Consider the following 57,671-nt stretch of genomic DNA (forward strand, 5'->3'; position numbering starts at 1 on the left):
TTCGACCAGGCGCATAAACGCCTCGGCGGTGGTAGGCAACGGGGGCCGCTGACCTGAAGCGCCCGCGCCGTCGCCGTGATCACGCTTCCACTCGGCGATCAACGCATCGCGATGAGACGCCAAGGCCGCGTCGAACTTCGCCGCGTCGTGGTGGGCAAGTGCGATCCGATAGCAGCTGCCCTGCTCGGTGGTGGTCTTGCTGATCGAGCGCTCGGGCTCGGGCCGAGATTCGGGTCCGGGTCGCGGTTCCAGCTTGACCGCGGTGCGTAACTGGTTGACCGTGGCGACCGCGGCGAGCTGCGCGTAATGCTCATCGGACCCCGCCCCGGCCCGCTCCGCGATCACCCCGACCTGATCGACCGACAACCGGCCCTCGCGCATGCCCTGGGCGCAGCGCGGGAATTCCTGCAGCCGGCCCGCGATGGTGGCGATCGTGTGCGCGTTGGCCGGCGAACAGCCCGTCTTCCAGGCCACCAACGCCGGCACCGACCGCGCCCCGGTAGCCCCCCACAATTGGTCGCCATCGATCTCGGCGACGATCTCCACGATGCGCCCATCAATCGCGTTGCGCTGACCGGTCAACTCCGCCAGCTCCTCGAACAACACCTCCAGACGTTCGCCAGGACCCACCACCACAGAACCAGCGGATGCGATCGACGACATGACCTCATCATCGCAGCCACCACCGACAAAACCGGGCCGCCCGATCTTCGCTAGCGGGATTCCGAATCCGGCTCTGGGCCACCGGTTTCGTCGGCTGGATGTCTACGCCATTTCCGGTATCCGCGATGCGCGGCGAACGCGCCGACGATCGCGCTGACACACCACACCCCCACCGCCGCATAGGCCAACGGCGACGACCGATTTCCTATCGAAGCGCCCAGCGCGGTATAGGCGAAAGCCCGCGGAGCCGAACCGATGAACGCGCCAACGGCCATCTGCCACACCGGAACTCCGAACGCCCCGAACGCATACGAGGCCAGCGCATCCGAGATGCCGGGAACGAAGCGCTGGCCGACGACCGCCCACAGGCCGCCGCGCCCGATCACGGTGTCGATGCGGTCGGCCCGCGCCGCGCCCAGCAGCGCGCGTGCGCTGTCCCGGCCGGCGCGGCGGCCGACGAAACTCGCGACGACCGCGGTGCCCACCGTCGCACCCAGCGTCACGAAAACACCCATCACCGGACCGAACAGCAACCCACTGCCGGCGGCCAGGATCGAGCCCGGAACGAACAATGCGCCAACCACCGCCGAGACCACCACATAGGTCAGCGGCGCCGCCGGCCCGGTGGCCGACACCACGCGCCGGATCTCGTCGATGTTGATCACCCGCGCCACGGCCACCAGATAGAAGACGACGGCCAGAAACCCCGCGAACACGACCAGTCGCACAACGTGGGCCCGGCGCGATCCGGGCCGCGATGCCGATGCGAGAGCGTCGTTGTCGTCCATGCCGCTGACGATTCTTCCGTACCGGTGTGCGCTCACCCCACTCGGCTATTTGCACTCAATCGCTGAGCCAATCCGGTGGCCCGGATGGCGCGGCGGTCGATCGCGGCGCGCACCGAAGCCTCCGGCCCCACCACCCGCACCCTGGTCTTCGCCCGGGTCACCGCCGTGTAGAACAATTCCCGCGTCAGCAATCGCGAATCTTCCGGCGGTATCAACACCGTCACCTCGTCGGCCTGGCTGCCCTGACTCTTGTGAATGGTCATGGCGTGCATCGTCTCCACCTCGCCGAGGCGGCTGGTCGCGAAGTCCAACGGCCCGGTCGCGCCGGACACGACGGCCCGCAACCCATCCGCGCCCGCCACCGTCACCCCGGTGTCGCCGTTGTAGAGACGCAGCCCGTAGTCGTTGGCCGTCACCAACAGGGGGCGGCCGGCATACCACTGCGACCAGGCCGACTGACCCGTCGCTTCGCCAATCCACTTCTGCACCTGCATGTTCCAGTGCGCCGCGCCATAGGGACCCTCGCGGTGCGCACACAACAGCCGGTGTTCGTCCAGCGTGGCCAACGCCTCGGGAACCGCGCCAAGCAGCGCGGCCGACCGCAGCCGCAGCGCGTGCGCCACCAGCACCTCACGCAGCCGGTCTGCGGGACGCTCGGAATCGACCCACTCGATGTGGTCACCGCCGGCCGCCAACAGCGCCACGACGCGGTCGGCATCGCCGACCCGGATCGCTGCGGCCAGGGCGCCGATCGACGTGCCGAATCGGTGCGGCGTGCGCAGGGCGGCCACCCGGACGTCGTCACGAGCGGTCAGCCCGTCCACCAGATCGGCCAGCACCGCTCCCGCTTCCACCGAGGCCAGCTGGTCGGGATCACCGACCAGAATCAGCCGGGTGTTCGGCCGGACCGCTTCGACCAGCCGGGCCATCATCGTCAGCGACACCATCGACGTCTCGTCGACCACGATGACGTCGTGCGGCAGTCGATTGCCGCGATTGTGCTTGAAACGCACCGACGTATCGGGTCGGGGCCCCAGCAGCCGATGCAGCGTCGTTCCCGGCAGGCCGGTCAGCCGCGCCCTGTCCACCGCGGTCAGTTCCTCGATTCCCGCGGCCACCGCCTCGGCCAGCCGGGCCGCCGCCTTGCCGGTCGGTGCGGCCAGCGCAATCCGGGGCCGCGGCAGACCGGCCCGCTCCGCCTGCTCGACCAGCAGCGCGAGCAGGCGCGCGACCGTGGTCGTCTTGCCGGTGCCGGGCCCACCGGTGAGGACGGTTACCGCCTGCGACACCGCGATTTCGGCAGCCGCCCGCTGTTCGTCGTAGCCGGACGGGAAAAGCCTTTCGTAGGTGGGTGATTCGACGGCGGCCGGGGTCACCGAAAGCGCCAGCAGATCGGTGCAGACCTGCTCCTCCTCGAGCCAGTACCGGTCGAAGTACAGCAGATCACCGAGTAGCCGCAGCACCGGTGGCATCTGGACTAATGCGCTGGCCCGCACGGCCGCCATCCACTCGTCGGCGTCGGGCCACGGCAGATCGGCCGCGGCGAGCTGTGCGGGCAACGCGCGCAGATCGACGCAGACAGAACCGCCCCGCAGCGCACGCACCACCAACGCAACCGCCAGCCCCACCCGTTCGTCGGATTCGCCGGTGAGCGAGGTAAGTCGTTGTGCCACATGAATATCGGCGGGCTCGAAAACGTCGGCATCACAGAATGTGCGCAACAGTCCGGTCGCGGACATCACTTCGGCCGTCACGCCGCCACCCCCTGGGCATCGAGCAGATCCGACAGGGCCGCAACCAACGACCAGGGCGGCTGCCAACCAAAGACGCCCGCCGGGTGACCGTCGAACACCGGCGTATCCGGGCCGCACATGCCCCGCACGAACAGGTAGAGGATGCCGCCGAGATGGCGGCGCGGGTCGTAGTCGGTCAATCGCCAACGCAGGTACCGGTGCAACACCGCGCTGTACAGCAGCGCCTGTAGCGGATAATCCGAGTGCAACATCGCCTCGGCCATCCGTGAGCGGTCATAGTCGGCGGCGGTCAGCGGCCGCTCCGGATCTCCGAGCCGGTTGGTCTTGTAATCCACCACCACGAAGCGTTGCGCCGAGCCGTCGGGAATGCGCAGTACGGCGTCGATCGAGCCGGTGAGATATCCGCGCAACGCCTGCTCGCCGAGGCCGGGGTCGGCCAGCCGGTCGGCATAGGAGGCCAGCACATCGTCGGCCGGCAGGTGCTCGCGCAGCAGCGGAGCCAGATCGGCCAGCCGCACCTGCGGCGCCGTCGAACCCCGGTCACCGCCGGCCAGTGGAAGCTCGAAGTCGAGTTCGCGCAACCGATCTCGCAGTCCGATTTGGCGTAGCGTGATACCGCCCGTCATCGGGCCCAGCGGCGTGTCGTGCATCGGTATCATCGCCGCGGCTAACTCCTCGGGAGCCGCGGCAACCGGCCACCACGGCGAGTGGGCCCGGATCTGCGTTTCCAGTTCGGCGGCCAGGTCCGCGGCGAACGGATCGGCCGTCTCCAGCACGGCGTGCACCAGGGTGCCGAAGGTGGCGCCTGCCGGAAGCTCCGCCATCGGGGAGGGTACGTCGGGCCCGGACACCGTGGATACCAATGGGATATCGGCGACCTCGTCGTCGAGCTCGCCGACTTCCGGTTCGCTGCTCACCCCGCCGGCCTGGACGACCCGGATCAAACCGGAATAGGAGGTCCGCCGCCAGCCGGTGTCAATGCCGCGGTGGAAGTGACGATTCTCCAGGCGTTCGGGTACCGGCTCGGCGGGCAGTGCCGGGGCCGGCGCCACCACCGATTCCTCGATGACCGGCCCACCGGCCGCCTCCCACTCGCGCAGCCGGGCCATGGCGTCGTCATCGGAGATCTTCGCCGGTTCACATCGGTCCGGGACCACCGGTTCACCGGGACGGCGGCCGCGCAGCAGCCGCGACAGGCCCCCGTTGGGTTCGTAGTACGCCGGTGACCACCACGCCACCACCTGGGCCTGTGCCCTGGTGAGCGCGACGTAGGTGAGCCGGCTGTCATCGCTGGCGTCCTCTTTACGACCCAGCCGTTCAACGGTTTTGAAGTCGGGGCTGTCCTTGCCGCCGACGTGCAGGCAGCGCGTGCCGTCCTCATCGTGGAAGAGCACCACATCGCTGTCCTGGGTGGTGCGGTTGAAGGCGAACGGCAGGTACACGATCGGGTACTGCAGCCCCTTGCTGACGAACACGGTCATGATCTGGACGGCCGCGGCGTCGCTGTCGAGCCGGCGGTTGCGTTCGGGTGCGCCGCTTCGTTCGTCACGCTGCCGGCGCAGCCAATCACGCAGCGCGGGCAGGCTGTAATGCTCACGGTGTGCGACATCCTGCAACAGCTGGGTGACATGTGCCAGGTCGGTCATCTGCCGCTCACCGCCCTGCCAGGCCAGCACGCGATTGCCCATCCCCAGCAACTGGGCGGCTTCGAAGATCGCCGCAACCCCGCGTTCGCGGGCATGACCGGCCCACTCCCGCAGGGTTTTCGCGATCCGATCCGTGAGTGCGTCACCGCCGGCCGCCAGCGTTTCGGCGGTCTCCCCGAAGAACATCGTCGCCGCGGCCGCGCGCACCATCCCGGGCCGGTGCGGCTGATCGAAGGCCTCCAGCAGACACAGCCAATCCTCGGCGGCCGCCGAAGTGAACACGTCGGAGTTGCCGGTGTAGACCGCGGGGACGCCCGCGTCGCAGAGCGCCTTGAAACATGCGTGGGCATCCCGGTGCTTCTCCACGATCACCGCGATATCGCGGGCCTGCAGCGGTCTGCCCCCGAAGGTGGCCCCGCTGGCCAGCAATGTGCGGATGTCGGCAGCGAGGTCGGCACCGATGTGCTCACGTACCTGATCGATCGGCAGGTTTTGAACACCACGGCGGCCCAACGTTTTCCGGCCCACCACCCGCAACCGGAACGGTTCGTTGTGCGGTGCACCGGCGAGCCGATGGCCGGTGTGATGCGCCTCGACGTCGTTCACCACGATCGCCGGGTCACCGAGTTGAGCGCCGCGCAACACCACCTGCAGCCGCTGCAGCAGCGCGGAATCGCTGCGCCAGTTGGTGTCCAGCGTCTTCTTCTGTCCCGCCGTCTCGGCCGCCCGCAGGTAGGTCACGATGTCACCGCCGCGAAACGCATAGATCGCCTGCTTGGGATCACCGATGAGGATCACGGTGGAGCGCCCGCTGAACGCGCGGTCGATCACCTGCCATTGCACCGGGTCGGTGTCCTGGAACTCGTCGACCATGACAATCGGCCAGCGTTGATGCATGCGCAGCCGGGCGGGGGAGTTGTCGGTGGCCAGCGCGTCGGCCAGCCGGATCAACAGATCGTCATAGCCGAGGACGCCGAGCCGGCGCTTGCGTGTCTCGAGCTCGGCCAGAACATCATTGGCGAACCCGACACTGATAGCGGCCCGTGAGCCGGGATCTGGATCGCGCGGCCGCAGCTGGGTCGATGGGTTTTTGACCACCTCGCGTGCCAACCGCAGCGCTTCGCGATACTGCAACGCCGGATCGTCGCGCTGCTGCCCGAAGTGGGCCAGGTACAAATCGTCGACGATTTCGGTCACCAGGTCGTCGAGGCTCTCGAGCAGCGTCACGCTCGCCGCGGTGTCGCCGGCCACCCCGAGCGAACGCAGCACCAGCTGGCAGAACTGGTGGGTGGTGGCGATCGTCGCCGCATCGAAGCCGGCCAGCGCGTCGCGAAGACGCTGCCGGCGCGCCGCCCGCTCATCGTCGGTGCCGTCCAGCAGGTACGCCATCACCTGGTTGTCGCCGACGGTCGACGGGTCATCGAAAGCCCTTACCGCATCGACGATTTGGCAGCGAACGCGTTCGCGGAGCTCCTGGCTGGCGGCGCGGCCGAAGGTGATGAGCAACATCTGGTCCAGCGTCGCGGCGCCGTCCGCGACATACCGGGTGACCAGAGACGCCAGCGCGAAGGTCTTGCCGGTGCCCGCGCTGGCCTCCAGCACGGTGGTGCAGCGCTCGGCCGGCAGCGCGCCCAACAGGTCGAAGCGCTCCATCACACCGGCTTACTTTCGGCGCGCAACATCGGCAGCCAGACCCGGGCCGCGTAGGCACCGAGCCGGTTGTCTTCGCCGTCGCACTCCTCGCCCGAACGCACCGGCTGCATCAGCTCGCGCAGTCGCGCGTTTTTGCCCCACGCCCGCACGTGAGCCGGCGCTTCGTCCTCTCCCGGGTATCGGTCGGATTTCCAGCGATATTCCGCCGCGCGCTCCGGATCGTCACCCTCATAACGCGCGGCCGCCCAGGCATAGGAAGTCTTGATGGGCAACGGAATCGGCTCGCGGCGGCCTGCGTCATAGATTGTCACCAGGTCACTCAACAACCGGACGGCGTCCGCACCGTCGCGCGGCGGCCCCAGACCCTGCACCCGGATGCCTGTGCCCCTGCGCATTCGGCCGATGCACACCGCCGACCAGTCTCGGCCCGGATCCTGGGCGGCCAACGCCAGCAACCCAATCCACGATTCCAGCAGGTGCTTGCCATCCAGCCGCGAATACGTCACCGACACCAGGCGGTCGCCATACACCGGCGACACCGTGCCGGTGAGTCGCCGTCCGCCGCCCAGATCGACGTCGACGTCATGTGCGGTGGCGCTGGCCGGGCGGTGCCGCCGCGCCTCTTGCGCCAGCACGGCGGCCTGGTCGCGAATCTCGGTGACCGTGCGCCAGCCCAGCTGGCCCGGCGGCAGGGTGCCGCGGCGCCACTCGGCCTGCCGCGCGTCATCGGGGCTCATCCCGCGCAGGATGTCGCCCAGCATCCGGTCTCCGACCGTCCACTCTTCGAGACCGTCGATGTCGACCGGCATGGCGTCTTGCACACCGTCGACGTCGTAGGGCAGCGTGAATTCCAGTGCGCGGAAAAAACCTTTCACCGGGTCTCTGAAGAAGCCGACCAGATCGGCGAGGATGACGTCACCTGCCGGTGGTGGCGGCAGGGGCGCCGAGATGAACCGGGGCTGGTCGCTGTGTTCGCCGGTAGTTGCGCGCGCCGCGCGCAGCACCGTGGGGTCGAAACTGAACGGCACGTCCGGGACGAGTCTTCCCGGGATGACATTGCGAATGTCGAACGGCTGCAACGGATGTTCGATGACGATGCGGTCACGCACCTTGGTCGTCGTGGTGATGTCGAGGGTGTCCAGCAATTCGGCCAATGGTACGGCCGGCGGCCGGGGCTGTCCCGAGTACTCGTTGGCGCCGGTGTAGGTGATCACCAGTTTCTCGGTGGCCGCGCCGATAGCGTCGAGCAGCAATTGCCGGTCCTCGGAACGAATGTCGCGCTCCCCGGTCATCGGGCACCGGGCCAGCGCGTCGTCCCCGTCGACGATGCCGAGGCGCGGGAAGAGTCCGTCGTCCAAACCGACCAGGCACACCACCCGGTGCGGCACCGAGCGCATCGGCACCATGGTGCACACCGTCAGGGTGCCGGTGCGAAAGTTGGCCCGCGTCGGGCGTCCGGCGAGGCGTTGGGTGAGCAGCGCGCGAATGTCGGGCAGTCGCAGCACGGTATCGCCCCGAGATGCGGCCTGCGCAGCCGTTCGGGCGAACTCGCGTTGCATCTGACCGGTCTGCCATGCATCCGAATCGCGGACCCGGGTCAGCAGTTCGATGCCCTCGGTGAGGTTGGTCAGCCACTCGGTCAGCGGCCGGGTGCCGGTGAGCGAGTCGACCACGTGCTGTACCCGGGCGACGAATTCGGCCAATTGGCCGGCCAATTGGACGCGGTTGCTGCTGACGTCGTCGAGCGGCAGCGTGGCGTCGATCCATGCGTTCGAATCGTCGGACATCGCCACGCCGGCCAGTATCCGGTCGATGCCGAAACGCCATGTGTTGTGCACGAAGTCGACGTGGTAGGGCCGCCGGTGCTGCTGGTCCAATCCCCACCGGATGTTCGCCTGCCGGACCCAGCGGGTGATGGCCTCCAGGTCGTCATCGGTGAACCCGAACCGTGCGCGCACCGGCGGGGCCTGGGCCAGGTTGAGCACCTCACTGGCCGTCACCCGGCCGGCCGCCAGGGCCAGCAGTTGTGCGGCCACCCCCAGCAGCGGATTGGTCTGGATCGGCGAACGATCCGCCAACCGCACCCGTAATTGGTGGGCCGGATGCGCGCCGTGCACCACGTCGCCCAGGCCGAAGTCGGCCATGATCAGCGGTGCGTAGGTTTCGATGTCCGGGCACATCACCAGGATGTCGCGCGGCTCGAGCGTCGGGTCATCCTGCAGCAGGCCGAGCAGCACCTCGCGCAGCACGTCGACCTGGCGTGCCGGGCCGTGGCAGTTGTGTACCTGTACCGATCGATCGTCGGCCGCGGGTGTACGGCCTTGCGGCCGAACGTCATTGGCGGCGATGTCGGACTGCAGCCAGCCCAGCAGCGTGTCCGGGCGGGGGCCACCGGCCAGATATTCGTCGGTCCGAGGATCCGCCGGCAAGCCGCGCTGCAGTTCGCGCAGGTCTCGTCCCAACGTCGCGAGCAGCGGATGGGACACCGCTCGATGGCTGCGGTCCTCGCGCCGCGGAATCGCACCGTGTGTGCCGCCCAGCGCCCGCCACAGTTGGTCGCTCGGGTGCGGTAGCCACAGATGCAGATCGTGGTGGGTGGCCAGCGCGTCCAACAGCTCGACGTCGGTGCGGCTCAACCGGGTGTGTCCGAACAGTGACAGCCGCGGCGGCAGCTCGCTGGGCGCCTCCCGCAGCCGCGCGACGGTCTTGGCGTGGCGGACATGCGGGGGATCGGCGGCGACGCGTGCCACCAGCGCCCGCCACAGCTCGGGCTGCCAGCGCAGGTCCTTGTCGAGATCACCGGGGTCGCCGTCGCACCAGTCGATGAGCAACTGCGGGCGTTGCCGGGCGTAGGAGTCGAACAGCCCGGCCAGCCGGCGCGCGACCTCGTATCGGCGACCCTGGCGCAGCTCGGCCTCGGCGCCGGTATGGAAGTGCCCGACGTGCATGGCCAGCGTGCGGCACCACGGCTCGTCCAGCGAGCAGTCGATCGCCTCCAGCAGCGGCCAGGTCAGGGCGTCCGGTGACCACGGATCGTCGTCGGCGGTGCCGGTGATCTCGGCGATCAACGAACCCGGACTGCGGAACACGACGCCGGCGCACACTCCGTCACCGCCACCCGAGCCGCCGAGCAGGTGCGACAACCGCTGACTGAGCCAGCGCTCCACGCCGCGCGCCGGTACCACGACGAGTTCGGTGGCGAACGGATCGGTCAGCGGGTTGGCCAGCAGAGCGCCGAGACCGTCGGCCAGCAGATCGGTGCGCTCGGCACGATGTAGATGAAGCGGCATTGCGCTGTCACGATAAACCCGAACACCGACGCGGGTGGGCGGTTACGCCCGCGGAGTGTGTCGCCCGGCACGCGGGTGCGGCCTATTTCGCCAGCGTGAACTGGTTGACGTCGATGTATCCGACGCGGAATGCGTTGGCGCAGCCGGTCAGATACCGCATGTAGCGCTGGTAGACCTCTTCGGACTGGATTTCGACGGCCTCGCTGTGGTGCGCCTGTAACGCGTCGGCCCAGTGATCGAGCGTACGGGCGTAGTGCAGCTGCAGCGACTGCCTGCGTTTGAGATTGAAGCCCATCTTCGACGCGTGAAACTCCACCACCTCGATCGCCGGCAACTGCCCGCCCGGGAAGATCTCGGTGGCGATGAATTCGTTGAAGCTGGTCTGCTCCTGGGTCATCGGCAGTTCGCGCTCGAGGATCTGATCGGGAGTCAGCATGGTGATGGTGTGCAGCAGCATCACCCCGTCCTCGGGCAGGGTGCGGTAGGCCATCGCGAAGAAATCGTCGTAGCGGTCATACCCGAAGTGCTCGAACGCGCCGATGGACACGATCCGGTCGGCGGGTTCGTCGAATTCTTCCCAGCCGTGCAGCAGCACCCGCCTACTGCGTTCGGTGTCCATCGCGTCGAACATCTTCTGCACGTGAGCGGCCTGGTGCTCGGACAGGGTCAGACCGACGACGTTCACGTCGTAGTTCTCGATCGCGCGGCGCATGGTGCCTCCCCAGCCGCACCCGATGTCCAGCAGCGTCATCCCCGGCCGCAGACCCAGTTTGCCCAGCGACAGGTCCATCTTGCGCCGCTGCGCCTCTTCCAGCGGTATGTCCCGGTTGCGATCCCAGTACGCGCAGCTGTACGTCATGGTGGGGTCGAGGAATAACCGGAAAAAGTCGTCGGACAGGTCGTAATGGGCCTGCACCTCTTCGAAGTGCGGCGTCAAGTGCTCTGCCACGGGCGGCTACCCGCCTTTCTGACTTGGGGCCATTCAGTTGTTGACGAGTCGGCCGCTCGGTTGGTTCACCACGTCTTCCTTCCCGGAAATGTGGCCCCAAACCCGACCACTGATCCGTAGGACATCGTGATGATCTGTGGCCCAAGGTGTTTGGATGCGTTGGCGCCCGTCTATCCACGGTTGTCGGCACTAGACCACGGGCGAATGCGCTATTACCCACCTGGGAATCCAACCGATGCTACGCCGGTTTAGTCGGGAAAACAGTTGCTGGAGGGAAGCAGATGGAAGCTTGGGACGCGATCTGCGCGCGGCGCAACGTGCGGGAGTACCAGCCGAAGCCGATACCGGCGGAGGACCTGGATCGTATCGCCGAAGCCGGCTGGCGGGCGCCGTCGGCGAAAAACCGCCAACCGTGGGACTTCGTTATCGTCACCGACCGTGACCAGTTGCAAGAGCTGTCCACTGTCTGGCGAGGTGCGGGCCATATCGCGTCGGCCACGGCCGCGATTGCCATCGTGGTCCCGGTGCCGCCCGATGAACGCCGAGTAGTGACCGACAATTACGACGTCGGCCAGGCCACCATGGCGATGATGATCGCCGCCACCGACCTGGGGATAGGGACCGGCCATTCGTCGGTCGGGGACCAGGAGAAGGCACGCGCCATCCTCGGTGTGCCCGATGATCACCTGGTGGCGTTTCTGCTCGGCGTCGGCTATCCCGCCGATCGCCCGCTGACCCCGATCCGCAAACCGAATCGGCGGCCGTTCTCCGAGGTCGTGCACCACGGCGGTTGGTGATCGCCACGGTGAAAAGCCTTCGGCGCGTTGTCGAGTCGTAGGCTGATGGGCGTGCATGACCACCAGGGCGATTACGGGGTTGACGGTTCTTTTCACACCATCTCGGCACGCGCACAGGCGATAGGTGTCGGCGCCCAAGCCGCCGGCCTGGCTGTGTTTGCCGGGATCAGCTGGGCGCGCGGCAAGCGGCTTCGGGCGGCGATGGCCACGGTGTCTTTCGCCGGGGTGGTGGGCGCCGTGGTCCTGTACATGCACGCCACCCGCAGCGGGAAATTCGTGGTCTGGGACCGAGTCCTGCGCGATCTGCGACTGGCGGGCGACGAAACGGTGCTCGACCTCGGATGTGGACGCGGTGCGGTGTTGCTGGCGGCGGCCAAGCGGTTGCCGCGGGGCCGCGCAATCGGTGTTGATCTGTGGCAGGCCGACCAGACCGACAACTCCGAACAGGCGACGCTGGCCAACGCCGTGGCCGAAGGCGTCGCCGATCGCGTCGACTTACACACCGCCGACATGACCGCGCTCCCGTTCGCCGACGAGAGCGTCGACGTGATCGTGAGCAACCTGGCCATCCACAACATCCCGGGCCACGCCGGCCGTCGTGAGGCGCTCGACGAAGCCGTGCGCGTGTTGCGGCCTGGTGGGCGACTCGCCATCGCCGATCTGTGGGAGACGCGTCAACACGCCGCCCGGCTGCGCGAACTCGGTTGGCTCGACGTGCGGCGGCGCAACCTGGGCTGGCACATGTGGTACGGCGGCCCCTGGTTCTCCACCCGCCTGGTCACCGCGACCAAGCCGGGATGACGCCCGGGTGGCTGAGTACGCCGTAGAAGCCGAATGCGATCGGCAGGGCCACCGTGCATGCTGAACCGCATGACGAGAAACGAACTCACCGAACAGATCGTCGTCGCGCGGCTGGCCAAAGGGCTGACCTGGCAGGAACTCGCCGACGCCATAGACCGGCCGGTGGTGTGGACCACAGCGGCGCTGCTGGGTCAGCATCCGATTCCGGTCGAGCAGGCCAAGGTGCTGGCCGCGAAGCTCGGCCTCGACGAATCCGCGGTGGCGCTGCTCGCCGCCGTCCCGATGCGTGGCGGGCTGCCCACCGCCGTGCCGACGGACCCGACCATCTACCGCTTCTACGAAGCCCTGCAGGTCTACGGTGGCGCCCTGAAGGAAATCATCGCCGAACAGTTCGGCGACGGCATCATGAGTGCCATCAACTTCAGCATCGACCTGCAGAAGAAGTCGCACTCGTCCGGTGATCGGATAGTGGTGACCTTCGACGGGAAATTCCTTCCCTATCAATGGGTTGCGGCGGATAACTGACCGGTGGTCACTGAAGGACGACGTGACTGCGCGTCGTGCGCATGTCAGACTGGCGTTTGAGGAGGCGAAGGGAACGCGGTGGCCGCCAACGGCGGCCACCGCGTTCGCCGTTCAGTTCATCAAGACTTGCGGAGAAAGTTCTTTCAGCATCGCGTTGGCCCAGCGCATCTGTCGCAGCGTCTCGGGGTGACAGCGCGACGTCACGCTCAGCAGTTCGGAATCCTTGGCGGCCTGGGCGGCCTGGGCCAGCAGCTCCCAATTCAGCGACACCCCGGCCGCCAGCCGGTGAATCCGCCGCAGGTCGGCGAGCAGCGCCAGGGCGGGCTCGGGCCGACGCGCAGCGGGCCACTCATCCGCGACTGCACGAAACCGGTGATCGCGCCGGTGTGTGGGTCGGCGGACAGGCGCAAACCGTAGTGACGGCCGTGCCGCGGTGCGGCCCACAATTTCGCATCCGCATACAGCCGCTCGGTGCCGTCGGGATGCTCTGCGTCACAAGGTTATTGGATGCCGCTGCGCAACTTGGCATAGCTCAAGCCGGTGTAGTCGCACGGACTCGCTCCGGCCATCGGGTGCCGGGTCCGTACGGGGTCCGCGTGCCCCAGTGGTCCGCGATGCGATCGACGGCCATTCCGGTGAATTCCCCGGCAGTGGCCCGCGAAACCGTCGGGCGCCGCGCGGCTCACACCCCGAATTCGGCTTCGATCCCGTCGATGCCGGCACGGATGGCCGCCAGGGCGTCGACGCGGGTGCGCAGTTTGGTGGCGGCGTGCGCGCGCTGGTTCAGGCCGGCGAATTCACGGGCGGCTTCTTCGGCCCGGTCGAGCACCACCTCGGGCAACACGATCTCGTCGATAAAGCCTGCGGCGAGGGCGGTTTCACCGAAGAACGTCTTGGCCAGCCCGCTGGCTTGCTGGTACGCCGAGGGTGTCAGCCGCAGTTTCATGATCTCCAGCGCGGCATACGGGATGACCATGCCGATGGCGACCTCGTTGGCCTGAATGTTGTAGGCGTGCGCGGCCACCCGGTGATCGCCCGACGACAACAGGAACGCCCCCATCGCGATGGCATGGCCGGTGCATGCCATCACCACCGGCTTGGGATACGACAGCAGGCGATACGCCAGCTCGAACCCGCCCCGCAGCATGTCGATCGCGGGCTGCACCTCACCGGAGGTGAGGATCTTGAGATCGAAGCCGCCGCTGAACACCCGCTCGTTCCCGGTGATCACCAGCGCCCCGACCTTGTCGTGGTCGGCCTGGTCGATCGCGTCGTTGAGGGCCTGCTGCATGGTGGGGCCCAGCGCATTGACCTTGCCGTCGTCCATCTTGATGACGGCGATGGAGTCCTTGGTGCTGTAGTGGACCGGGGCGCTCATCGGTTGCTCCTTGCCGTCACGCGGGCTGGCTGTGGTGTCTGCCCAGGTCGTCTTCGGCGTTACTCCAGCGCAGGCTGACATCGGTGGGTTCGTCGAGTTGGCGGGTGCGCCATCTGTCTTGGGTTTCGCGGACCGCGGAGTTGATCCTTTCGATCTCGCTGCGGAATACCTCGGGACGAGTCTCCTTGCTGGCGTAGTGGAAATAGGTCAGCAGGCCGCGCAGCAGCTCCAGCTTCTCCTTTTCCCGCTTCGCCAGGTCATGGGTGGTCATCAACTCGATGCGCTGGACGGGCGGCAGGGCATTCCAGTCCAGCACCACGTCGGTCTGCAGCGGTGAACGCTCCCGCTGCCAGAACCGCCGGCGGTGCGGCCGGTCGGGCCGGTCGTAATAGGTCACGGTGCCGGTGAAGCGGGACTCGATGCCGCTGCCGATCTCGGCGCGGTCGAGCGCGGAATCCCACACCATGCGCCATTCCTGGCCGGGGGCCAGCATCGGCAGCCGGCGGGGCAGCTGCAGTTCGACGACGTCGGCGTAACCGTCGGTGGCGTTCTCGTATTCGGCCACCGTGGGTGGATTGAGAAAGGAGAACCCGATGTCGTACGCCGCGGTCTGGCCGAAATTGCGAACCACGAGTTCGATCACGTGCCAGTCGGCGGAATGCGGCTCCATGAACACCGCGACGTGCGGGCGGGTCTGCTCGGCCGCCACCCGGCGATTGCGGCTGATCTGGCTGTTGGTGAAGACCAGCGTGACGATGGCCAGGACGATTGCCGCCCACGCTGCCCACGCAATCCAGGTACCGGACCCGACGTGCGTGACACCATGCCAGCTGTCCTGGATCCAACCCATGGAATCCACCCTCCGCTTATATCACAAGGGGCGGTCGCCGGATGGTTGTGACCGAGCCATCCCTGGGGGACCTCAGCCGCCCATCAACATCCGCCATTGGTCAAGATCCCTGGCCCGATACACGTAGTTGGACCGCTTGACGTCCGACAGCGAGGCACTGGACTCCGCCGAATACCAATGCCCCGGGAAAACCGTCGGGTCACCGGGCAACGTCGCGAGCCGCTGCAGGCTGCGGTACATCTCGTCGGAGTCGCCGCCGGGGAAGTCGGTGCGCCCACAGCCCTCCAAGAACAACGTGTCACCGGCGACCAGACGGCCGTCGAGCAGGAAGCACTGACTGCCCGGCGTGTGGCCGGGAGTGTGCAACAACTCGATCTCGATGTCGCCGATGCTGACCTTGTCATGGTTCTCGTGGGCGGTCAGGTCCGCCATGCTTATCCCGGTGACTCGCGAAACCCACAGCGCCTCATGGGTATTGACGTGCACCGGCACCGGCGCGCGCTCCAGCAGTTCGGCCAGGCCCGCCAGCGCGAACCCCATCATCGATCCGCCCACATGGTCGGGGTGATGGTGGGTCACCAGCACCCCGGACAGGTGCATGCCGTCGGCCTCGAGTGCATCGAGCAGATCGCCGGCGGCGTAGGCCGGGTCGACGACCACACAGTCCCCGGTTTGCCGGTCGCCGATCAGGTAGGCGAAGTTGCGCATCTGGGTCGCAATCATGTCGCCGGCGGCGAAGTCGCGACCGGAGAGCAATTGACGAAAGTACAGCCGGTCCTCTGGCACGTGACCAGACTAGGGCCTGCGCGAAGACCTGCAGCGAGTAGACCGCCGCCAGTTCGGATTCGGCCCGACACACGGTGCCCGACACCGCCGTTTCACACCCGATTGGGCCGGTATGCAGCGGGTATGGTTGGCGCATGAGGAAGAAGGTCGAAATCGAGGTCGACGTGGATCTGGCCGATGAGGCGATCCGGCGCTTCCATCTCGCCGACGTGCGCGAGGCGGTCAACCTCGCGTTGCGAACCCTGCTCAGCAACGGCGATTCCCTCGACCAGGAGGACGAGTACGACGAATTCAGCGACCTCAGCGCCTGGGAGCCCCGGCGTAGCGCCGGCGGCGGGTGATGTTTGCCCCGACCTCATCAATTGCCGGTTGAGCCCGCGATTTCGAACCACCCGCAGCGGACGGCACTGCGGCTACCCGTGGTTTGGTTCCGCTGCGCGCCAGGCTGTACCCTCTTTTAGGCCCGCGCGGAGGAGATCGCTGCGGGTGAACGGCCCCCTTAGCTCAGTCGGTAGAGCGTTTCCATGGTAAGGAAAAGGTCAACGGTTCGATTCCGTTAGGGGGCTCGGCGGACGCCGAGCAGGCGTGGCGGCCCCGACCCCAAAAGGGGTGGCCAGAGGCGATGTAGCTCAGTCGGTTAGAGCGAACGACTCATAATCGTTAGGTCGCCGGTTCGAGTCCGGCCATCGCTACAACACAACAGCACAGTTTTTTTGAAGGAATTGAGAGAGAACCGTCATGGCTTCCAGTACCGACGTGCGGCCGAAGATCACCTTGGCATGCGAGGTGTGCAAACACCGCAACTACATCACCAAGAAAAACCGCCGGAACGACCCGGACCGACTGGAGCTGAAGAAGTTCTGCCCGAACTGCGGTAAGCACCAGGCGCATCGCGAGACACGCTAGCGGCCACCCGCAAGCGTTTCTTTCGATTGACTAGGTAAGTTTTAGAGCCGTGCCGTTAACCACAAACATCGTCGGGATGCACTATCGCTATCCCGATCATTACGAGGTGGAGCGGGAGAAGATTCGCGAATACGCGACGGCGGTGCAAAACGACGACGCCGCGTTCTTCGAGGAGAAGGCGGCGGCCGAACTTGGCTACCAGGGGCTGCTCGCCCCATTGACGTTCGTCAGCGTGTTCGGCTACCAGGCGCAGACGGCGTTCTTCAAGCACGCCAACATCGCCGTCCACGACGCACAGATCGTTCAGGTCGACCAGGTGCTGAAGTTTTTTGCGCCGCTGGTGGCCGGGGACAGGTTGTACTGCGACGTCTATGTGGACTCGGTGCGTGTGTCGCACGGCACCCAGATCATCGTGACCAAAAACGTCATCACCAACGAAGCCGGTGACGTCGTGCAGGAGACCTACACGACCCTGGCGGGCCGTGCCGGTGAGGATGGAGAAGAGGGATTTACTGATGCCACTGCGTGAGTTCAGCTCGGTGAAGGTGGGTGACCAACTTCCGGAGAAGACCTACCCGCTCACCCGGCAGGATCTGGTGAATTACGCGGGCGTCTCCGGCGACCTGAACCCGATCCACTGGGACGACGAAATGGCCAAGGTCGTCGGCCTGGACACCGCGATTGCGCACGGCATGCTCACCATGGGCATCGGCGGGGGCTATGTCACCTCGTGGATCGGTGACCCGGGTGCCGTGACCGAGTACAACGTGCGGTTCACCGCGGTGGTGCCGGTACCCAACGACGGTAAGGGGGCCGAGCTCGTCTTCAGCGGACGGGTGAAGTCTGCCGATCCCGAGACCAAGGCCGTGACCATCGCGCTGACGGCCACCACCGGCGGCAAGAAGATTTTCGGCAGGGCGATCGCGTCCGCAATCCTCGCGTAGGCCATGGCGCTCAAAACAGACATCCGCGGAATGATCTGGCGGTATCCGGATTATTTCGTCGTTGGGCGGGAGCAACTGCGCCAGTTCGCGCTGTCCATTAAGAATGATCACCGAGCCCACTACGACGAGAGCGTAGCCGCCGCACTCGGCCACGATGCGATCGTCGCACCGCTGACCTTTGCGACCATCTTCGCCAAGCTGGTCCAGCTCGACTTCTTCCGGCACGTCGACATCGGCATGGAGACGCTGGTGATCGTCCAGGTCGACCAGCGGTTTGTGTTTACCAAACCGATCAAGGCCGGTGACAAGCTGTGGGCCCGGATGGACATCGTGTCGGTGGATGAGCGTTTCGGCGCCGACATCGTCGTGACCAAGAACATCTGCACCAATGACAAGGATGAGGTGGTCTTGGAGGCCTACACCACGCTGATGGGCCAGTACGCTGACAACTCCGCGAACCTGCGCTGGGACCCGGAATCCGGCCAGGTCGTCAGAACGGCGTAATTGGTATTGGATTTCCCGCGCTTAGGGGCAATCAAGTACACTCGGTCCTCGGGGTTTTCCCAGCATTAGCGCGCTTTCCGTGAGTCGACCAATCGGAAGGCGCGCGAGTCATGTAAGCCCCGGTAGGTAAGCGCAGGTTGGCCTGCCAACCGCGAAGGGGCGTAGCTCAACTGGCAGAGCAGCGGTCTCCAAAACCGCAGGTTGCAGGTTCAAGTCCTGTCGCCCCTGCTGAAGACGAAACGTCCGGTGACGACGCAGGCCGGGACGGCCTGAAGAGGAACCAGACGATGAGGGATGTGCCATGGTGGACACTGGAAGTATGTGCCGCCACTGATGGGACGGCTCTCCGGTACTAGCAAACAAAGGAGCATGCGGTGAGCGACGAAGGCGACGTTGCCAACGACGCCGCAAGCGACGGCACTGACAAAGAGGACGGCCGCGCGAGCGGCGGTCGGACAGCGGTGGTGACGCGGCCACAGCGCCCCACGGGCAAGCGGTCCCGGCAGCGGGCGGCCGAGGCCGGCGAAGACACCGAGTCGTCGGACGAGGTCGAAGTCTCCACCCAGGAGAAGACCAAAAAGGGCGCCAAAGCCAAGGCTGCAAAGCCCAAGAAAGCCGGCGACCAGCGGGCCAACCCGTTCGTGTTCGTCTACAACTACCTCAAGCAGGTGGTTGCAGAGATGCGGAAGGTCATCTGGCCCAACCGCAAGCAAATGCTCACTTACACCTCCGTTGTGCTGGCTTTCCTGGCCTTCATGGTGGCGCTGGTCGGCCTGGCGGATTTCGGCCTGACCAAGCTGGTGCTGTTGGTGTTCGGCTGAGCGAGTGACAGAGAGGACTCAAACCGTGACTACCTTCGACGGTGACCCGTCCGCGGGTGACGCGGTCGACGTGGACGAGGCCGCCCAGGCGCAGGCCACGGACACTTCCGCAGCCGCTGAGGTCACCGAGGCGACTGCGGACCAGGCCGCCGACGGCGCGCCCGAGACTGCCGAGGCTCCCGCCGAGTCGGCCGAGGAGGCCGATCCGGCCGCCACGCTCAAGGCGGAGCTGCGCAGCAAGCCCGGCGACTGGTATGTCATCCACTCCTACGCGGGATACGAGAACAAGGTCAAAGCCAACCTCGAAACGCGTGTGCAGAACCTGGACGTCGGCGACTACATCTTCCAGGTGGAAGTGCCCACCGAAGAGGTGACCGAGATCAAGAACGGCCAGCGCAAGCAGGTCAACCGCAAGGTGCTGCCCGGCTACATCCTGGTGCGCATGGATCTGACCGACGACTCGTGGGCCGCGGTGCGCAACACCCCGGGCGTCACCGGGTTCGTCGGGGCGACCTCGCGTCCGTCGGCGCTGACGCTCGACGACGTGGTGAAGTTCCTGCTGCCGCGCGGCGCGACGAAGAAGGCCGCCAAGGGTGCGGCCACCACCGCGGCCGTCGCAGAGGTCGGCGGTCTGGAACGTCCGGCCATCGAGGTCGACTACGAGGTCGGCGAATCGGTGACGGTGATGGACGGGCCGTTTGCGACGCTGCCGGCCACCATCAGCGAGGTCAACGGCGAACAGCAGAAGCTCAAGGTGCTGGTGTCGATCTTCGGCCGCGAAACCCCGGTCGAGTTGACCTTCAGCCAAGTCTCCAAGCTCTAAACCGGCGCATACGCCGGGCGTAAACCAGGAAGGAACCGCACAATCTCATGGCCCCGAAGAAGAAAGTCGTCGGGCTGATCAAGCTTCAGATCCAGGCGGGGCAGGCCAACCCGGCGCCGCCGGTCGGGCCCGCGCTCGGTCAGCACGGCGTCAACATCATGGAGTTCTGCAAGGCATACAACGCTGCCACGGAGAACCAGCGCGGCCAGGTCATCCCGGTGGAGATCACGGTCTACGAGGACCGCAGCTTCACCTTCGCGCTCAAGACCCCGCCCGCCGCCAAGCTGCTGCTCAAGGCCGCCGGTGTGGGCAAGGGATCGGCCGAGCCGCACAAGACCAAGGTCGCCAAGGTCACCTGGGATCAGGTCAAAGAGATCGCCGAGACCAAGAAGACCGATCTGAACGCCAACGACATCGACGCGGCCGCCAAGATCATCGCCGGCACCGCCCGGTCGATGGGGATCACCGTCGAATAGGTGACCCCACCCGTGGGAGGGCCAGCTTCGGCCCGCTTTCCAACCACGACCCAACACCCGATTGGATGAATGAATGAGCAAGAACAGCAAGGCATATCGCGCCGCCGCCGAGAAGGTGGACCGCGACAACCTCTACTCCCCGCTGGAAGCGGCCAAGCTCGCCAAGGAGACGTCGTCGAGCAAGCAGGACTCGACCGTCGAGGTGGCGATCCGGCTGGGCGTCGACCCGCGCAAGGCCGACCAGATGGTGCGCGGCACGGTCAACCTGCCGCACGGCACCGGTAAGACCGCCCGTGTCGCGGTGTTCGCCGTCGGTGACAAGGCCGAGCAGGCGCAGGCCGCCGGCGCCGACATCGTCGGCAGCGATGACCTGATCGAGAAGATCCAGGGCGGATTCTTGGACTTCGACGCCGCGATCGCGACCCCCGACCAGATGGCCAAGGTGGGTCGCATCGCCCGCGTGCTCGGTCCGCGTGGCCTGATGCCGAACCCCAAGACCGGCACCGTGACCCCCGATGTCGCCAAGGCCGTGGCCGACATCAAGGGCGGCAAGATCAACTTCCGGGTGGACAAGCAGGCCAACCTGCACTTCGTCATCGGCAAGGCCTCGTTCGACGAGAAGGCCCTGGCCGAGAACTACGGCGCCGCGCTCGACGAGGTGCTGCGGCTCAAGCCGTCCGCGTCCAAGGGTCGTTATCTGCGCAAGATCGTGGTCTCGACGACGACGGGACCGGGCATCCCGGTGGACCCGGCCGTCACCCGCAACTTCGCGGAGGGCTGAGCCCGCCTGGCCGGACGCCTCAGCGGCTAACCGCCGCACTCGACGATGCGCCGCCGCAGAAATTCACGGCCCGGGTCAGAGCCGTTGGACTGCAACGCCATTCGATACCAGGTGAGTGCATCGGCGGGTCTGCCGGCGCGCCGCAGCAGGTCGGCGCGTACGGTCGCAACAAGATTGGAGCGGCCGAGCCGCGGATCGTGTGCCACCTTATCCAGGGCGGACAGGCCGGCGTCGGGTCCGTCGCGCAAGCCGATCGCCAGTGCCCGGTTGGCGGCGACCACCGGCGAGTGGGTCAGTCCGAACAGCCGGTCGTAGGCGGTGCAGATGGCGACCCAGTCGGTTTGCTCCCAGGACGGTGCCGTGGCATGCAGCGCGGCGATCACGGCCTGGGGCAGATAGGCGCCCGTCGAGCCCTGGGCTTGGCGCAACCGCTCGAGGCCACGGGAAATGCGCCCGCGGTCCCATCGGCGCCGATCCTGCTCCTCGAGCGGCACCAGCATTCCGTTGTCGTCCACCCGGGTCGCGCGCCGCGAATCATGCAGCAACATCAACGCCGACAAGGCGTGCGCCTCCGGCTCGTCGGGCAGCAGCGCACACAGCTCCCCGCCCAGCCGGATCCCTTCGTCGCACAGGTCGTCCCGGATCGCCGAGGGGCCCGCGGTGGACCAGTAGCCCTCGGTGAAAACCGAATAGACGCAGGCGAACACGTGGGGTGTACGCTCGGGCAGCAACTCGGCCGGCGGTACCCGCAGCGGAATGTTGGCATGCCGAACCTTGTTCTTGGCGCGGGTGATTCGCTGACCGATCGCCGCCTCGGTCTGCAGCAGCGCGCGGGCGATCTCGCCGACGGTCAAACCCGACACCAGCCGCAGCGTCAGGGCCAGTTGAGATTGCCGGTCCAGCGCCGGATGGGCACAGGTGAACATCATCCGCAGCTCGTCATCGCGAACCGGGTGCGGGTCGCTGTGATCGGTGCGTGCCCGCATGTCGTCCACGTAGCTCTTCAAGGCTGCCAATTCCTTTCCGGGACGCGCTGATTCGCGGCGCAACCGATCCCGGGCGCGATTGCGGCCGACCGTCACCAGCCACCCGCCCGGGTTATCGGGCATCCCGTCGCGCGGCCAGCTGCGCAGCGCTTCGGCGCAGGCCTCCTGGACGGCGTCCTCGGCGACGGTGAGGTCACCCGACCAGCGCGCCAGCGCGGCCACGGCCGGACCCCATTCCCGACGAAAGACGCCGTCCAGGTTGGGCATTCGCGACAGCTACAGTGCGGAGATGCCAGCCAGCTGCCGCACCTGCACGGTCGAGGCGGGGATCATCGACGCGAGCTTGACGGCCTCTTCGCGGTCCGCGGCACTCAACAGATAGATCCCGGTGGCGATTTCGGCGCCTTCCACATAGGGCCCGTCCGTAATCAGGACCTCGCCGTCGCGCACCCGCACGGTCGTGGCCGTGGACCGGTCGTGCAACGCGGCGCCGCCGATGATGTGATCGCCCGCGGCCGCGTGTAGATCGGCGTGCTTTGCCGCCACCGCATCCCACTCCGGTGTGCCCGGTGTATGTGCGGACGCGGGCGGTTCCAGCAGCAACGCGAGCCAGTCATTGCCGGTCAACTTGCGGGACAGCTCGATCGAGTGGACCGCCGGCCATACCTCTACGGCCCCATAGCTGGCGAGTGGGATATCACGCGCCAGCGCCAGCGCCTCGTCAAGGTTTTCCGCCTCGAACACGTAGTAGCCGCAGGCCACCTCGGCGGACTCGGCGAAGGGACCGTCGGTGACGGTTGGCGCGTCCGGGCCTCCGGTGATCACCGCTGCCGCGGCAGCGGGCGCCAGCGCGTCTCCGGATTTGATCGCCGAGGCGGCTTTGGCGTGAAAGTTCTGCCATGCTGCCATCGCGGTGGCCCGGTCATCGGGTGTGCGGTCCTGCTCCCTGCTGATCAATAAGGCGAAATACTGCATGTTCGTCACCTCCGGATAGTGAGCGAAGCCCCGTGCTCCACTCTCTACCTACTCGACGAACCGCGCAGCGCTAATCCGACACTCGCCCCGAAGAAATCAGGCGGCGGCACCCGGCTTGAGATAGGTCACCAGGCTCACATCGAGCGCCTCGTCGGTGAAGTAGTACTCGCAGCCGCGCAGGTACTTGATGTAGCGGTTGTAGACCTCTTCGGAGGTGACCTCGATGGCCTTGTCCCGGTTCGACTCGAGCGTGTCGCCCCAGATGTGCAACGTTTTGATGTAGTGCGGTCGCAGTGAAAGCGGTTCGGGCACAATAAATCCCGCCTTCTCACCGTGATCGACCATCATCTGGGTGGACGGCAGCCGGCCGCCGGGGAAGATCTCGGTGAGGATGAACTTGATGAACCGGGCCGTTTCGAAGCTCAGCTTCTTGCCGCGCGCGGCCAGGTCGTACGGGTGGTAGCTGACGCTGCTCTGCACGGTCATCCGGCCGTCCTCGGGCATGATGTCGAACGTCCGCTTGAAGAAATCGTCGTAGTTCTCGTGGCCGAAGTGCTCGAAGGCCTCGATCGACACGATGCGGTCGACCGGCTCGGCGAAGTCCTCCCAGTTCTGCAGTCGCACCTCGCGAGAGCGGTTGGTGTCGACGTCGGCCAGCAGTTGCTGGGACCGGGCGTGCTGATTCTTGGACAGCGTCAGCCCGATGACATTGACGTCGTACTTCTCAACGGCGCGCTTCATGGTGGTGCCCCACCCGCAGCCGATGTCCAGCAAGGTCATGCCCGGCTTGAGGTCCAGCTGGTCCAGGTTGAGGTCGATCTTGGCGTACTGGGCCTCTTCCAGGCTCATGTCGTCGCGTTGGAAGTAAGCGCAGCTGTAGGTCCGGGTCGGGTCCTGGAACAGGCCGAAGAAGTCGTCGGAGACGTCGTAATGCGCCTGGATGTCTTCCGAACGCGTCCGCGTCTTTGTCGGGCTAGTCGGTTGCTCAGCCATTTTCGTCCTGTTCTCCTGGATGAGGTTCACTTCCTACAACCCGCGCACGCGTCCTAGGGGTCTGATCTGACCTGCAACGATACCCAACGGACCGGCGTGATTTCGCCAAGGGTGCGAGTGCGCGTCGCGACCCCGACCGCGGATATGGAGTCTACTTTTGCAGGCCGAACTGGTGCACGTCCACCCGGGCCCCGACCGCAGCATGCGGGTGGGACGACTCGGTGTCACTTGGTGAGCGTGTACTGGGCCACGTTCGAGATACCTTTGCGGAAAAGCTCCGCGCAGCCGGTCAGATAGCGCATGTAGCGGTCGTAAACCTCTTCGGACTGGATGGCGATGGCGCGTTCGCGATTGGCCGCAAGATTGGCCGCCCACATGTCCAGCGTGCGCGCGTAATGCGGCTGCAGATATTGGACCTGCTCGAGCGAGAATCCGCTGGCTCGGGAATAGTCGACGATATCGGGCTCGCCGCACATGTGCCCGCCGGGGAAGATTTCCTTGCCGAGGAAGCGCAAGAATCGCAGATCCGACATCGTGATCGTGATGCCGTGTTCGTGCCAGTACGACTGCGGATGGGTGAAAATGCTGTGCATCAGCATTCGGCTGCCTTCGGGAAGGGTCTTATAGGCCCAATCCCAGAACGCGGGCCAGCGTTCCTTTTTGAATGCGTCGAAGGCCTCGAAGCTGATGATCCGATCGACTTGCCCGTCAAACTCTTCCCAACCCTGCAAACGGGCCTCGGTGTGCCGCGTTGTCGGGATCGCGGCCAGCCTGGCCTTGGTGCGCGCGTAATGGTTGCGGCTCAGCGTGATGCCAATGACATTTACGTCGTATTTCTCCACCGCGCGGACCACGGCGCCGCCCCAACCGCATCCGACGTCCAGCACCGTCATTCCCGGCTCGAGTTTCATCTTGTCCAGCGCCAGATCGATCTTGGCGAGCTGAGCCTCTTCCAAGGACATGTCATCGTTCTTGAAGTAGGCGCAGGTATACACCATGTTTGGATCGAGGAAGAGAGCAAAGAAGTCGTCCGAAATGTCGTAGGTCGCCTGCGACTCTTCGTAATACGGCTTCAGCTTGGCCAATTGAACACCCACCCTTCTGTGCCAACCGTACAGCCCCGCGACATGGACTGAAAATCACGGGGATGCGTTTCTATCAAGTCTTTTTGGCTAACTTGCCTTGCTGAAGTTTTGCGTCAGCACGCCGATCACCTGATCCCACAACTGCTGCGGAAGATCATGACCCATGCCGTCGAAGGTCACCAATCGGGCACCCTCGATGGCCCTGGCCACCGCGCGGCCACCGAACGGCCGCATCAGTTTGTCCGCCCGGCCGTGGATCACCACGGTGGGCGCGGTGGTCTGCCGGTTGTAGCGACGCAGGCTGCCGCTGCCCAGCACCGCGCCGAAATGCCGCGCGACGCCCTGCGGGTAGTAGTTGCGGTCGTAGCCTTCGGCGGCCTCGGCTCGGGCCTGTTCTTCGGGCACGCGGTAACGCGCGCCGCCGATGATATTGCCGACGCGCACCGCGTTGTCGATGATCACCTCGCGCGGTGAGTCCGGCGGTGGGCCCTTGAGCAATGCCAGCAGCGCGCGCGGGGCCGGCGGGGGGAGTAGCGCCGAATTGTTGCTGGAGAAGATGACCGCCAGCGTTTTGGTCCGCTCACGGAAACGCGCTGCGAAGATCTGCGCGATCATGCCGCCCATCGACGCCCCCACGATGTGGGCGCGCTCGATGCCCAGCTGATCCAGCACCGCCGCGGCGTCGTCGGCCATGTCTTCCAGCTTGTATGCCGAATGGCTGGGTAAACCCAACCAGGACCGGAGCAGCCTGATCACCAGTGGCTGACCCGAGCTACGGTGCTGGGTTTTGCTGGACAGCCCGACGTCGCGGTTGTCATACCGGATGACCCGCAGGCCGTTGCTGACCAGCTTCTCGCAGAACGCCACCCGCCACAGCAGCAGCTGGGCTCCCAGTCCCATGATCAGCAGGACGGGCGGATCGTCGATGTCGCCCATGTCCTCGTAGTACAGCTTCAAATCGCCGGAAATGGCGTGCCCCGTACGCACCTGCACCAGAAAAAGCTCCTATACCTCGACGTCGGATTGGTGCTCGCGGCTGACTTCGACCATGAAGTTCGCGAAATAGCCGGTCAGCTGCGGATCCGACATCATTTGCCACTTGGGCGCCAGCAGCTTCATGTACCGCTCGACGTAGAGGAATTGCTTGCCGATCAGCACCAGCTCGCGGGGCAGTTTGACGTCGTAGGCGTCCGCCAGCGCGGAGAGCTGCCGCCCGATGTCGGCATACGACATGTCGCCCAGGGTCTGCATGGTCAGCGGGGTGGCGAACTTCTCCAGGTCCTTGGCGGCCTGCGCCTCGGGCTTCATGGTGCCGACGGCACCCATCAGCACCACGATCTTGCCCGCCGCCGCGTGGTCCTTCTTGACCAGCAGCGCGTACACCAGTTCGCGCAGCAGCCAGCGGGTGCGCGGGTCGATGCGGCCCATGATGCCGAAGTCGAAGAACACGATGCGGCCCTGTTCGTCGACGTAGAGGTTGCCCGCGTGCAGGTCGCCGTGGAACAGCCCGTGCCGCAGCCCGCCCTCGAAAAGCGAGAACAGCAGCGCCTTCACCAGCTCGACACCGTCGAACCCGGCCTTGCGGATGGCGGCGACGTCGTCGATGCGGATGCCGTGCACCCGTTCCATCGTCAGCACCCGATCGCTGGTGAAATCCCAGAACACCTGCGGCACCCGGATGTTTCGGCCGAGCGGTGAGGCGTGCAGGTGTGACACCCAGGCCTCCATCGACTGCGCCTCCAGCCGGAAATTCAGCTCCTCGGCCAGGTTGTCGGAGAAGTCGGCGACCACGTCTTGCGCCGAGAGCCGGCGGCCCAGCTTGGCCAGCTCGACGGCCTGGGCGAAACGCTTGAGGATCTGCAGGTCGGCCGCCACCCGGCGCCGGATGCCTGGGCGCTGGATTTTGACGACGACCTCCTCGCCGGTGTGCAGGGTGGCGTAGTGCACCTGCGCGATGGACGCCGACGCGAAGGGCGTCTCGTCCCATTTGGCGAACAACTCGGACGGGTCGCCGCCGAGGTCTTCGACGAAGAGCTTGTGCACCTCTTCGGAGTCGGCGGGCGGCACCCGGTCGAGCAGGCCGCGGAACTCGCGGGACAGCGATTCGCCGAACGCCCCGGGACTGGACGCGATGATCTGTCCGAACTTGACGTACGTCGGTCCCAGGTCGGCGAAGGTCTGCGGGAGCTGTTTGATCACCTTCTGCTGCCAGGGCCCCTTGGCCGGCAGCTTGGTGAGGATGCGAGCGGCGGTGCGGGTGACCTGCCAACCTGTCACGGCAACCCGGGCCGCTTCGACCGGTAGTGGCACCCGGTCGAGCTTGGCCCCCTCTCGATGTTTGGCAGAGCTCATCAGTGCAGTGTGCCAAATCGGCAGCAAAGAGTCCCAATCCTGCGACTTCGACGCTCAGCGCTCTTCCGCTCTTTTCCAGGGCTGCACCCAGCCCTGGATCGCCCAGCCCTCCCGCGCCGCGATCAACTCGTACATGGTGGCGCCGTCGATCGTCTCCCGGATGATGTCGGCGTGCCCGGCATGCCGGGCCAGCTCGTTGATCACGTGCAGGATCACCCAGCGCACCGACCAGGCCTGCTGGTTTTTGGGAAACCACGGGATGTCCTGCGGAACGGGCACCGCGGCGTCTAGGTCCGCGGCCTCCGCCAGCCGCAGTGATGTCGCGTTCTGCGCCTCGAACTCCGCCAGCAGCCCGGCCAGCGTCTCGTCGGGCCGCATCACGTGCTGTTCGGCGAACTCCGTCGCGATCTGTTCGAACGGGCGGGTGTCTTTCGGTGGCATGTCGGGGGCGGCGGCGACGCGCGCCATCCAACTGCGTTGCATGCCGGTGGCGTGCTTGATCAGCCCGCCGATCGAAAGCGCACTGACCGAGGGCGTGGACCGGGCCTGTTCGTCGGTGAGGCCATGGCTGACCGCGAAATAGGCGCTCTGGTGAAAGGCCAGGAATTCGCGCAAGGCACTGCGTTCGTCGGCTACCGGCGGGGCGAGGGCGGGCATTGGTCGATCCTAGGTCTCGATCGCCGTAAGGTGCGGGGATGCAGGTGGTTTCGGCATGCAAATGACCAAGGCCGAGTCGACCGAGCTCTTCGTCGGGCCCCCCGACACACCGCTGCAGGTGGTCCGCGTCGCCGTATCCGAGTGCGCAAGGCCCACCAGCGTCCGCATCGACGGCCTCGGTCTGCGCGGACAGGTGATCGCCGAACCCGGATGCGAGGTTGTCGAGGTGGCGGTGACGGTCGACGAGCCCGTCGTCGGTGAGCGCCGGCGCGCGCGGGCGCACGCCGGTGGTGCGGCGCTGTCGTTCGACTTCACCGTCGCCGAGCCCGGGTGGACCATGTTCATGGTCAGCCACTTCCACTACGACCCGGTGTGGTGGAACACCCAGGGCGCCTACACCAGCGAGTGGACCGAGGACCCGCCCGGGCGCGCCCGCCAGACCAACGGATTCGAGCTGGTGCACGCCCATCTGGAGATGGCGCGCCGCGATCCCGAGTACAAGTTCGTGCTGGCCGAGGTCGACTACCTCAAGCCGTACTGGGACACCCACCCCGAAGACCGGGCCGATCTGCGCCGGTTCATCGACCAAGGCCGCGTCGAGGTGATGGGCGGCGCCTACAACGAACCCAACACCAACCTCACCAGCCCGGAAACGACGATTCGAAACCTAGTGCACGGCACCGGTTTTCAACGCCACGTCCTGGGAGCCAACCCGGCCACCGCCTGGCAGCTCGATGTGTTCGGTCACGATCCGCAGTTTCCCGGCATGGCCGCCGACGCGGGTCTGACCTCTAGCTCGTGGGCCAGGGGACCGCACCACCAGTGGGGTCCGGCGCACAGCGGGGCGGGCATGGCCGGGATGCAGTTCTGCAGCGAGTTCGAGTGGATCTCACCATCGGGCCGCGGCCTGCTCACCCACTACATGCCCGCGCACTATTCGGCGGGCTGGTGGATGGATTCGTCGACGTCGCTGGGCGAGGCCGAGGCCGCCACCTATGAGCTCTTCGATCAGCTCAAACGGGTCGCGTTGACCCGCAATGTGCTGCTGCCCGTCGGCACCGATTACACGCCGCCCAACAAGTGGGTCACCGAGATCCACCGCGACTGGGCCGCCCGCTACACCTGGCCGCGCTTCGTGTGCGCGCTGCCCAGCGAGTTCTTCGCGGCGGTGCGCGCCGAACTGGCCCAGCGCGACTGCGTGCCCTCGCCCCAGACCCGGGACATGAACCCGATCTACACCGGCAAGGACGTGTCCTACATCGACACCAAGCAGGCCAACCGGGCCGCGGAGAACATCGTGTTGCAGGCCGAACGCTTCGCGGTGTTCGCCGGCCTGATGACCGGCGCCGGCTACCCGCAGGCCGCCCTGGCCAAGGCCTGGGTGCAGCTGGCCTACGGCGCACATCACGACGCCATCACCGGCTCGGAATCCGATCAGGTCTACCTCGATCTGCTCACCGGCTGGCGCGACGCCTGGGAACTGGGCCGAACCGCCCGGGACAATGCGCTGGCGCTGCTGTCCAGCGCCGTCGGTACCGCTGAGGATGACGTGGTCGTGTGGAATCCGCTGTCTTGCCGCCGCACCGACATCGTCACCGCACACCTGGACCGGCCGCTCGGCGCCCGGGTGCGGGTACTCGACGCCGACGGTGCCGAGCAGCCGGCGCACGTCGAGCACGACGGCCGGTCGGTCAGCTGGCTGGCGCGCGACGTGCCGTCGCTGGGTTGGCGGGCGTATCGGTTGGTGGCCGCGCATGAGCAAGACGAACCGGCCGGCTGGGAACCAGTGCCGGGGTCGGTGATCTGCAACGAGCACCACCGCGTCGAGGTCGACGCGGTGCGCGGCGGGTCGGTCTCGTCCTGGGTGCATGACGGCCGCGAGTTGATCGGTGACGGGCGGGTGGGCAACGAGCTCGCCGTCTATGAGGAATACCCGGCGCATCCGACGCAGGGTGAGGGCCCGTGGCACCTGCTGCCCAAGGGCCCGGTGGTGTGCTCGTCGGAGTCGCCCGCCCGGGTGCAGGCCTACCGTGGGCCACTTGGTGAGCGGGTCGTGGTGCACGGCCGGATCGGCACGCTGCTGCGCTACACCCAAACCCTGACGCTGCTGCGTGGGGTGGCGCGGGTGGAGTGCCAGACCACGATCGACGAGTTCAGCGGCGCCGACCAGCTGGTGCGGCTGCGCTGGCCATGCCCGGTGCCGGGTGCCATGCCGGTCAGTGAGGTGGGCGACGCGGTGGTCGGCCGCGGTTTCGCGCTGCTGCACGAGGGGTCCCGCTCGGTGGATGCCGCCCGGCACCTGTGGGCCTTGGACAACCCCGCGTACGGCTGGTTCGGGCTGTCCTCGGCGGTCCGGGTGCGGATATCCGGCGCCGGCGTACGCGCGGTGTCCGTCGCCGAGGTGGTGTCACCCACGGAGGCGGAGTCCGGGCCGCTGGCCCGGGAGTTGATGGTCGCGCTGGTTCGCGCCGGCGTCACCGCCACCTGCAGCGCCGCTGACAAACCGCGCTACGGCCACCTCGAGGTGGACTCCAATCTGCCCGACGCGCGCATCGCGCTGGGCGGGCCGGCGCACAACGGCTTCGCCGCGGCCGTGCTGGCCGACGCCGGTACGGCGTACTCCGATGAACTGGACCGCCAGTTGGCTTCCACCGGCCGGGCCAGGGTGTGGGTGCCGGCCGCGACGCCGCTGGACGCGGTGTGGGTGCCCGATGCCGACCTGCGTCCGGTGCGGGCGTTGCCGGTGCTGGTGATCGCCGGGCGCGACGAGCAGAACCTGCGGGCCGCGATCGCCGAGCTGGCCGAGGATCTCGCCGACGCCGAGATCCTCGTGACTCAGCAATCGCCTTCGGGGACAGACGCTTTCGAAGACCGCACCGTCGCACTGCTCAACCGTGGAGTGCCCAGCTTCGCCGTCGACACCGAGGGCACCCTGCACACCGCGCTGATGCGTTCGTGCACCGGCTGGCCGTCGGGCATCTGGATCGACGACCCGCGCCGCACCGCGCCGGACGGCTCCAACTTTCAACTCCAGCACTGGACGCACGTCTTCGACTACGCGTTGGTCAGCGCGGCGGGCGACTGGCGGCGTGCCGACATCCCTACCCGCAGCGCGCAGTTCGCCCAGCCACTGCTGGCGGTCACACCGAGCCGGCGTCGCGGTGTACTGCCGCCCGCCGGATCGCTGCTGAGCGTCGAACCCGCCCACTCGGTACAGCTGGCCGCCCTCAAGGCCGCCGGAAATCCACTGGCCGCGGGCAGCGCCGCGCCGCTGGACCCGCACGCGGTGGCCCTGCGCCTGGTGGAGACGACCGGGGCGGGCGGCCGCGTCGTCCTCGGCTCGGACGTCGCAACGGTGAGCGACCTGAAATGCGCCGATCTGCTGGAAAACCCGTCGCAACCTGTGGGCTCGGTCGACCTGCACGGCTATCAGGTGGCGACGGTGCTGGCCCGAATCGACATGCCCAAGGCGTCGACCGACGCCGCCGACCTGGCGCCGCACGCCGAGGCCGCGCAGCCGCTGTACGCCCGGTATTGGCTGCACAATCGAGGCCCCGCGCCGCTGGGGGGTCTGCCGGCGGTCGCCCACCTGCACCCGTCGCAGGTGACCGCGGAGCCGGGCAGCGTGGTGACGCTGCGTCTCACCGTGTCCAGCGACAGCACCGATGCCACCTTGCACGGCTCGGTCGTCCTCGGCTGTCCGGATGGCTGGACGGCCAAGCGCGCCAAGCTGCCGGTCACGCTGCGCAGCGGCGAGCATCGGCACGTCGACGTGGAGGTGACGGTCCCGGCCGGCGCCGAACCGGGTCGCTACCCGGTCCGAGCCGAACTCCGCATCACCGGCGACAGCGTCCCGCCTTGCTGGCGGCAACCCGTCGAGGACGTCTGCGTGGTGGCGGTCGGCCGGCCGGCCGGTGAGCTCATCTACCTGGCCGACGGGCCCGCCGAGGTCACGCTGCGGCCCGGTGAAGCGGGCGCACTGGCCGTGACCGTCGGCAGCGGCGCCGGCGCCGGCGCCGACCTGGCGCTGGAGGCGCATCTGATCAGCCCCTGGGGCACTTGGGAATGGATGGGTCCGGGCGCGCTCGGCGCGGTGCTGCCCGCCCGCGGCACCGTGGACCTAGGCTTCCAACTGAACCCGCCGGCCTGGCTGGAACCCGGCCAGTGGTGGGCGCTGGTGCGGATCGGCTGCGCCGGCCGACTGGTCTACTCGCCGGCGGTGAAGGTGACGGTGAGGTGAGGATGCGTCCCATCGCGATCGTCGCGGGTGTGCCCGTTGCGCCGAGCGTCCTCGACGCGGCCGAAGCGCGGCTGCGCACCGCGCGGGGAGCGGCCGCCCTGCCGGTGAGCGGCACCAGCGAGGGCCGGCAACTGCGGCGCTGGCTGACCCAACTGATCGTCACCGAGCGGGTGGTCGCCGCGGAGGCGGCCGCGCGCGGGTTGAGCGGGCGCGACGCACCGTCCGGGGAGGAGCTGCTGCCCGACGTGACCGCCCGGCTGGAGATCGGCAGCATCGCCGCGGCCGTGCTGGCCGACCCGCGTGCCCGCTCGCTGTTCGCCGACGTCACCGCCGGGGTGCAGGTGGCCGACACCGAGGTGGCCGCGTATCACGCCCGCAACCCGCTGCGCTTCGCCACGCCCGTGCGAGACGAACACGGCTGGCACACAACGGCCTTGACCGGCCCGCCGCTGGACGAAGTGCGGTCGGCGATCGGCGAGCACCTGCGCGGCGCCGCGCGGCGACGCGCCTTCCGATTGTGGCTGGACGCGCGGCGCGCCGAGCTGGTGCAACTCGCACCCGGCTACGAGCATCCCGGCGATCCCCGTCAGCCCGACAACACCCACCGGCACTGAGCGCCATGCTTACCCTCTGCCTGGACATCGGCGGCACCAAAATCGCTGCTGCGCTGGCAGATTCGGCGGGCAAGCTGGTGTACACCGCCATCCGCCCCACGCCGATCACCACAGCGGCCGAAGCGGTCTGGGCCGTCATCGAAGCGATGATCGCCGACGCGCTGGCCGCGGCCGACGCCGCGGTCGGCGCCGTGGGGATCGCATCGGCCGGGCCCATCGATCTGCGCAGCGGATCGGTCAGCCCGATCAACATCGGCAGTTGGGATCGTTTCCCGTTGCGCGACAAGGTCGCTGCGACAGTGCCCGGACTACCGGTGCTGCTGGCCGGCGACGGCGTCTGTATGGCGTTGGGGGAGCACTGGATTGGTGCGGGGAAGAGCGCCGGCCCGGACGCCCGGTTTCTGCTGGGCATGGTGGTGTCCACCGGGGTGGGCGGCGGACTGGTGCTCGACGGTGTCCCGTACTCGGGGCGCACCGGCAATGCCGGACACGTCGGGCACGTGGTGGTCGAACTGGACGGCCGGCTGTGCACCTGCGGCGGCCACGGCTGCGTGGAGACCTTCGCCTCCGGGCCGTGGATGGTGCGCTGGGCACGAGAAAACGGGTGGTCGGCACCGCCCGGTGCCGGTGCCAGCGACCTGGCCGCCGCGGCGGCGGCGTCAGACCCGTTGGCCCAGAAAGCCTTTCACCGAGGCGCCAATGCGCTGGCCGCGATGATCGCCTCGGTCGGCGCGGTGTGCGACTTGGATCTGGTGGTGATCGGCGGAGGTGTGGCCAAATCCGGGCCGCTGCTATTCGACCCGCTGCGCGCGAAGCTGTCCGAATACGCCGGCCTGGACTTCTTGTCCGGGCTGCGGGTGGTGCCGGGCGAGCTCGGTGGGTCAGCCGGACTGATCGGCGCGGCCCGGCTGGCGAGCCTCAGCTGACCCGCTGCATGTGCTTTCGGCCCCAGTCGCACAGACTCGCCAGCACTGGACCCAGCGTCCTGCCGTACTCGGAGAGCGAATAGTGCACACACGGCGGCACGGTGCGGGCGTCGTGGCGGTCGATGATCCCGGCGTCGACCAGTTCGTGCAGATGCCGGATCAGCATGCGCTCGGTGATGCCGGGGATGCTGCGCCGCAATTCGGCCGTCCGCATCGGCCCGTCGCACAGTCGCCACAGGATGGTGCCCTTCCAGCGGCCGTCGATGACCGACAGCGCTGCGTCGATCGGGCAGTCGCTCACTTCCTTCTTGGACACCGCCATCGGACGCTCCCTACGCTGACTAATTTGTCAGTACCTTGATAATTGTCAGCATAACCGCGAAGGTCAATGCCATGAACCACAGCATCGACGCACTCGCGGTTGTAGTCACCGGACTGATGGTCGGCGTGGAGCTGGCGGTCGCGGTGTTCTTCAACCCGCTCATCGCCCGGCTGCCCGACGACGCCTACCGCGCGGCCCGCGGCGGGTCCGGTCGAGCGCTCGGCACGACGATGCCCTTCTGGTATGCCGTCGTGCTGCTGCTGTTGGTGACGCTGGCCGTCGACCAGCGCGGAGCCCCGCGCGACTGGCTCTGCGCCCTCGCCGCCGGCCTGATGGCCGTCGCGGTACTGCTGACGATCACCATGCTGGTGCCGCTGAACAACCGCATCGCGAAGTGGCCGAGCACCGGTGAGTTCTCGCGCGAGCTCGCCGCCAAGTGGGATCGACGGCACCGGGTCCGGGTGATCCTGCTGCTGGCGGTGTTCGTCCTGCTGGCCATCGCCGTCACCTGAGCCGTGAGTTGTCGGCCGACGCCGTTTTGGCTGACCGGGCGTGGTCAGGCTATTCTGTTAGCCGATCCACCGAAGACCGTCGGTCACCGAGCAATCGGTTGAAGGTCCGGGACATCCCGGCGGCCCACGCAGGAGGACGAGGCACTAACGCCGGCTCACGCCGGCGTGTTTTCCACGCCCCGGCCGCTTCTGCGCCGGGGCGTTCGTCGTTCTGCGGGGGAATCGAGACGACACGTCGTATGACTTTGACTTCAGGAGGTAGGCATGGCCAGGGCTGACAAGGCCACCGCCGTTGCAGACATCGCCGAGCAGTTCAAGGAAGCGACCGCGACTCTGATCACGGAGTACCGCGGTCTGACCGTGGCCAACCTGGCCGAGCTGCGGCGCTCGCTTAACGGCGCGGCCACCTACTCGGTGGCCAAGAACACGCTGGTCAAGCGTGCGGCTTCGGAAGCCGGGGTGGAGGGGCTCGACGAGCTCTTCGCCGGCCCGACGGCCATCGCATTCGTCACCGGGGAACCGGTCGACGCCGCCAAGGCCATCAAGACCTTCGCCAAGGAACACAAGGCGCTGGTCATCAAGGGCGGCTACATGGACGGCCGTGCACTGACGGTCGCCGAAGTCGAGCGCATCGCCGATCTCGAATCGCGCGAGGTGCTGCTGGCCAAGCTGGCCGGTGCGATGAAGGGCAACCTCGCCAAGGCGGCCGGGCTGTTCAACGCTCCGGCTTCACAGGTCGCCCGGCTGGCGGCCGCACTGCAAGAGAAGAAGGCCGCTGAAGCTCCGGCAGCCGCCGCCGCTGCAGAACCCGCAGCCGCTGCGGAAGCCACCCAAGAACCAGCTTCGGAAACACCCACTGAGGCCCCGGAAACCCCGGCCGAAGCCGAATAACAACCAACCCGGAACCTGGGAAAAACAAGGAAGGACCCATACCCATGGCAAAGATGTCTACCGACGACCTGCTCGACGCTTTCAAGGAAATGACCCTGCTGGAGCTCTCCGACTTCGTCAAGAAGTTCGAGGAGACCTTCGAGGTCACCGCGGCCGCTCCGGTCGCCGTCGCCGCGGCCGGCCCAGCCGGTGGTGGCGCGCCCGCCGAGGCCGCCGAGGAGCAGTCGGAGTTCGACGTGATCCTCGAGGCCGCTGGCGACAAGAAGATCGGCGTCATCAAGGTGGTCCGCGAGATCGTCTCCGGCCTGGGCCTCAAGGAGGCCAAGGACCTGGTCGACGGCGCACCCAAGCCGCTGCTGGAGAAGGTCGCCAAGGAGGCCGCCGACGAGGCCAAGACCAAGCTCGAGGCCGCCGGCGCCACCGTCACCGTCAAGTAAGTCACTGCACGAATGCCCCCGGAAACCCCGGGGGCATTCGTGTTTTCAGCGCCGGATAGCCCGCTGCGACTGACGGACCAGCTCGGGTGAATCACCCAGGGCAACAAGAAGATTCGTGGACAGCGCGGTGAGGACGGAGTCCACTGCCGCGCCCTGCCCGCCGTAAAACCCGGCCAGCTCGAGCATCACGAAGCCGTGGATCAGCGACCAGAACTGGGCCGCCGTTGCCACCACAGCCGCATCGTCGTCCGCGGAACCCGCGCCCCGGAACCGTCCGGCCAGCATGCATCGGTGCACCCCGCGGACCACGTGGGCGAAGCTCGGGTAGTCCTGCTCGATCTCGGCCACCGTCAACGTCAGGACGTTATGAATGGGCGCCGTGATGCCGTGCGCGGCGGTGCTGCCGAACATCAGCCGATACATGTGTGGCCGCTGGATCGCGTAGCGCCGGTAGGCGGTACCGACCGTCATCAGGTCGGCCACCGGGTCGTCGGTCCGCGGCACCGAGAGCGCGGCGTCGAACTGCCGCCAACCCTCCTCGGCGACCTCGGCGATGAGCCCCCGCATGCCGCCGAAGTGCGTGTAGAGCGCCATGGTGGACGTCCCGGCGGCGCCGGCCACCTTGCGGGTCTGCAGGGCGTCGGGCCCGTGGCCGTCGAGTAGGCCGACCGCGGCGTGCAGCATCTCGTCGCGGACGCTGCGCTGAACTTCGGAAGTCATCGTTGCCATCTTCTCATCGGGCGCGTACGGTTCCAATAACGCTGAAATAACGATGTTATAGGAGCTCAGCCATGGTGACCACAGCAACCGTCGACACCGGCAATCCCTATCTCGAGGACTTTCTGGCGCCGGTGAGCGCCGAAGTCACCGCGTACGACCTGCACGTGACCGGACACATCCCCGACCATTTGGACGGGCGCTACCTGCGCAACGGGCCCAACCCGGCCGCCGAAGTCGACCCGGCCGTCTACCACTGGTTCAGCGGCGACGGCATGGTGCACGGGGTGGCGCTGCGGGACGGGCAGGCCCGCTGGTATCGCAACCGCTGGGTGCGCAGCCCGTCGGTGTGCCGCATTCTCGGCGAGCAGGCGCCGGGCCGGCTCGACCCCCGTGCCGGGATGCTGAGCTTGGGCGCCAACACCAACGTGCTGAGCCACGCCGGGCGGACCCTGGCGCTGGTGGAAGGCGGGGTTGCCAACTACGAGCTCACCGAGGAGCTGGACACGCTCGGGACATGCGACTTCGACGGCACGCTGGCGGGCGGTTACACCGCGCACCCGCACCGCGACCCGCGCACCGGCGAACTGCACGCGGTGTCTTACTCATTCAGCCGGGGGCGGACCGTGCAGTACTCGGTGATCGATGCCGCCGGCCGGGCCCGCCGCACGGTGGACATCGAGGTGGGCGGGTCGCCGATGATGCACGACTTCTCACTGACCGATAAATACGTGGTGATATACGACCTGCCGGTGACCTTCGACCCGGTACAGGTGTTGCCGCAGCAAATGCCGCCCTGGCTGGCGCTGCCCGCGCGTCTGGTGCTGCAGTCACTGATCGGCCGGGTGCGGGTGCCGAGTCCGATCAACGCCAGGATGAACCGCGACGCGCGGCACTCCGACCGGATTCCCTACGCGTGGAACCCGCGCTACCCGGCGCGTATCGGCGTCATGCCCCGCGAAGGCGGCAACAACGATGTCCGCTGGTTCGACATCGAACCTTGCTACGTCTACCACCCACTCAACGCATATTCCGAAATGCGCGGTGGCGCAGAGGTTTTGGTGCTCGACGTGGTGCGCTACGCGCGGATGTTCGACCGCGACCGGCGCGGCCCCGGGGAAAGCACGCCGATGCTGGACCGCTGGACCATCAACTTGGCCACCGGCGCCGTCACCACCGAACGCCGCGACGACCAGTCGCAGGAGTTCCCCCGCATCAACGAGGAGTTGCTGGGCGGACGGCACCGGTTCGGCTACACCGTCGGCGCGCAGTTCGCCGGCGGCGCATCCGGGCTTTTCAAACACGACTACGAGACCGGGTCCCGCGAAGTCGCGGCGCTGGATCCCGGCCTTTTACTCGGCGAGATGTCCTTTGTGCCCAACCCCGCGGCGCGCGCCGAGGACGACGGCATCCTGATGGGCTTCGGCTATCACCGCGACCGCGACGAAGGCCAATTGGTGTTGCTGGACGCGCAGACGCTGGAGCAGCTGGCCATCGTCCACCTGCCGCAGCGGGTGCCGATGGGCTTCCACGGCAACTGGGCGCCCGCTGGCTAACCTTTAGCTAACACATGCGTCAAATAAGTTGATCCCTCCAGGCGCCCGGTTGATCTCAGGACGGCCAATTTTTCCCGCCTGTGGTCTGCATCCCTGATGCCGTGTGGCAGGCGTGCGCTAGAGTGACTCATGCCACACAAAAGGGCAGGTGGCGGGCACAAGTCTCGACGGAAGGATTTCCCATGGGCGTCGCTATCGAGGTGAATGGACTTACCAAGTCCTTCGGATCCTCGAGGATTTGGGAAGACGTGACGTTGGAAATCCCCGCCGGGGAGGTCAGCGTCCTACTAGGACCGTCGGGTACCGGCAAATCGGTGTTCCTGAAGTCCCTGATTGGTTTGTTGCGGCCCGAGCGCGGCTCGGTCGTCATCGACGGCACCGACATCTTGCAGTGCTCGGCCAAGGAGCTCTACGAGATCCGCACGCTGTTCGGCGTGATGTTCCAGGACGGCGCACTGTTCGGTTCGATGAACCTGTTCGACAACGCAGCGTTCCCGCTGCGCGAGCACACCAAGAAGAAGGAAGGCGAAATCCGTGACATCGTCATGGAGAAGCTGACCCTGGTCGGTCTTGGTGGCGACGAGAAGAAGTTCCCCGGCGAGATCTCCGGCGGTATGCGCAAGCGCGCCAGCCTGGCCCGCGCCCTGGTGATGGACCCGCAGATCATCCTCTGCGACGAGCCCGACTCCGGTCTGGACCCGGTTCGTACCGCCTACCTGAGCCAGCTGATCCTGGACATCAACGCCCAGATCGACGCGACGGTGCTGATCGTTACCCACAACATCAACATCGCCCGCACGGTGCCGGACAACATGGGCATGTTGTTCCGCCGCAAGCTGGTCATGTTCGGGCCGCGCGAGGTGCTGCTGACCAGCGACGAGCCCGTCGTGCGCCAGTTCCTCAACGGCCGCCGGATCGGGCCGATCGGCATGTCCGAGGAAAAGGACGAGGCGACCATGGCTGAAGAGCAGGCCATGATCGATGCCGGCCACCACGCCGGCGGTGTCGAGGAGATCGAGGGCGTGCCGCCGCAGATCGTTGCGACGCCTGGCATGCCCGAGCGCAAGGCCGTCGCCCGGCGCCAGGCGCGGGTGCGTGAGATTCTGCACACCCTGCCCAAGAACGCTCAGGCCGCCATCCTCGACGACCTGGAAGGCACCCATAAGTTTCGGGCACACGAGTTCGGCGACTAGGGCACCGGCCCCGCCGGGTTTCGCGATAACTCCGCGTAACACGGCGGCCCGCCCCCTTGACGACGGGCCGTAAACCGGCCAGTCTGTTGGGCAGCATGTATCCAGCGGAAAATCGAGATGCCAGCCAGCGCCGATGTCCCTGGATTGCTGATGGTGGGAAGTTGAGGAATACGCCGTCCTGCGCTATCGTTGGACGTTGCGCTGGCTACTTCCTGCCCACCTCACCCGCCACCTGACACTGTGGTCTAAGCCTGAGCCCCCTTAAGTGGCTTAGTTCTTTAGTTGCGCGCGTGAGATCCGGACAGATCGTTCGCCGGCCGAACCGACACAATTCGCGGCGAGCTGGCCGGGTCCCGGTCTTCGTGAGTCGCACGAGGTGCTGGAAGGATGCATCTTGGCAGATTTCCGCCAGAGCAAGACGGATCGCCCACAAAGTTCCTCTAACGGAAGTTCCGTAAACGGCTCCGTGCCCGGAGCCCCCAACCGAGTTTCCTTCGCCAAGCTCCGTGAACCGCTCGAGGTTCCGGGTCTGCTTGACGTGCAGATCGACGCCTTCGAGTGGTTGATCGGCGCGCCGCGGTGGCGCGAGGCCGCCGCCGCCCGCGGGGATGTGACTCCGGTGGGTGGCCTGGAAGAGGTGCTCTTGGAGCTCTCGCCGATCGAGGACTTCTCGGGCTCGATGTCGCTGTCGTTCTCCGACCCGCGTTTCGACGAGGTCAAGGCGCCGGTCGACGAGTGCAAAGACAAGGACATGACGTACGCGGCCCCGCTGTTCGTCACGGCCGAGTTCATCAACAACAACACCGGCGAGATCAAGAGCCAGACGGTGTTCATGGGTGACTTCCCGATGATGACCGAGAAGGGCACCTTCATCATCAACGGGACCGAGCGCGTGGTGGTCAGCCAGCTGGTCCGCTCGCCCGGTGTGTACTTCGACGAGAGCATCGACAAGTCGACCGAGAAGCTGCTGCACAGCGTCAAGGTGATTCCGAGCCGGGGTGCCTGGCTGGAGTTCGACGTCGACAAGCGCGACACGGTCGGCGTGCGGATCGACCGCAAGCGTCGCCAGCCGGTCACCGTGCTGCTCAAGGCGCTGGGCTGGACCAACGAGCAGATCACCGAGCGGTTCGGTTTCTCCGAGATCATGATGTCGACGCTGGAGAAGGACAACACGGCCGGCACCGACGAGGCGCTGCTGGACATCTACCGCAAGCTGCGTCCGGGCGAACCGCCGACCAAGGAGTCCGCGCAGACCCTGCTGGAGAACCTGTTCTTCAAGGAGAAGCGCTACGACCTGGCTCGCGTCGGCCGCTACAAGGTCAACAAGAAGCTCGGCCTGCACGCGGGCGAGCCGATCACGTCGTCGACCCTGACCGAGGAAGACGTCGTCGCCACGATCGAATACCTGGTGCGTCTGCACGAGGGTCAGGCCACGATGACCGTCCCCGGCGGCGTCGAGGTTCCGGTGGAGACCGACGACATCGACCACTTCGGCAACCGCCGGCTGCGCACCGTGGGCGAGCTGATCCAGAACCAGATCCGGGTCGGTATGTCGCGGATGGAGCGCGTCGTCCGGGAGCGGATGACCACCCAGGACGTCGAGGCCATCACGCCGCAGACCCTGATCAACATCCGGCCGGTCGTCGCCGCGATCAAGGAGTTCTTCGGCACCAGCCAGCTGTCGCAGTTCATGGACCAGAACAACCCGCTGTCGGGTCTGACCCACAAGCGTCGCCTGTCGGCGCTGGGCCCCGGCGGTCTGTCCCGTGAGCGCGCCGGCCTAGAGGTCCGGGACGTCCACCCGTCGCACTACGGCCGGATGTGCCCGATCGAGACCCCGGAAGGTCCCAACATCGGTCTGATCGGCTCGTTGGCGACCTATGCGCGGGTCAACCCGTTCGGGTTCATCGAGACGCCATACCGCAAGGTTGTCGACGGTGTGATCAGCGACGAGATCCACTACCTGACCGCCGACGAGGAGGACCGCCACGTGGTGGCGCAGGCCAACTCGCCGATCGACGCCAATGGCCGGTTCGAGGAGTCGCGTGTCCTGGTCCGACGCAAGGCGGGCGAGGTCGAGTACGTGCCCTCGTCCGAGGTGGACTACATGGACGTGTCGCCGCGCCAGATGGTGTCGGTGGCCACCGCGATGATTCCGTTCCTCGAGCACGACGACGCCAACCGGGCCCTGATGGGCGCCAACATGCAGCGCCAGGCGGTTCCGCTGGTGCGCAGTGAGGCGCCGCTGGTGGGGACCGGCATGGAGTTGCGCGCGGCTATCGACGCCGGCGACGTGGTCGTGGCCGATAAGGCCGGGGTGATCGAGGAGGTGTCCGCCGACTACATCACCGTGATGGCCGACGACGGCACCCGGCACACCTACCGGATGCGCAAGTTCGAGCGGTCCAACCACGGCACCTGCGCCAACCAGTCGCCGATTGTCGACGCGGGGGAGCGGGTGGAGGCCGGCCAGGTCATCGCCGACGGTCCGTGCACCGAGAACGGCGAGATGGCGCTGGGCAAGAACCTGCTGGTGGCGATCATGCCGTGGGAAGGCCACAACTACGAGGACGCGATCATCCTGTCCAACCGCCTGGTTGAAGAGGACGTGCTCACCTCGATCCACATCGAGGAGCACGAGATCGACGCCCGCGACACCAAGCTGGGCGCCGAGGAGATCACCCGGGACATCCCGAACGTCTCCGACGAGGTGCTCGCCGACTTGGACGAGCGTGGCATCGTGCGGATCGGTGCCGAGGTTCGCGACGGCGACATCCTGGTCGGCAAGGTCACTCCGAAGGGTGAGACCGAGCTGACTCCGGAGGAGCGGCTGCTGCGCGCCATCTTCGGTGAGAAGGCCCGCGAGGTCCGCGACACCTCACTGAAGGTGCCGCACGGCGAGTCCGGCAAGGTCATCGGCATCCGGGTGTTCTCCCGCGAGGACGACGACGAGCTGCCGGCCGGTGTCAACGAACTGGTGCGCGTCTACGTGGCCCAGAAGCGGAAGATCTCCGACGGTGACAAGCTGGCCGGACGCCACGGCAACAAGGGCGTCATCGGCAAGATCCTGCCGCAGGAGGACATGCCGTTCCTGCCGGACGGCACGCCGGTCGACATCATCCTGAACACCCACGGTGTGCCGCGACGGATGAACATCGGCCAGATCCTGGAGACCCACCTCGGTTGGGTCGCCAAGTCCGGCTGGAACATCGACGGTTCACCCGACTGGGCGGCCAATCTGCCGGAGGACTTGCGGCACGCGCAGCCGAACCAGATCGTGTCGACGCCGGTGTTCGACGGCGCCAAGGAGGAGGAGCTGCAGGGCATGCTGTCCTGCACGCTGCCCAACCGTGACGGTGAGGTCATGGTCGACGGCGACGGCAAGGCGGTGCTATTCGACGGCCGCAGCGGTGAGCCGTTCCCGTACCCGGTGACCGTTGGCTACATGTACATCATGAAGCTGCACCACCTGGTGGACGACAAGATCCACGCCCGCTCCACCGGTCCGTACTCGATGATCACCCAGCAGCCGCTGGGTGGTAAGGCGCAGTTCGGTGGTCAGCGCTTCGGTGAGATGGAGTGCTGGGCCATGCAGGCCTACGGCGCGGCGTACACGCTGCAGGAGCTGTTGACCATCAAGTCCGACGACACCGTCGGCCGGGTCAAGGTGTACGAGGCGATCGTCAAGGGCGAGAACATCCCGGAGCCGGGTATTCCCGAGTCCTTCAAGGTGTTGCTCAAGGAGCTGCAGTCCCTCTGCCTCAACGTCGAGGTGCTGTCCAGCGACGGTGCGGCGATCGAGCTGCGCGAAGGCGAGGACGAGGACCTCGAGCGGGCAGCGGCCAACCTGGGAATCAACCTGTCCCGCAACGAATCTGCGTCTGTTGAGGACCTGGCTTAGCGGCAAACCTATTGCAGCCAAGCCATCCTCGTATTGGTAACTAAACCCGCAAGGGGAAAGGGAGTTACGTGCTCGACGTCAACTTCTTCGATGAACTCCGTATCGGTCTGGCCACCGCGGAGGACATCAGGCAATGGTCTTACGGCGAGGTCAAGAAGCCGGAGACGATCAACTACCGCACGCTGAAGCCGGAAAAGGACGGCCTGTTCTGCGAGAAGATCTTCGGACCGACTCGCGACTGGGAGTGCTACTGCGGCAAGTACAAGCGTGTCCGGTTCAAGGGCATCATCTGTGAGCGCTGTGGCGTCGAGGTAACCCGCGCCAAGGTGCGTCGCGAGCGGATGGGCCACATCGAACTGGCCGCGCCGGTCACGCACATCTGGTACTTCAAGGGCGTGCCGAGCCGGCTCGGGTATCTGCTCGACCTGGCGCCGAAGGATCTCGAGAAGATCATCTACTTCGCCGCCTACGTGATCACCTCGGTCGACGAGGAGATGCGCCACAACGAGCTCTCCACGCTCGAGGCCGAGATGATGGTGGAGCGCAAGGCCATTGAGGACCAGCGCGACGCCGATCTGGAGGCCCGCGCCCAGAAGCTGGAGGCCGACCTGGCCGAGCTGGAGGCCGAGGGTGCCAAGGCCGACGCGCGCCGCAAGGTCCGCGACGGTGGTGAGCGCGAGATGCGCCAGCTGCGCGACCGTGCCCAGCGCGAGCTGGACCGGCTCGAGGAGATCTGGAACACCTTCACCAAGCTGGCTCCCAAGCAGCTGATCGTCGACGAGAACCTCTACCGCGAGCTGATCGACCGTTACGGCGAGTACTTCACCGGCGCCATGGGCGCGGAGTCGATCCAGAAGTTGATCGAGAACTTCGACATCGACGCCGAGGCCGAGACGCTGCGCGACGTCATCCGAAACGGCAAGGGGCAGAAGAAGCTTCGTGCCCTCAAGCGGCTCAAGGTGGTTGCCGCCTTCCAGCAGTCGGGCAACTCCCCGATGGGCATGGTGCTCGACGCCGTTCCGGTGATCCCGCCGGAACTGCGCCCGATGGTGCAGCTCGACGGTGGCCGGTTCGCCACGTCGGACTTGAACGACCTGTACCGCCGGGTGATCAACCGGAACAACCGCCTCAAGAGGCTGATCGACCTCGGCGCGCCCGAGATCATCGTCAACAACGAGAAGCGGATGTTGCAGGAGTCGGTGGACGCGCTGTTCGACAACGGCCGCCGCGGCCGCCCGGTCACCGGGCCGGGTAACCGCCCGCTGAAGTCGCTGAGCGATCTGCTCAAGGGAAAGCAGGGCCGGTTCCGGCAGAACCTGCTCGGTAAGCGTGTCGACTACTCGGGCCGTTCGGTCATCGTGGTCGGTCCGCAGCTCAAGCTGCACCAGTGTGGTCTGCCCAAGCTGATGGCGCTGGAGCTGTTCAAGCCGTTCGTGATGAAGCGACTGGTCGACCTCAACCACGCGCAGAACATCAAGAGCGCCAAGCGCATGGTGGAGCGTCAGCGTCCCCAGGTGTGGGATGTCCTCGAAGAGGTCATCGCCGAGCACCCGGTGCTGCTGAACCGCGCGCCCACCCTGCACCGGCTGGGTATCCAGGCCTTCGAGCCAATGCTGGTGGAAGGCAAGGCAATCCAGCTGCACCCGCTGGTGTGTGAAGCGTTCAACGCTGACTTCGACGGTGACCAGATGGCGGTGCACCTGCCGCTTTCGGCGGAGGCGCAGGCCGAGGCTCGCATCCTGATGCTGTCCTCGAACAACATCCTGTCGCCTGCGTCGGGTCGCCCGCTGGCCATGCCGCGTCTGGACATGGTGACCGGGCTGTACTTCCTGACCACCGAAGTCGACGGTGACAAAGGCGAATTCAAGCCCGCCGCCAAGGACGAGCCCGAGGTCGGGGTGTACTCCTCGCCGGCCGAGGCCATCATGGCGTCGGACCGTGGCGTGCTCTCGGTGCGGGCCAAGATCAAGGTACGGCTGACCCAGTTGCGTCCGCCCGCCGAGATCGAAGCCGAGCTGTTCGGCGCCAACGGCTGGCAGCCGGGCGATGCCTGGATGGCCGAGACCACATTGGGCCGGGTGCTGTTCAACGAGCTGCTGCCGGTGGGCTATCCGTTCGTGAACAAGCAGATGCACAAGAAGGTGCAGGCTTCGATCATCAACGACCTGGCCGAGCGCTACCCGATGATCGTGGTCGCCCAGACCGTGGACAAGCTCAAGGACGCCGGCTTCTACTGGGCGACCCGCAGCGGTGTCACGGTCTCGATGGCCGACGTGCTCGTCCCGCCGCGCAAGAAGGAGATCCTCGACCAGTACGAGGAGCGGGCCGAAAAGGTCGAAAAGCAGTTCCAGCGTGGTGCTTTGAACCACGACGAGCGCAACGAGGCGCTGGTGGAGATCTGGAAGGAAGCCACCGACGAGGTCGGTCAGGCGCTGCGTGAGCACTACCCGGCCGACAACCCGATCATCACGATCGTCGACTCGGGCGCCACGGGTAACTTCACCCAGACGCGAACGCTGGCCGGCATGAAGGGTCTGGTGACCAACCCGAAGGGTGAGTTCATCCCGCGCCCGGTCAAGTCCTCGTTCCGTGAGGGCCTGACCGTGCTGGAGTACTTCATCAACACCCACGGCGCTCGAAAGGGCTTGGCGGACACCGCGTTGCGTACCGCTGACTCCGGGTACCTGACCCGTCGTCTGGTGGACGTGAGCCAGGACGTCATCGTCCGCGAGCACGACTGCGAGACCGAGCGGGGCATCCTGGTCGAGCTGGCCGAGCGTCAGCCGGACGGCACCGTGATCCGCGATCCGTACATCGAAACCTCGGCGTACGCACGGACTTTGGGTGCCGACGCGGTCGACGAGGCCGGCAACGTCGTCGTTCCGCGCGGTGAGGACCTCGGTGACCCCGAGATCGACGCCTTGCTGGCGGCGGGCATCACGCAGGTCAAGGTGCGCTCGGTGCTGACGTGCACCACCGGAACCGGTGTGTGTGCGACCTGCTACGGGCGGTCCATGGCCACCGGAAAGCTGGTCGACATCGGCGAGGCCGTCGGTATCGTCGCGGCCCAGTCCATCGGTGAGCCCGGTACCCAGCTGACCATGCGTACCTTCCACCAGGGTGGTGTCGGTGAGGACATCACCGGCGGTCTGCCCCGTGTGCAGGAGCTGTTCGAGGCGCGCATCCCGCGTGGTAAGGCGCCGATCGCCGACGTCACCGGTCGGGTCCGTCTCGAGGACGGTGAGCGGTTCTACAAGATCACCATCGTTCCCGACGACGGCAGCGAAGAGGTTGTCTACGACAAGCTCTCCAAGCGGCAGCGGCTGCGGGTGTTCAAGCACGAAGACGGCTCCGAGCGGGTGCTGTCCGACGGCGACCACGTCGAGGTGGGCCAGCAGCTGATGGAAGGTTCGGCCGACCCGCACGAGGTGCTGCGCGTGCAGGGCCCCCGCGAGGTGCAGATCCACCTGGTCCGCGAGGTCCAAGAGGTCTACCGCGCTCAGGGTGTGTCGATCCACGACAAGCACATCGAAGTGATCGTTCGCCAGATGCTGCGCCGCGTCACCATCATCGACTCGGGCTCGACGGAGTTCCTGCCCGGTTCGCTGATCGACCGCGCGGAGTTCGAGGCGGAGAACCGCCGGGTGGTGGCCGAGGGCGGCGAGCCCGCCGCCGGACGTCCGGTGCTGATGGGAATCACGAAGGCGTCGCTGGCCACCGACTCGTGGCTGAGTGCGGCGTCGTTCCAGGAGACCACGCGAGTGCTGACCGATGCGGCGATTAACTGCCGCAGCGACAAGCTCAACGGTCTGAAGGAGAACGTGATCATCGGAAAGCTGATCCCGGCCGGTACCGGTATCAACCGGTACCGCAACATCCAGGTGCAGCCGACCGAGGAGGCCCGGGCGGCCGCGTACACGATCCCGTCCTACGAGGATCAGTACTACAGCCCGGACTTCGGCCAGGCCACCGGCGCCGCGGTGCCGCTGGACGATTACGGCTACAGCGACTACCGCTGACCGACAACGAAAAAGCCCCGGGCGAGCCCGGGGCTTTTTCGTTTACGTGACCCACTTCCGCCACACGACCCCGCCCGGGGAGCCATCACGGATTCTCAACCGCGCTAGCGCATCTGCTAGCGCTTTCGAGACTCGCATCATGCTTCCCTTGCGCCGTCGCGGCGGTCGGACCCCGTCACTAGACTGGCCGACGTGCTCATCGGTTCACACGTCCGCAATGACGACCCGCTGGCCGCCGCGCAAGCCGACGGCGCCGACGTGGTGCAGTTCTTCCTCAGCAACCCGCAGAGCTGGAAGAAACCCAAACCCCGCGACGATGCCGAGGCGCTCAAAGCGTCGACCGTGCCGCTCTACGTGCATGCGCCCTACCTGATCAATGTCGCATCGGCGAACAACCGCATCCGGATTCCGTCGCGCAAAATCCTGCAGGACACCTGCGACGCGGCGTCGGAAATCAACGCGACGGCGGTCATCGTGCATGGCGGCCACGCCGACGATGACGACATGGAGGCCGGCTTCGAGCGCTGGGTCAAAGCGCTGGACTACCTGGAAACCGATGTGCAGGTGTATCTGGAAAACACCGCCGGCGGCGACCACGCAATGGCCCGCCATTTCGACACCATCGGCCGACTGTGGGATCACATCGGCGACAAGGGAATTGGCTTCTGCCTGGACACCTGCCACGCCTGGGCCGCCGGCGAGGCCTTGATCGACGCGGTCGACAGGATCCGGGCCCTGACCGGACGGATCGATTTGGTGCACTGTAACGACTCGCGGGACGCTGCGGGCTCCGGCGCCGACCGCCACGCCAACTTCGGCACCGGCCAGATCGACCCGAAGCTGCTGGTCGCGGTGGTCGAGGCCGCCGATGCGCCGGTGATCTGCGAAACCGCCGACGAGGGCCGCAAGGACGACATCGCATTTTTGCGGGAGAACACCAAGGCCTGATACCCGGTTGTTACACCTCTTGTGCAACTGTCGGGAAAATGTAACATTGATGGCATGTCGGATACCCATGTCGTCACCAACCAGGTCCCGCCCCTGGAGAACTACAACCCCGCCAGCTCCGCGGTACTGATCGAGGCCCTGATCCGCGAGGGTGGGCAGTGGGGCCTGGACGAGGTGAACGAGGTGGGTGCGCTCTCGGCCACCCGCCAGGCCCAGCGCTGGGGAGAACTCGCCGACCGCAACCGGCCCGTCCTGCACACCCACGACCGCAACGGCCACCGCATCGACGAGGTGGAATACGACCCGGCGTACCACGAACTGATGCGCTCCGCGGTCGCCCATGGCATGCACGCCGCGCCGTGGGCCGACGAACGCCCGGGTGCGCACGTCGTCCGCGCCGCGAAAACCTCGGTGTGGACCGTCGAGCCGGGCCACATCTGCCCGATCTCAATGACGTACGCCGTCGTTCCGGCGCTGCGCTTCAACCCCGAGCTGGCCAAGGTGTATGAGCCGTTGCTGACCAGTCGCGAATACGACCCCGAGCTCAAGCTGGCCACCACCAAACCCGGCATCACCGCGGGCATGTCGATGACCGAGAAGCAGGGTGGCTCCGACGTACGCGCCGGCACCACTGAAGCCACCCCCAATGCCGACGGCACCTACAGCCTGACCGGTCACAAGTGGTTCACCTCGGCGCCGATGTGCGACATCTTCCTGGTGCTCGCGCAGGCGCCGGGCGGGCTGTCCTGCTTCCTGCTGCCGCGCATCCTGCCCGACGGCAGTCTCAACCGAATGTTCTTGCAGCGGCTCAAGGACAAGCTCGGCAACCACGCCAACGCGTCCAGTGAGGTCGAATACGACGGCGCGATCGCCTGGCTGGTAGGGGAAGAAGGGCGCGGCGTGCCCACCATCATCGAGATGGTCAACCTCACCCGGCTCGACTGCACCCTGGGCAGTGCCACCAGCATGCGCACCGGTCTGACCCGGGCGATCTACCACGCTCAGCACCGAAAGGCCTTCGGCGCCTACCTCATTGACCAACCGCTGATGCGCAACGTGCTGGCCGACCTGGCCGTGGAGGCGGAGGCGGCCACCATGGTCGCGATGCGGATGGCCGGCGCCACCGACAAAGCCGTGCGTGGCGATCAGACCGAAGCGCTGCTGCGCCGGATCGGGCTGGCGGCGAGCAAGTACTGGGTGTGCAAGCGCTCCACCCCGCACGCCGCCGAAGCGCTGGAATGCCTAGGCGGCAACGGCTATGTCGAGGACTCCGGCATGCCCCGGCTGTACCGGGAGGCGCCGCTGATGGGAATCTGGGAGGGTTCGGGCAACGTCAGTGCGCTGGACACGTTGCGCGCCATGGCAACTCGTCCCGAATGTGTCGAAGTGCTGTTCGACGAACTCGGCGACAGCGCGGGTCAGGATCCTCGCCTGGCCGCCCACGTCGAGCGGTTGCGGGGTGGGTTGGCCGATCTGGAAACCATCCAATACCGCGGCCGCAAGGTAGCCGAAGACATCTGCCTGGCGCTGCAGGGTTCGCTGCTGGTGCGCCACGGGCACCCCGCCGTTGCGGAAGCCTTCCTGACAACCCGCCTCGACCGCCAGTGGGGTGGTGCGTTCGGCACCATGCCGGACGGACTCGACCTCGCACCAATCCTGGAGCGGGCGCTGGTAAAGGGCTGAGCCGCAAAATGACCCACGCGATCAGGCCGGTCGACTTCGACAACCTCAAAACGATGACCTACCAGGTCACCGATCGGGTTGCGCGCATCACGTTCAACCGGCCGGAAAAGGGCAACGCGATCGTCGCGGATACCCCGCTGGAGCTCTCGGCCCTGGTGGAGCGCGCCGACCTCGATCCGAATGTGCACGTCATCCTGGTGTCCGGCCGCGGCGAGGGGTTCTGCGCGGGCTTCGATTTGAGCGCCTACGCCGACCGCACCGGCTCGGCTGGCGGCACCGGGGCGTACCAGGGCACCGTGCTGGACGGTAAAACCCAGGCGGTCAACCATCTGGCGGATCAGCCGTGGGACCCGATGATCGACTACCAGATGATGAGTCGTTTCGTGCGGGGCTTTTCCAGTCTCATGCACGCCGACAAGCCGACGGTGGTCAAGATCCACGGCTACTGCGTGGCCGGCGGCACCGACATCGCGCTGCACGCCGACCAGGTGATTGCCGCGGCCGACGCCAAGATCGGTTATCCGCCGACCCGGGTGTGGGGCGTGCCGGCGGCCGGCCTGTGGGCGCACCGCCTGGGCGATCAGCGCGCGAAAAGGCTGTTGTTCACCGGTGATTGCATCACCGGTGCGCAGGCCGCCGAGTGGGGCTGGGCAGTCGAAGCGCCGGATCCGGCGGACCTCGACGAACGCACCGAGCGGCTGGTCGAGCGGATCGCCGCGGTGCCGGTCAACCAGCTGATCATGGTCAAGCTGGCGCTGAATTCCGCTCTGCTGCAACAGGGCGTGGCGACCAGCCGAATGGTCAGCACGGTCTTCGACGGCGTCGCACGGCACACGCCCGAGGGGCACGCCTTCGTCGCCGACGCGGTCGAACACGGATTCCGTGAGGCGGTGCGGCATCGCGATGAACCGTTCGGCGACCACGGCCGCCGCGCATCCGGAGTGTAGCCATGCCGGATATGACTGCCCGGTCGGTGGTGCTCAGCGTGCTGCTCGGCGCTCACCCCGCGCACGCGCGGGCCAACGAATTGGTCAGGCTCACTTCTGATTTCGGTATCAAGGAGTCGACACTGCGGGTGGCGCTGACCCGCATGGTCGGCGCCGGCGATCTGATCCGCTCCGCCGACGGCTATCGGCTCTCGGATCGCCTGTTGGCCCGGCAGCGGCGCCAGGACAATGCCATCGATCCGCGCGTCCGCCCTTGGAACGGGGAGTGGGTCACCCTCATCGTCACCAGCGTCGGAAAAGACGCGCGAACCCGCGCTGCACTGCGAACCACCTTGCGCGACAAGCGCTTCGGTGAGCTGCGCGAAGGGGTGTGGCTGCGCCCCGACAACATCGACGCAGGGCTCGACCCCGATGTGACGGAGCAGGCGCGGGTGTTGCGGGCGCGCGATGACCACCCCGCCGAACTGGCCGCCCAGCTGTGGGACCTGCCCTCCTGGGCGCAGACCGGCCATCGGTTGCTCGACGAGATGTCCGCTGCGCCCGACATTCCCGGCCGTTTCGTGGTGGCCGCGGCAACGGTGCGCCACCTGCTCAGCGACCCGGTGCTGCCCGACGAGCTGCTGCCGGCCGATTGGCCGGGAGCCCGGTTGCGGGCGGCCTATCACGACTTTGCCGCTGAGTTGCTCAAGCGGCGCGAACCACTATTTGCGGAGGCGACATGAGCGATCCGGTGCGTATCGAACGCAACGGCCCGGTGACCACGGTGATCATCAACCGGCCCGCGGCGCGCAACGCGGTCAACGGCCCGACGGCCGCCGCGTTGTATGCGGCGTTCGAGGAGTTCGACCAGGACGACACCGCATCGGTGGCCGTGCTGTGGGGCGATGGTGGAACGTTTTGCGCGGGAGCCGATTTGAAGGCGTTCGGTACGGCCGATGCCAACGCCGTGCACCGCACCGGCCCTGGCCCGATGGGCCCGACCCGGATGGTGCTGTCCAAACCCGTGATCGCCGCCGTCAGCGGCTACGCCGTCGCCGGAGGCCTGGAACTTGCCATCTGGTGTGACCTGCGAGTGGCCGAGGAGGACGCGGTGTTCGGGGTGTTCTGCCGGCGCTGGGGGGTGCCCCTGATCGACGGTGGCACCGTGCGGTTGCCCCGGCTGATCGGCCACAGTCGCGCGATGGACATGATCCTCACCGGCCGCGCGGTGGCCGCCGACGAAGCCCAGGCCATCGGGCTGGCGAACCGGGTGGTGCCCAAAGGTCAAGCGCGCCAGTCCGCAGAGGAGTTAGCCGCGCAGCTGGCCGCGCTGCCCCAGCAATGCCTGCGCTCAGATCGGGCCTCAGCGCTAAACCAATGGGGGACAACGGAATCGGACGCGCTCGACTTCGAATTCGCCAGCATCTCACGGGTGGCCGCCGAGGCCAACGAAGGGGCCGGGCGCTTCGCGGCGGGCGCCGGCCGGCACGGGACGCCGGCCGGCTAGTCGGGGCCGGTCAGCTGCCCTTGTTGATCGTGTTGCTCTGGCCGATCTTGTCGACCTTGGGGTCACCGTCTTTGTAGGTGATGGTGTTGTTCATGCCCAGCACGGTGATGCGGGTGTTGACCTTGTCGAAGGTGATCTTGTTGTTGGTCCCGCTGACAGTGGCCGTCTCGCAGGTGCCGGTGATGGTCAGCGTGTTGTCGGAGCCGCCGACGTTCAGTGACTTGCCGTTGGCGCAGTCGAGGGTGCTGGTGGTGCCCATCGATCCGTAGTTGATCGTGTTTCCGATCTCGATTGACGCGGTGGTGCTCGCCCCGCTCGATCCCGTCGTCGGCGCCGCGCCCGCACTGGTTGTCGCGGTGCTCGTCGTCGTGGTCGTCGACGTGCCCGCCGGCGGGTTGGCCGTCGAACTGCAGCCGGCCAGCACCACGGCCGCAGCGGCCGGTGTCACGGCGAGTACGGCCAAGCGCAGCGAACGGTCAGAGATGAAGGCGGGCATGGTTCCTCGATTCCCCTCGATTGGATGATGTTGTGCTGCAGTGGTTTAGCCCGGCACCTGCTGGAGCCGGTTGGTCATGCCCAGTTCGCGGCCGCGGTCCCACAGGGCGGGCTGACCGCTCTTGTAGAACACCGTCTGGTTGTAGCCGTACACGGTGATGTCGTGCGAAACCGAGTCGGCGATCACGGTGTTCGACGAGCCCATCACTGTGACGGCATAACAGTTGCCCAGCGCGGTGACGGTGATGCTGGTGCCGTTGACCATCAGCGTTGCGTCGTTGCAGTCGATCGTCTGCTCGACGTTCTGCCCGATGACGTGGGTGTCGCCGTTCTTGGCCTGCGCGATCGCCGGGGCGGTGGCGACGGCGGCGATCACACAGGTGGCCACTGACCCGGCGATAGTTGTCCACTTCACTGCGGGCCCCCTTTGGACGGGTCGGCTGCTCGAAACGAGGCAAGCATGACATTACGTGCATTCGCCTGCCCGATGGCAGACTTTATTTCCCTTCGCCGGGCGCTCATATCCCTCTGGGGAGATTCATGTCTGAACAGGCGTCAACTAGAGTCATTAGTTAACCGCAACCCGTTCATGCAATCGAAGGGCGACCGCCATGGCAGCTCCACCGGATCCGCCGTCGGCGCCGGGGCGCCCACGCGCGGGACGGCCCGCCTCGCGCCCGGCCAAGCTGAGCCGCGACGGGATCATCGATGGTGCCCTGACGTTCTTGGATCGCGAGGGCTGGGACGCGCTGACCATCAATGCGCTGGCGACGCAGTTGGGCACCAAGGGACCGTCGCTGTACAACCACGTCGACAGCCTGGAAGACCTGCGTCGCGCGGTGCGGATACGCGTTATCGACGACATCATCACCATGCTCAACCGGGTCGGCGAGGGCCGGGCCCGCGACGACGCGGTGCTGGTGATGGCGGGCGCCTACCGCAGCTATGCGCACCACCACCCGGGCCGCTACTCGGCCTTCACCCGGATGCCGTTGGGCGGCGACGATCCGGAATACACCGCCGCGACCCGCGGGGCGGCCGCACCGGTGATCGCCGTGCTGTCCTCCTACGGTCTCGACGGCGACGCGGCCTTCCACGCCGCCCTGGAGTTCTGGTCCGCCCTGCACGGCTTCGTTTTGCTGGAAATGACTGGTGTAATGGACGACATCGACACCGACGCGTTGTTCTCCGACATGGTGCTGCGCCTGGCGGCGGGCGTGGAACGGCGCACCGCGGTTGACGGCGCCCGGTTCTAGTTGATCGGCGCCGCCGTCGCTTTGACCTGCGAGACCAGCGGCGGGTATTGTGGTCCCTCGTGCCTGGCGGCTTACGGCGCCTAACCGTAAGGGAGTGGATGCCGGGCGAATTCGCGTGTCCACGATGCATCGGACTGAGTCCGATGCGCGGCGCATGCGACACACCCGGACGCGGGGTGACTCGGCCGGACATAACTGCAGTACACAGACTTGAAGACGCTAGAAAAATGCCGAACACGAATACAGAAAGCCGGTAGATGCCAACCATTCAGCAGCTGGTCCGCAAGGGTCGCCGCGACAAGGTCGCCAAGGTCAAGACCGCGGCCCTGAAGGGCAGCCCGCAGCGCCGTGGCGTATGCACCCGCGTGTACACCACCACCCCGAAGAAGCCGAACTCGGCGCTTCGGAAGGTCGCCCGCGTCAAGCTGACCAGCCAGGTTGAGGTCACCGCCTACATCCCGGGCGAGGGGCACAACCTGCAGGAGCACTCGATGGTGCTGGTGCGTGGCGGGCGAGTCAAGGACCTGCCCGGTGTCCGGTACAAGATCATTCGCGGCTCGCTCGACACCCAGGGTGTGAAGAACCGCAAGCAGGCTCGCAGCCGCTACGGCGCCAAGAAGGAGAAGAGCTGATGCCACGCAAGGGGCCCGCGCCGAAGCGCCCGCTGGTGAACGACCCGGTCTACGGATCGCAGCTGGTCACGCAGCTCGTCAACAAAGTTTTGCTGGACGGGAAGAAATCGCTGGCCGAACGCATTGTTTATGGAGCGCTCGAACAAGCTCGTGAGAAGACGGGCACCGATCCCGTGATCACTCTCAAGCGCGCCATGGACAACGTCAAGCCCTCCCTCGAGGTGCGCAGCCGCCGCGTGGGTGGTGCGACGTATCAGGTCCCGGTCGAGGTGCGACCGGACCGCTCGGTGACGCTGGCTCTGCGTTGGCTGGTCAGCTTCTCCAAGCAACGCCGGGAGAAGACCATGGTCGAGCGGCTGGCGAACGAGATCCTCGACGCCAGCAACGGCCTGGGTGCCGCCGTCAAGCGACGCGAGGACACCCACAAGATGGCCGAGGCAAACCGCGCCTTTGCGCACTATCGCTGGTGATAGGCGCCGGCGAACACGCCGGGCGCGACCGATAGCGAACTAACTAAGTAACCGAAAGAGTGGGAAGACTTCTGTGGCACAGAAGGACGTGCTGACCGACCTCACGAAGGTCCGCAACATCGGCATCATGGCGCACATCGACGCCGGCAAGACGACGACGACCGAGCGCATCCTCTACTACACCGGTATCAGCTACAAGATCGGTGAGGTGCACGACGGCGCCGCCACCATGGACTGGATGGAGCAGGAGCAGGAGCGGGGGATCACCATCACCTCCGCGGCTACCACCACGTTCTGGAAAGGCAACCAGATCAACATCATCGACACCCCCGGGCACGTCGACTTCACCGTCGAGGTGGAGCGCAGCCTGCGGGTGCTCGACGGTGCTGTGGCCGTCTTCGACGGCAAGGAGGGTGTCGAGCCGCAGTCCGAGCAGGTCTGGCGACAGGCCGACAAGTACAACGTCCCGCGGATCTGCTTCGTCAACAAGATGGACAAGATCGGCGCCGACTTCTACTTCTCCGTCAAGACCATGGAGGAGCGGCTCGGCGCCCACGTGATCCCGATCCAGCTGCCCGTGGGCTCAGAAGGCGACTTCGAAGGCATTGTCGACCTGGTCGAGATGAACGCCAAGGTATGGCGCGGCGAGACGAAGCTCGGCGAGACCTACGACACCATCGAGATCCCGGCAGAGCTCGCCGAGACGGCCGAGGAATACCGCACCAAGCTGCTCGAGGCCGTCGCCGAGACCGACGAGGCGCTGCTGGAGAAGTACCTCGGCGGCGAAGAACTCACCGTCGAGGAGATCAAGGGCGCGATCCGCAAGCTGACCATCAGCTCGGAGGCCTACCCGGTGCTCTGCGGCAGCGCGTTCAAGAACAAGGGCGTGCAGCCGATGCTGGACGCCGTCATCGACTACCTGCCCTCGCCGCTTGACGTGCTGCCCGCCGAAGGCCATGTGCCCGGCAAAGAGGAGGAGTTGATCACCCGCAACCCGTCGACCGACGAGCCGTTCTCCGCGCTGGCCTTCAAGGTCGCGACGCACCCGTTCTTCGGCAAGTTGACCTACGTGCGGGTGTACTCGGGCAAGGTCGACTCCGGCAGCCAGGTCATCAACGCCACCAAGGGCAAAAAGGAGCGGCTGGGCAAGCTGTTCCAGATGCACTCCAACAAGGAGAACCCGGTGGAGACCGCCTCGGCCGGTCACATCTACGCGGTGATCGGGCTCAAGGACACCACCACCGGTGACACCCTGAGCGACCCGAACCAGCAGATCGTGCTGGAGTCGATGACCTTCCCGGACCCGGTCATCGAGGTGGCCATCGAGCCCAAGACCAAGAGCGACCAGGAGAAGCTGTCGCTGTCGATCCAGAAGCTCGCCGAGGAGGACCCGACCTTCAAGGTGCACCTGGACCAGGAGACCGGCCAGACCGTGATCGGCGGAATGGGCGAGCTGCACCTGGACATCCTGGTGGACCGGATGCGCCGCGAGTTCAAGGTCGAGGCCAACGTCGGTAAGCCGCAGGTGGCCTACAAGGAGACCATCCGGCGCGCCGTGCAGAACGTCGAGTTCACCCACAAGAAGCAGACGGGCGGCTCGGGCCAGTTCGCGAAGGTCATCATCAACCTCGAGCCGTTCACCGGCGAAGACGGGGCGACCTACGAGTTCGAGAACAAGGTCACCGGTGGGCGCATCCCGCGGGAGTACATCCCGTCGGTGGACGCGGGCGCGCAGGACGCCATGCAATACGGCGTGCTGGCCGGCTACCCGCTGGTGAACATGAAGGTCACCCTGCTCGACGGTGCGTTCCACGAGGTCGACTCGTCGGAAATGGCCTTCAAGATCGCCGGTTCCCAGGTGCTGAAAAAGGCTGCGCAGCAAGCGCAGCCAGTCATCCTGGAACCGATCATGGCCGTCGAGGTCACCACGCCCGAGGACTACATGGGCGACGTGATCGGCGACTTGAACTCCCGCCGTGGCCAAATCCAGGCCATGGAGGAGCGGAGCGGTGCGCGCGTGGTCAAGGCGCATGTGCCGCTGTCGGAGATGTTCGGCTACGTCGGCGACCTGCGGTCCAAGACCCAAGGCCGGGCGAACTACTCCATGGTCTTCGACTCGTACGCCGAAGTTCCGGCGAACGTGTCGAAGGAGATCATCGCGAAGGCGACGGGTCAGTAGAAAACCCTCGGAGTACTCTTGCCGGGTCAATGCCTTGGGCGCGGCACAACTGAAAACACCAACA

At 66.6% G+C, this 57,671-nt stretch carries 50 protein-coding genes, 3 tRNA genes and 2 pseudogenes; 34 read left to right on the plus strand and 21 right to left on the minus strand.

Annotation, left to right across the window (positions count from 1 at the left end; all coding sequences use genetic code 11):
- The 6 genes from A5625_RS22190 to A5625_RS22215 form a co-directional block, all read right to left on the minus strand.
- A partial coding sequence (locus A5625_RS22190; protein ID WP_156748458.1) for a DUF222 domain-containing protein occupies positions 1-663 on the minus strand: 663 nt, incomplete at its 3' end.
- A 50-nt stretch (positions 664-713) separates the two neighbouring features.
- The gene (locus A5625_RS22195; protein ID WP_066999071.1) at positions 714-1,451 is read right to left on the minus strand and encodes a TVP38/TMEM64 family protein; all 738 of its coding nucleotides are present in this window, start codon (positions 1,449-1,451) and stop codon (positions 714-716) included.
- Between the two features lie 32 nt (positions 1,452-1,483).
- A complete protein-coding gene (gene recD, locus A5625_RS22200) occupies positions 1,484-3,190 on the minus strand; it encodes an exodeoxyribonuclease V subunit alpha (RefSeq protein ID WP_066999540.1) in 1,707 nt (568 codons plus the stop codon).
- 11 nt (positions 3,191-3,201) lie between these two features.
- Positions 3,202-6,504: an exodeoxyribonuclease V subunit beta gene (gene recB, locus A5625_RS22205; protein WP_066999074.1), complete on the minus strand. Its 3,303-nt coding sequence runs from the start codon at positions 6,502-6,504 to the stop codon at positions 3,202-3,204.
- Positions 6,504-9,794, minus strand: coding sequence for an exodeoxyribonuclease V subunit gamma (gene recC, locus A5625_RS22210; RefSeq protein WP_066999077.1), 3,291 nt, complete (start codon positions 9,792-9,794; stop codon positions 6,504-6,506). Before recC ends, recB begins: the two co-directional genes overlap by 1 nt.
- 82 nt (positions 9,795-9,876) lie before the next feature.
- Positions 9,877-10,743 (minus strand): cyclopropane mycolic acid synthase family methyltransferase, encoded by an 867-nt coding sequence (locus A5625_RS22215; protein WP_066999081.1) that lies wholly within the window; start codon positions 10,741-10,743, stop codon positions 9,877-9,879.
- 281 nt (positions 10,744-11,024) lie between these two features.
- Here A5625_RS22215 and A5625_RS22220 point away from each other — a divergent pair, with 281 nt between their 5' ends.
- From A5625_RS22220 to cynS, 3 genes are read left to right on the plus strand one after another with little or no spacing between them, the layout of a single operon-like run.
- Positions 11,025-11,540, plus strand: coding sequence for a nitroreductase family protein (locus A5625_RS22220; RefSeq protein WP_066999084.1), 516 nt, complete (start codon positions 11,025-11,027; stop codon positions 11,538-11,540).
- 51 nt (positions 11,541-11,591) lie between these two features.
- On the plus strand, positions 11,592-12,341 hold the full coding sequence (locus tag A5625_RS22225) for a class I SAM-dependent methyltransferase (RefSeq protein WP_066999542.1): 750 nt from the start codon (positions 11,592-11,594) through the stop codon (positions 12,339-12,341).
- 57 nt (positions 12,342-12,398) lie between these two features.
- Entirely contained in the window at positions 12,399-12,866 is a 468-nt protein-coding gene (gene cynS / locus A5625_RS22230; protein ID WP_066999087.1) for a cyanase, read from the plus strand.
- A gap of 111 nt (positions 12,867-12,977) precedes the next feature.
- Here cynS and A5625_RS22235 read toward each other — a convergent pair.
- The 4 genes and pseudogenes from A5625_RS22235 to A5625_RS22250 form a co-directional block, all read right to left on the minus strand.
- Positions 12,978-13,297: pseudogene (locus A5625_RS22235) on the minus strand (hypothetical protein); the annotation flags it as partial.
- A 251-nt stretch (positions 13,298-13,548) separates the two neighbouring features.
- Positions 13,549-14,244, minus strand: coding sequence for a crotonase/enoyl-CoA hydratase family protein (locus A5625_RS22240; RefSeq protein ID WP_066999090.1), 696 nt, complete (start codon positions 14,242-14,244; stop codon positions 13,549-13,551).
- Positions 14,241-15,094 (minus strand): annotated as a pseudogene (locus A5625_RS22245) (hypothetical protein). The gene A5625_RS22240 and the pseudogene A5625_RS22245 overlap by 4 nt, the downstream one beginning before the upstream one ends.
- A 72-nt stretch (positions 15,095-15,166) precedes the next feature.
- Positions 15,167-15,880: an MBL fold metallo-hydrolase gene (locus A5625_RS22250; RefSeq protein ID WP_066999096.1), complete on the minus strand. Its 714-nt coding sequence runs from the start codon at positions 15,878-15,880 to the stop codon at positions 15,167-15,169.
- 134 nt (positions 15,881-16,014) lie between these two features.
- Between A5625_RS22250 and A5625_RS22255 the strand changes: the two genes are divergently transcribed.
- The 12 genes from A5625_RS22255 (at position 16,015) to rplA (ending at position 21,135) form a co-directional block, all read left to right on the plus strand.
- Positions 16,015-16,221 carry a type II toxin-antitoxin system VapB family antitoxin gene (locus A5625_RS22255; RefSeq protein ID WP_066999099.1) on the plus strand — a complete coding sequence of 69 codons (207 nt, stop codon included), beginning with the start codon at positions 16,015-16,017 and terminating at the stop codon, positions 16,219-16,221.
- Between the two features lie 152 nt (positions 16,222-16,373).
- A tRNA-Thr gene (locus A5625_RS22260) sits at positions 16,374-16,446 on the plus strand.
- Between the two features lie 52 nt (positions 16,447-16,498).
- Positions 16,499-16,572 (plus strand) — tRNA-Met (locus A5625_RS22265).
- A gap of 46 nt (positions 16,573-16,618) precedes the next feature.
- Entirely contained in the window at positions 16,619-16,786 is a 168-nt protein-coding gene (gene rpmG / locus A5625_RS22270) for a 50S ribosomal protein L33 (RefSeq protein ID WP_003898538.1), read from the plus strand.
- A gap of 76 nt (positions 16,787-16,862) precedes the next feature.
- Entirely contained in the window at positions 16,863-17,315 is a 453-nt protein-coding gene (gene hadA / locus A5625_RS22275; protein ID WP_369830034.1) for a (3R)-hydroxyacyl-ACP dehydratase subunit HadA, read from the plus strand.
- Positions 17,302-17,730, plus strand: a complete 429-nt coding sequence (gene hadB / locus A5625_RS22280) for a (3R)-hydroxyacyl-ACP dehydratase subunit HadB (protein WP_066999105.1) — start codon at positions 17,302-17,304, stop codon at positions 17,728-17,730. Before hadA ends, hadB begins: the two co-directional genes overlap by 14 nt.
- Before the next feature lie 3 nt (positions 17,731-17,733).
- Positions 17,734-18,234: a (3R)-hydroxyacyl-ACP dehydratase subunit HadC gene (gene hadC, locus A5625_RS22285; RefSeq protein WP_066999108.1), complete on the plus strand. Its 501-nt coding sequence runs from the start codon at positions 17,734-17,736 to the stop codon at positions 18,232-18,234.
- A 155-nt stretch (positions 18,235-18,389) separates the two neighbouring features.
- Positions 18,390-18,462: transfer RNA gene (locus tag A5625_RS22290), tRNA-Trp, on the plus strand.
- Between the two features lie 146 nt (positions 18,463-18,608).
- A complete protein-coding gene (gene secE, locus A5625_RS22295; RefSeq protein WP_066999109.1) occupies positions 18,609-19,055 on the plus strand; it encodes a preprotein translocase subunit SecE in 447 nt (148 codons plus the stop codon).
- Between the two features lie 25 nt (positions 19,056-19,080).
- Positions 19,081-19,878, plus strand: a complete 798-nt coding sequence (gene nusG / locus A5625_RS22300; RefSeq protein WP_066999113.1) for a transcription termination/antitermination protein NusG — start codon at positions 19,081-19,083, stop codon at positions 19,876-19,878.
- A 47-nt stretch (positions 19,879-19,925) separates the two neighbouring features.
- Positions 19,926-20,354: a 50S ribosomal protein L11 gene (rplK, locus tag A5625_RS22305; protein ID WP_066999116.1), complete on the plus strand. Its 429-nt coding sequence runs from the start codon at positions 19,926-19,928 to the stop codon at positions 20,352-20,354.
- A gap of 73 nt (positions 20,355-20,427) precedes the next feature.
- The gene (rplA, locus tag A5625_RS22310) at positions 20,428-21,135 is read left to right on the plus strand and encodes a 50S ribosomal protein L1 (RefSeq protein ID WP_066999119.1); all 708 of its coding nucleotides are present in this window, start codon (positions 20,428-20,430) and stop codon (positions 21,133-21,135) included.
- A 26-nt stretch (positions 21,136-21,161) separates the two neighbouring features.
- On the opposite strand, the gene A5625_RS22315 is transcribed toward rplA, so the two are convergent.
- The 7 genes from A5625_RS22315 to A5625_RS22345 form a co-directional block, all read right to left on the minus strand.
- The gene (locus A5625_RS22315; RefSeq protein WP_066999122.1) at positions 21,162-22,388 is read right to left on the minus strand and encodes an RNA polymerase sigma factor; all 1,227 of its coding nucleotides are present in this window, start codon (positions 22,386-22,388) and stop codon (positions 21,162-21,164) included.
- A gap of 9 nt (positions 22,389-22,397) precedes the next feature.
- Positions 22,398-23,096, minus strand: a complete 699-nt coding sequence (locus tag A5625_RS22320; RefSeq protein WP_066999126.1) for a YciI family protein — start codon at positions 23,094-23,096, stop codon at positions 22,398-22,400.
- 96 nt (positions 23,097-23,192) lie between these two features.
- On the minus strand, positions 23,193-24,089 hold the full coding sequence (mmaA4, locus tag A5625_RS22325) for a hydroxymycolate synthase MmaA4 (protein WP_066999129.1): 897 nt from the start codon (positions 24,087-24,089) through the stop codon (positions 23,193-23,195).
- Between the two features lie 224 nt (positions 24,090-24,313).
- Positions 24,314-25,174 (minus strand): cyclopropane mycolic acid synthase family methyltransferase, encoded by an 861-nt coding sequence (locus tag A5625_RS22330; protein WP_066999544.1) that lies wholly within the window; start codon positions 25,172-25,174, stop codon positions 24,314-24,316.
- Positions 25,175-25,261: 87 nt separating this feature from the next.
- Positions 25,262-26,110, minus strand: a complete 849-nt coding sequence (locus A5625_RS22335) for an alpha/beta fold hydrolase (protein ID WP_369830035.1) — start codon at positions 26,108-26,110, stop codon at positions 25,262-25,264.
- Positions 26,111-26,179: 69 nt separating this feature from the next.
- A complete protein-coding gene (locus A5625_RS22340) occupies positions 26,180-27,526 on the minus strand; it encodes an AarF/ABC1/UbiB kinase family protein (RefSeq protein ID WP_066999135.1) in 1,347 nt (448 codons plus the stop codon).
- A 54-nt stretch (positions 27,527-27,580) separates the two neighbouring features.
- A complete protein-coding gene (locus tag A5625_RS22345) occupies positions 27,581-28,183 on the minus strand; it encodes a DinB family protein (protein WP_066999138.1) in 603 nt (200 codons plus the stop codon).
- A 55-nt stretch (positions 28,184-28,238) separates the two neighbouring features.
- On the opposite strand from A5625_RS22345, the gene A5625_RS22350 reads away from it, so the two are divergent.
- The 3 genes from A5625_RS22350 to A5625_RS22360 are packed head-to-tail and all read left to right on the plus strand — an operon-like array spanning position 28,239 to position 33,963.
- The gene (locus tag A5625_RS22350; RefSeq protein WP_066999141.1) at positions 28,239-32,423 is read left to right on the plus strand and encodes an NEW3 domain-containing protein; all 4,185 of its coding nucleotides are present in this window, start codon (positions 28,239-28,241) and stop codon (positions 32,421-32,423) included.
- Positions 32,424-32,425: 2 nt separating this feature from the next.
- A complete protein-coding gene (locus A5625_RS22355; protein ID WP_066999145.1) occupies positions 32,426-33,037 on the plus strand; it encodes a malonyl CoA-ACP transacylase in 612 nt (203 codons plus the stop codon).
- Between the two features lie 5 nt (positions 33,038-33,042).
- A complete protein-coding gene (locus A5625_RS22360; protein ID WP_066999148.1) occupies positions 33,043-33,963 on the plus strand; it encodes an ROK family protein in 921 nt (306 codons plus the stop codon).
- Here A5625_RS22360 and A5625_RS22365 read toward each other — a convergent pair.
- On the minus strand, positions 33,956-34,285 hold the full coding sequence (locus A5625_RS22365; RefSeq protein WP_066999152.1) for a helix-turn-helix domain-containing protein: 330 nt from the start codon (positions 34,283-34,285) through the stop codon (positions 33,956-33,958). The two genes, A5625_RS22360 and A5625_RS22365, sit on opposite strands and share 8 nt — an antisense overlap.
- 71 nt (positions 34,286-34,356) lie before the next feature.
- Between A5625_RS22365 and A5625_RS22370 the strand changes: the two genes are divergently transcribed.
- The 3 genes from A5625_RS22370 to rplL all read left to right on the plus strand — a co-directional run bounded on the left by A5625_RS22370 (position 34,357) and on the right by rplL (position 36,125).
- Positions 34,357-34,797, plus strand: coding sequence for a DUF1772 domain-containing protein (locus tag A5625_RS22370; RefSeq protein ID WP_066999154.1), 441 nt, complete (start codon positions 34,357-34,359; stop codon positions 34,795-34,797).
- 264 nt (positions 34,798-35,061) lie between these two features.
- Complete coding sequence (rplJ, locus tag A5625_RS22375; RefSeq protein ID WP_066999157.1) at positions 35,062-35,688, plus strand: 50S ribosomal protein L10; 627 nt, start codon at positions 35,062-35,064, stop codon at positions 35,686-35,688.
- A 44-nt stretch (positions 35,689-35,732) separates the two neighbouring features.
- Positions 35,733-36,125: a 50S ribosomal protein L7/L12 gene (rplL, locus tag A5625_RS22380; RefSeq protein ID WP_066999160.1), complete on the plus strand. Its 393-nt coding sequence runs from the start codon at positions 35,733-35,735 to the stop codon at positions 36,123-36,125.
- 45 nt (positions 36,126-36,170) lie between these two features.
- Here rplL and A5625_RS22385 read toward each other — a convergent pair whose 3' ends face one another.
- A complete protein-coding gene (locus A5625_RS22385; RefSeq protein WP_197516187.1) occupies positions 36,171-36,845 on the minus strand; it encodes a TetR/AcrR family transcriptional regulator in 675 nt (224 codons plus the stop codon).
- Positions 36,846-36,916: 71 nt separating this feature from the next.
- Here A5625_RS22385 and A5625_RS22390 point away from each other — a divergent pair, with 71 nt between their 5' ends.
- The 9 genes from A5625_RS22390 (at position 36,917) to A5625_RS22430 (ending at position 52,575) form a co-directional block, all read left to right on the plus strand.
- On the plus strand, positions 36,917-38,398 hold the full coding sequence (locus A5625_RS22390; RefSeq protein WP_066999163.1) for a carotenoid oxygenase family protein: 1,482 nt from the start codon (positions 36,917-36,919) through the stop codon (positions 38,396-38,398).
- A gap of 182 nt (positions 38,399-38,580) precedes the next feature.
- On the plus strand, positions 38,581-39,591 hold the full coding sequence (locus A5625_RS22395) for an ABC transporter ATP-binding protein (protein WP_066999166.1): 1,011 nt from the start codon (positions 38,581-38,583) through the stop codon (positions 39,589-39,591).
- Positions 39,592-39,985: 394 nt separating this feature from the next.
- Positions 39,986-43,492 (plus strand): DNA-directed RNA polymerase subunit beta, encoded by a 3,507-nt coding sequence (locus A5625_RS22400; protein ID WP_156748462.1) that lies wholly within the window; start codon positions 39,986-39,988, stop codon positions 43,490-43,492.
- Positions 43,493-43,560: 68 nt separating this feature from the next.
- Positions 43,561-47,511 (plus strand): DNA-directed RNA polymerase subunit beta', encoded by a 3,951-nt coding sequence (locus tag A5625_RS22405; protein WP_066999173.1) that lies wholly within the window; start codon positions 43,561-43,563, stop codon positions 47,509-47,511.
- 192 nt (positions 47,512-47,703) lie between these two features.
- Positions 47,704-48,459 carry a deoxyribonuclease IV gene (locus A5625_RS22410; RefSeq protein ID WP_066999176.1) on the plus strand — a complete coding sequence of 252 codons (756 nt, stop codon included), beginning with the start codon at positions 47,704-47,706 and terminating at the stop codon, positions 48,457-48,459.
- A gap of 54 nt (positions 48,460-48,513) precedes the next feature.
- Entirely contained in the window at positions 48,514-50,142 is a 1,629-nt protein-coding gene (locus A5625_RS22415; protein WP_066999179.1) for an acyl-CoA dehydrogenase family protein, read from the plus strand.
- 8 nt (positions 50,143-50,150) lie between these two features.
- Positions 50,151-51,089 (plus strand): crotonase/enoyl-CoA hydratase family protein, encoded by a 939-nt coding sequence (locus A5625_RS22420; protein ID WP_066999182.1) that lies wholly within the window; start codon positions 50,151-50,153, stop codon positions 51,087-51,089.
- 2 nt (positions 51,090-51,091) lie between these two features.
- A complete protein-coding gene (locus A5625_RS22425) occupies positions 51,092-51,811 on the plus strand; it encodes a PaaX family transcriptional regulator C-terminal domain-containing protein (protein ID WP_066999185.1) in 720 nt (239 codons plus the stop codon).
- Positions 51,808-52,575, plus strand: a complete 768-nt coding sequence (locus A5625_RS22430; RefSeq protein WP_066999188.1) for a crotonase/enoyl-CoA hydratase family protein — start codon at positions 51,808-51,810, stop codon at positions 52,573-52,575. The genes A5625_RS22425 and A5625_RS22430 overlap by 4 nt, the downstream gene beginning before the upstream one ends.
- A 10-nt stretch (positions 52,576-52,585) precedes the next feature.
- Here the strand turns inward: A5625_RS22430 and A5625_RS22435 are convergent, their stop codons facing one another.
- Positions 52,586-53,071: a DUF3060 domain-containing protein gene (locus tag A5625_RS22435; protein WP_066999191.1), complete on the minus strand. Its 486-nt coding sequence runs from the start codon at positions 53,069-53,071 to the stop codon at positions 52,586-52,588.
- Positions 53,072-53,116: 45 nt separating this feature from the next.
- Positions 53,117-53,485 carry a DUF3060 domain-containing protein gene (locus A5625_RS22440; protein WP_066999194.1) on the minus strand — a complete coding sequence of 123 codons (369 nt, stop codon included), beginning with the start codon at positions 53,483-53,485 and terminating at the stop codon, positions 53,117-53,119.
- A 196-nt stretch (positions 53,486-53,681) separates the two neighbouring features.
- Between A5625_RS22440 and A5625_RS22445 the strand changes: the two genes are divergently transcribed.
- The 4 genes from A5625_RS22445 to fusA all read left to right on the plus strand — a co-directional run bounded on the left by A5625_RS22445 (position 53,682) and on the right by fusA (position 57,607).
- Positions 53,682-54,326 (plus strand): TetR/AcrR family transcriptional regulator, encoded by a 645-nt coding sequence (locus A5625_RS22445; RefSeq protein WP_066999197.1) that lies wholly within the window; start codon positions 53,682-53,684, stop codon positions 54,324-54,326.
- 257 nt (positions 54,327-54,583) lie between these two features.
- Positions 54,584-54,958, plus strand: coding sequence for a 30S ribosomal protein S12 (gene rpsL, locus A5625_RS22450; RefSeq protein ID WP_007767794.1), 375 nt, complete (start codon positions 54,584-54,586; stop codon positions 54,956-54,958).
- Positions 54,958-55,428, plus strand: a complete 471-nt coding sequence (gene rpsG, locus A5625_RS22455) for a 30S ribosomal protein S7 (RefSeq protein ID WP_066999224.1) — start codon at positions 54,958-54,960, stop codon at positions 55,426-55,428. The genes rpsL and rpsG overlap by 1 nt, the downstream gene beginning before the upstream one ends.
- A gap of 73 nt (positions 55,429-55,501) precedes the next feature.
- Positions 55,502-57,607 carry an elongation factor G gene (gene fusA, locus A5625_RS22460; RefSeq protein WP_066999227.1) on the plus strand — a complete coding sequence of 702 codons (2,106 nt, stop codon included), beginning with the start codon at positions 55,502-55,504 and terminating at the stop codon, positions 57,605-57,607.
- The last annotated feature ends 64 nt before the right edge of the window (positions 57,608-57,671 follow it).

The organism is Mycobacterium sp. 1465703.0, assembly GCF_001672975.1.
Taxonomy (GTDB): domain Bacteria; phylum Actinomycetota; class Actinomycetes; order Mycobacteriales; family Mycobacteriaceae; genus Mycobacterium.

Coding starts and splice junctions, on each gene's coding strand:
- A5625_RS22195 (WP_066999071.1), bottom strand. CDS start 1,451: ATGGACGACAACGACGCTCTCGCATCGGCATCGCGGCCCGGATCGCGC.
- recD (WP_066999540.1), bottom strand. CDS start 3,190: ATGTCCGCGACCGGACTGTTGCGCACATTCTGTGATGCCGACGTTTTC.
- recB (WP_066999074.1), bottom strand. CDS start 6,504: ATGGAGCGCTTCGACCTGTTGGGCGCGCTGCCGGCCGAGCGCTGCACC.
- recC (WP_066999077.1), bottom strand. CDS start 9,794: ATGCCGCTTCATCTACATCGTGCCGAGCGCACCGATCTGCTGGCCGAC.
- A5625_RS22220 (WP_066999084.1), top strand. CDS start 11,025: ATGGAAGCTTGGGACGCGATCTGCGCGCGGCGCAACGTGCGGGAGTAC.
- cynS (WP_066999087.1), top strand. CDS start 12,399: ATGCTGAACCGCATGACGAGAAACGAACTCACCGAACAGATCGTCGTC.
- A5625_RS22240 (WP_066999090.1), bottom strand. CDS start 14,244: ATGAGCGCCCCGGTCCACTACAGCACCAAGGACTCCATCGCCGTCATC.
- A5625_RS22255 (WP_066999099.1), top strand. CDS start 16,015: ATGAGGAAGAAGGTCGAAATCGAGGTCGACGTGGATCTGGCCGATGAG.
- rpmG (WP_003898538.1), top strand. CDS start 16,619: ATGGCTTCCAGTACCGACGTGCGGCCGAAGATCACCTTGGCATGCGAG.
- hadA (WP_369830034.1), top strand. CDS start 16,863: ATGCACTATCGCTATCCCGATCATTACGAGGTGGAGCGGGAGAAGATT.
- hadB (WP_066999105.1), top strand. CDS start 17,302: ATGCCACTGCGTGAGTTCAGCTCGGTGAAGGTGGGTGACCAACTTCCG.
- hadC (WP_066999108.1), top strand. CDS start 17,734: ATGGCGCTCAAAACAGACATCCGCGGAATGATCTGGCGGTATCCGGAT.
- rplK (WP_066999116.1), top strand. CDS start 19,926: ATGGCCCCGAAGAAGAAAGTCGTCGGGCTGATCAAGCTTCAGATCCAG.
- rplA (WP_066999119.1), top strand. CDS start 20,428: ATGAGCAAGAACAGCAAGGCATATCGCGCCGCCGCCGAGAAGGTGGAC.
- A5625_RS22315 (WP_066999122.1), bottom strand. CDS start 22,388: ATGCCCAACCTGGACGGCGTCTTTCGTCGGGAATGGGGTCCGGCCGTG.
- A5625_RS22320 (WP_066999126.1), bottom strand. CDS start 23,096: ATGCAGTATTTCGCCTTATTGATCAGCAGGGAGCAGGACCGCACACCC.
- mmaA4 (WP_066999129.1), bottom strand. CDS start 24,089: ATGGCTGAGCAACCGACTAGCCCGACAAAGACGCGGACGCGTTCGGAA.
- A5625_RS22335 (WP_369830035.1), bottom strand. CDS start 26,110: ATGGGCGACATCGACGATCCGCCCGTCCTGCTGATCATGGGACTGGGA.
- A5625_RS22340 (WP_066999135.1), bottom strand. CDS start 27,526: ATGAGCTCTGCCAAACATCGAGAGGGGGCCAAGCTCGACCGGGTGCCA.
- A5625_RS22345 (WP_066999138.1), bottom strand. CDS start 28,183: ATGCCCGCCCTCGCCCCGCCGGTAGCCGACGAACGCAGTGCCTTGCGC.
- A5625_RS22350 (WP_066999141.1), top strand. CDS start 28,239: ATGCAAATGACCAAGGCCGAGTCGACCGAGCTCTTCGTCGGGCCCCCC.
- A5625_RS22355 (WP_066999145.1), top strand. CDS start 32,426: ATGCGTCCCATCGCGATCGTCGCGGGTGTGCCCGTTGCGCCGAGCGTC.
- A5625_RS22360 (WP_066999148.1), top strand. CDS start 33,043: ATGCTTACCCTCTGCCTGGACATCGGCGGCACCAAAATCGCTGCTGCG.
- A5625_RS22365 (WP_066999152.1), bottom strand. CDS start 34,285: ATGGCGGTGTCCAAGAAGGAAGTGAGCGACTGCCCGATCGACGCAGCG.
- A5625_RS22370 (WP_066999154.1), top strand. CDS start 34,357: ATGAACCACAGCATCGACGCACTCGCGGTTGTAGTCACCGGACTGATG.
- rplJ (WP_066999157.1), top strand. CDS start 35,062: ATGGCCAGGGCTGACAAGGCCACCGCCGTTGCAGACATCGCCGAGCAG.
- rplL (WP_066999160.1), top strand. CDS start 35,733: ATGGCAAAGATGTCTACCGACGACCTGCTCGACGCTTTCAAGGAAATG.
- A5625_RS22385 (WP_197516187.1), bottom strand. CDS start 36,845: ATGACTTCCGAAGTTCAGCGCAGCGTCCGCGACGAGATGCTGCACGCC.
- A5625_RS22390 (WP_066999163.1), top strand. CDS start 36,917: ATGGTGACCACAGCAACCGTCGACACCGGCAATCCCTATCTCGAGGAC.
- A5625_RS22395 (WP_066999166.1), top strand. CDS start 38,581: ATGGGCGTCGCTATCGAGGTGAATGGACTTACCAAGTCCTTCGGATCC.
- A5625_RS22415 (WP_066999179.1), top strand. CDS start 48,514: ATGTCGGATACCCATGTCGTCACCAACCAGGTCCCGCCCCTGGAGAAC.
- A5625_RS22420 (WP_066999182.1), top strand. CDS start 50,151: ATGACCCACGCGATCAGGCCGGTCGACTTCGACAACCTCAAAACGATG.
- A5625_RS22425 (WP_066999185.1), top strand. CDS start 51,092: ATGCCGGATATGACTGCCCGGTCGGTGGTGCTCAGCGTGCTGCTCGGC.
- A5625_RS22430 (WP_066999188.1), top strand. CDS start 51,808: ATGAGCGATCCGGTGCGTATCGAACGCAACGGCCCGGTGACCACGGTG.
- A5625_RS22435 (WP_066999191.1), bottom strand. CDS start 53,071: ATGCCCGCCTTCATCTCTGACCGTTCGCTGCGCTTGGCCGTACTCGCC.
- A5625_RS22445 (WP_066999197.1), top strand. CDS start 53,682: ATGGCAGCTCCACCGGATCCGCCGTCGGCGCCGGGGCGCCCACGCGCG.
- rpsL (WP_007767794.1), top strand. CDS start 54,584: ATGCCAACCATTCAGCAGCTGGTCCGCAAGGGTCGCCGCGACAAGGTC.
- rpsG (WP_066999224.1), top strand. CDS start 54,958: ATGCCACGCAAGGGGCCCGCGCCGAAGCGCCCGCTGGTGAACGACCCG.